This is a genomic window from Thiocapsa sp. C2-2m (assembly GCF_041903745.1).
GTDB lineage: Bacteria > Pseudomonadota > Gammaproteobacteria > Chromatiales > Chromatiaceae > Thiocapsa > Thiocapsa roseilacustris.
Genome location: NZ_JBBWVD010000012.1, coordinates 112196 through 158204 on the forward strand (window position 1 = coordinate 112196; position 46009 = coordinate 158204).

Genomic DNA, 46009 nt, shown 5'->3' on the forward strand with positions numbered 1-46009 from the left:
GGCGGCAAGCCGCTGCGCAAGATCGACGGATACCTGCTGGATGCCTGGGAGAGCGAGGGGGAATCGGATCCCTGGAAGGTCGCCACCTACTGGCAGGATTACGCGGATCTTGCTCTGGACGCCGCCGGGCATCGCGTCGAGCCGGGCAGCGATGCCGCGTTGCGGATCGCGCTCGTGCTGCGTCGTACAGAAACCCTCTTTAAAATCCTTGAGCGAATGGAGCCGGATTCCGACCCGGAATCCTTACCTGGAACCATTGCGGCCGACCTGGAAGCCAGCCTCGAGCACGACCCCGACGACCGAGCCACCTATCTGAGCCTGATCGCCTACTATCTGCGCGGCGGCAAGGCGCTCAAGGACGCCCGCAACATCCTCAAGCTCGCCCAAGCCCGCTGGCCAACCGACAAAGCGGTCCTGACCGCCGCCATGGATACCGCGATCGCGAGTGGGGCCTTCAAGAAGGCCGCGACCATCGCCGCCGACATCCTGGCGGTGGATCCGATCAACAGCGGGGTGCGTGAGCGGCTGGTGGAGGCGCATCTCGCGCATGCCCGCAAGAATTTAAGGGTTAAGCGAGCGGACTTGGCCATGCATGCACTGGCCCTAGCCGAGGAGTGGAGCCGCACCGAGCGGACGCGCGAGCGCTTGGAGCTGGTGCGCGGTCTGGCCGAGCTGCTCGCGTTCGATCCGCAGGGCGAGGGACGTCTGCAGGCCCTGGCCGAGAGTCTCGGCAATGGGCTGGCCGCCCGCCTCATGCTCTTGCTGGAGGCCGGCGTCTGCGGTATTCCCGGCGCCCGTCTGCTGAAACAGCTTGGACTTGCCAAGGCACCCACACCCGACGAGGTGGACCTGCGTGCCTTCTTCGCGCGCGTTCGGGCGCATCTGGATACGGGGGCCAAGCTCCCGAGCGAGGTCGGGAGCACGTTGAAGGGGCCGCTCAAGCAGACGGCCCGCCTCAAGCTCGATCAGGGCGAGATGGAGTCGATCTGCGAAACTCTGCGCCGCACCGACCTGCACGACGTGCGGCTGGCCTTCGCGGAGGCCGCCTTGAAGCGCTGGCGCGGCGAGCCGGTCTTCGAGCTCCATGCGTTCGAGGCCCGTCACCGCGGTGTCGTGCCTTGGAACGTCCCGATGCACGAGACCCTGCGCTTGGAGCAGGCGCTCGAGCGTGCACGCGACAACGGCGACTCCCGTCTGGTGCATCGGATCATCGAGGCCCTGAGCGGACCCTCGCTGCCCTTCGGTGGACCGCTGCGCGGTGGCTTCGGTGGCGGCTTCAACGAAGACGAATGGGATGACGAAGACGACGACATCGACGACATCGACGACGGCGACATGGCCCAGAGGTCGATCTCGCTCTTGGCCGACATGATTCGCACCCTCGGGCCGAGCGGCTTCCGCGCCATGATGCAGATGCCGGGTCCGGTCGGCGAATCGATGCGCGCGATCGAGCGCGATCTCGGCAAGGAGGCATTAGACCTATTGATCAATGCCCTGGCGGCCGACATGAATACCAAGGGTCTGCCCTTCCCGGATCCTGGCGATTTCAACCCCGGGCCGTCTCCGAGCACCCGCAAACGCAATCGCGCCAAACGAAAGCGCCGCTGAGCGGGCCGATGCGGGGGCCCTCGAAAATCGGAACCTCGACAACTTGAACCGCGTCCCCGCCGACCCCCGCGGGTCCGCACGAGATCGACTCTAGCCGACGACACCGCATACCCCGCCGGACGCGGTTCAACAACCATCGGACCCTGATCGCATGACCGACCCCTTTCTCATCCTCGGCGTCCCCTTCGATGCGGAGGACGCCGCCATCGAAGCGGCCTATCTCGCCGGTCTGCGCCGCGCCTCCCCCGAGCGCGATCCGGCCGGTTTCGAGGCCCTGCGCGGGGCCTACGAAAAGATCCGCACCCGACGCGATCGCCTCGCCTACGCGCTCTTCGATCAGACCCCGCCGACCGCCGCCGACATCCTGGCCAAGGCCGCGCCCGTGGGCGAGCCGCGACGCCCGAAGCGGGCCACGCTGACCGCGCTGCTGCGCGGCGAGGTCTGACGCATGGAGGACGCAAAGGCGGCGTTGCTCGAACGTTTTCGGGCCTATCTGGAGGAAGAGCCGGACGTGCGCGAGGGCTCGGGGACAGGCATCGGCGACACGGACGAGCCCGACGCGCCCGACCTCTTTACACTGCTCGCCGAGCTGGCCGCCCTCAAAAACGAGGTCAAGCTCGAGTCGCGCCAGGTGAAGAGCGCGCTTGAACAGTTCCGCGACCTCTTCGACAGCCTCCGGCAGGCGAACGAGCATCTGTCCGCGGAACTGTCCCGACGTCAACAGGATACCCGGGACATCGCCCTGAACGCCGAGCGCGACATCCTGCTCGAGCTCATCGAGCTGCGTGACCGGCTGCGGGACGGCCGCGGTCAGGCCGCCGCCTATCGGCCCAACTGGCTTGCGCACGCCAGCGGCGCGGCCGAGTTCATCACGGGTATGACGCAAGGCTTGAGCATGAATCTGCGCCGGCTCGACGAGACCCTGGATCGGCGCGAGGTGCGGCCGATCCAGGCCGTCGGGCAGCCCTTCGATCCGCGGATCATGCGTGCACTCGAGGTCGGGCGCGATCCCGCCCTGCCGCTCGGCACGGTGCTCGCGGAGCTGCGTACCGGTTATCGGCGCGGCGAGTCGCTCTTGCGGCTCGCCGACGTCATCGTCAACAAATTCGAGGACCATCCCCAGTGAGCGACATCATCATCGGCATTGATCTCGGCACCACCAACTCCGAGGTCGCGGTGGTCGAGGAGGGTCGAGTCCGACTCATCCCGGTCGACGGCAACCCCATTCTGCCCTCCGTGGTCGGGATCGCGGACGACGGCGCCCTCTTGGTCGGTCAGAGCGCCCGCAATCAGTACGTCCTGGCCCCGGAGCGCACCATCCGTTCGGTCAAACGGCGTATGGGCGAGGACACCGTTATCGAGATGGGCGCGCAACGCTACAGCCCGCAGGAGATCTCGGCGCTCATCCTCGGTCGGCTCAAGCGCGCCGCCGAGTCCGATCTGGGCCAACCGGTGAGCAAGGCGGTCATCACGGTCCCGGCCTATTTCTCCGATGCGCAGCGCCAGGCGACCCGCGACGCCGGCCAATTGGCGGGGCTCGAGGTGGTGCGCATCATCAACGAGCCGACGGCCGCCGCACTCGCCTACGAGGTCGATCACCATGAGCCCAAGACCATCCTGGTCTACGATCTGGGCGGCGGTACCTTCGATGTCTCGGTCGTGCGTCTGGCCAAAGAGGTGACCGAGGTGCTGTCGAGCCACGGCAACAACCAGCTTGGCGGCGACGACTTCGACGGTAAGATCCTGGAGCACCTGGTCGCGCATCTGAAAGAGCAGGGCACGGATCCAAGCGCGAATCGCGTCGCCATGGCGCGTCTGACCCGCGGGGCGGAGATCGCGAAGATCGCGCTCAGCGACGCCCCCTTCGTGCGCATCGACGAGGAATATCTGCTCGAGCATCAGGGCAAGCCGGTCAATCTGTCCCTGGAGCTCTCCCGCGACGACTACGAGGCGATGATCGCGCCCTATATCGACGAGACGCTGGACGCGGTGCATACCGCGCTGGAAGGGGCCGGTTTGGGCATCGGAGATCTCAGCGAGGTCCTGCTGGTCGGCGGTGCCACCCGCACCCCCTTGATCCAGCAGCGTCTCGAAGAGCTGCTGCGGATGCAGCCGCGCAGCGAGATCGACCCGGATCTGTGCGTGGCGAGCGGCGCGGCCATCCAGGCGGCCGTGATCGGCGGTCAGCGGGTCTCGCGCGTGCTGGTGGACGTCACGCCCTACACCTTCGGGACCAGCGCCTTGGGCGAGCTCAACGGCGAGTTTTATCCCTTCGTCTATGTCCCTTTGATTCGCAAGAATACCCCGATCCCGGTGACCAAGAGCGATGCCTTCTCCACCATCGAGGACGGCCAGTCCGCGATCGACGTGCGCGTCTACCAAGGCGAGGATCCGGACGCGCTCAACAACACCGAGATCGGCGCCTTCCGCATCGAGGGCCTGAGCGATGCGCCGGCCGGCAACGTCATCGTCACCACCTTCTCGCTCGACGTGAACGGCATCCTCAAGGTCACCTCGCGCGAGAAGAGCACCGGGCTCGAGCAGCGCATCGTCATCGACAACGCCACCGCCCGCTTCGAGCAGGACACCATGGCCGCCGCACGCGCACGCATCGGCGCACTCATCGACGGCGACTTCAGCGCCGAGCCGAGCAATGCGCCGGAGGAAGGCGGCGGGGAGGGCGTAGCCGCGAGTGCCGAGCGACGCGACAGCGTCCAGGCCATGGCCCTGATCGAAAAGGCCGAGCGCCTGATGGAAACCGCCAATGCGGAGGACCGCGAAGACCTGGTGAACCTCATCGAGATGCTGCGCGATGCGGTCGCGGCGCATGATGATGTCGCCATCCACGAGGCGATGGACGGTCTCTCCGATCTGATCTTCTATCTGGAATCCTGAGTCCGGCGCGGCGAGTCTTATGGACCGTTGCCCCAATTGTCGCGCCCGTCTCGACGGCGCTGAGCAGTGTCGCCGCTGCGGCCTGGAGCTCAACCTGCTGCACGCCGTTGATCGGGCCGGCGATGCCGCCGTCGTGCGCGCGATCCGTCGTCTCGCCGAGGACGACAGGATCGGCGCCGTCCGCGACCTGAAGCAGGCGCAGGCCTTGTCGGGGGGCGCGTTGGTCTCCGCCCTGCTCGCCTTTGCACGTTCGACACCCTCTGCCGAGTCTGCCCATGACATTACAACAGGCCCTCTGGCTCCTGACCGCCGAGCAACTGAAACAGCGCCGCAACCTGTTGTTGAACGGGAACCGCTCGACCCGCAAAGCGGATATGGTCGAGGCGATCTCGCATGAGCTCTTGTCGGCGGATCTAAGCCAGTACTGGGGGAGGCTCTCCGAGCTCGAGCAGAACGCCGTCGCTGAGAGCGTCCATCGCTGGGGCGGATTCTTCGACCGCGTCGGCTTCAAGGCAGGATACGGCTCGCTTCCGAAGGCCTTCGCGACGGTGGCCTATTCCTATTCCTTTTCGCGGCCCGATCGTGATCGCCAGGAGCAGCCTTCGCTGCTGCCGCTCTTCTTCTACGACGGATCGATCCCGGAGGATCTGCGCAAGCGACTGGCGTCGATCGTCGCGGTGCCGAAGCCGTACGAGATCACGAGCTTCGCCGACGAGGACCTGCCGAAGAGCATTGCCTCGGCGAGCATCCTGGAGCCCGAAGAGGCCGCCTCCGAGCCGCTGCGGCGTCTCGCCACCGAGACCCTGATCCATCACGACCTGCCCGGGGTGCTGCGCCTGATCGGTCAGGGCCGCGTCAGCGTCGGTGCCAAGACGGGTCTACCGAGCAGTGCCTCCATGACCAAACTGGAGAGCGTCTTGCTCGGCGGTGATTGGTACAGCGCGGACGACGACTTGGACGAGCCACGCTCGGCCGGCGGTCCGATCCGGCCCATTCGTCCCTTTGCCTGGCCGCTTCTGCTCCAAGCCGGCGGACTGGCAAAGGCCGACGGCAGCAAGCTGGTCCTGACCGCCCGCGGCAACAAGGCGCTGTCTCAGCCGGTCGAGGAGGTGGTCTCGCACCTGTTCGCTCGCTGGCAACAAAAAGGCGCGCCCGATGAGCTGCGTCGCATCGACCTGGTCAAGGGGCAGACGGCAAAAGGCGTGCGACTCAGCGCGGTGTCGGAGCGCCGAGCGGTCATCGCCGATGCGCTCCGGGACGGCTGTCCCCCCGGCCGTTGGGTGGCCATCGACGAGCTTTTCCGACAGATGCAGTTCCGCGGCCGCCGCTTCACGGTGACCGAGAACGCCTGGGGACTGTATTTCGTCGAACAAAACTACGGCAGCCTGGGATCCAACGGGGCCGACGGATTCGAGATCCTCCAGGGACGCTACATCCTCGCCTATCTCTTCGAGTATCTCGCGACACTCGGCATGCTCGATGTCGCCTATACCTCGCCCTACGCCGCGAGATTGGATTACACGGATGAGATCGTGCAAGTATTCCCCGACGGTGTCGACCGAAGCGCCGATCGCGTCGGTCGGGTTAGGTGCGCCGGCACCGTCGCCGTTGAGAAAGAACAGGTTGGCGCGCACCGTCACCCGACATGCGGCGCCGGGATGTCGGGTTACGCTGCGCTAACCCGACCTACGGCGAATACTTGCACAGTCTCGGATGCGTGGGGTGCCGATGAGTTTGCCTTTCTGAGCCGTTACGACGGACTCAGGTACATCCGGCTCAATGCACTCGGGGCCTATTGTTTGGGGCTCGCCGAGACCTACAAGCCCGTGCTCCCGAAGCGACCGCCGCTGTGCTCGATCGGGGCCGATCTGCACCTGACCCTCAAGCGGGAGCCCGAGCCGGCCGAACGGCTGGTGCTGGAGCAGATCGCCAAGCCGCTCTCGGCGACCCTTTGGCACCTGGATCCCGATGCCGTGCTGCGGCACAGTGCCGACACCGGCGAGCGAGGACGCATCCGCGCCTTCATCGAGTCGTCGACGGACGAGGCCCTGCCTGCCGAGGTCGTCCAACTGATCCGCGACGTCGAGGAACGCGCGACCGCACTCGTCGATGCCGGACCGGCTCGCCTCGTCAAGTGTCGGGACCCCGCCATTGCCGTCATGCTGACCTCGGATCCCGTCACGGCCCCGCACTGCACCCGCGCGGGCGAGCGCCTGGTGTGTGTCCCCGAACCGAAGCTCGCGGCCTTCGGCAAAGGGCTTGCCAAGCTGGGTTTCGTGCTCCCGGGGACCGGCAATGGCTGATGCGCTCGCCGCCTATCGCGCGCTGCCGGCGGACGAGCAACGGATCCTGCGTGTGCTCTCGGTGATCTGCGAGCCGGTTGCCCGTGACCGGCTGCAGCAGATTCTGGACGCCTTGGATTGGCGCGATCGGGCGGGGGCGCCTTTGAGTCGGCATGTCGACGAGGCCCTGATCCGGCGCTCGGTCGGGTCCGGCCGGATCCAATCGGAGCGCAGCGCGCTCGCCTGTCACCGCGAGCTGCTCGAGCCCCTGACGCGCGAGACGCTCGCCGAAGGCACCTTCGAGTCGATCGTCGCGGCGGCCGAGCGGGTCATTCCGGTCGTCCCCACGAACGCACCCACCTGGCTCGTGCCGAGTCCCGAGCGGCGTCTGCGAATGGTCCGTATTGCCCTCTATGCAGGGCATCAGGACGAGGCGCTGCGGATGTTCGCCTTGAGTGATCAGGTCGCGTTGAGCGGTTTGTCCGCGGCCCATGTCATGCCGCTGACCCAGGTCTTGACGTCCTCGACGGACCTCGCCTGGTTGGAAACACTCGATCCCCGCCTCAAGATCGCCGGCCTTGTTCCCCCGTTGCGCCTGGCCGCCCGCGACATGATCGAGCGCACCGGCGTCTATGCCCTCATGGAGCAGCTCTTCGTCCCGCTCGTCGGAACCCATCCCGAAGCCGCCGACGCCTTGATCGAGCAGAGACTGCAGCGCGGCCGACTTGCCGAGGTTCCGTCCTTGCTGGACGGACGCAGCGATCCCGCGGCCTTGGTTCAGCGCGGTTGGCTGCAGTTCCTCTTCGGCCACTACGAGCAGTCACTTGACGTCTTCGATGCAGCACGGGAGACCACCCGCAAGAAGACCCGCAAGCGCAAGGTCTATCTGCCCGGAATTCCGGGTGTTCTGGCGTTGCTGACGCGGCTACGGCGTGGCGAGCGGGAGGACTTCGAGTTTATTCAGCAGCAGGTCGCGATCGCGCTGCGCGCCGATGTCAGCGACCCCGTCGAGCCCGTGTATCGCCTGCTCGGCGAGTTGGCGGCGGTCTTGGCCGGACAGCGGCGGGTGGACGAGTGCGCCTGGCTGAACCAACGCCTCGGGTTGCGCGGCGCCTTCGTGCTCCTGTTTCAATCCCTGATGCTGCATTGGCTCGGCGAGCGGCCGGCGCCCGAGGCGCTCGACGTCCTTGCCGGCTGGGCGGCGAAGGCGAACCAGGCCGGGTACCTCTGGTACGCCCACGAGGCGTCGGCACTCCTGCATGCCTTCGGTTTCGCAGGCGAGCGCCCGCAGCTCGGCACGCCGCCGGTCAGTCTGGCACCGATGACCGATCTGCTCGCACGCAAGGCGACCTGGGAGATCGCGCTCGATGCACTCAAGGGGCTCGGAACCCAAGCCGCATCCAGTGTCGACACCTCCGCGGGCACCGATCGGCGCATGGCCTGGCAGCTCGGTTTCATCAAGACGCACGGTATGCTGGAGCCGCGCGAGCAGAAGCGCATGAAGCGCGGCGGTTGGACGAGCGGGCGTGCCGTGTCGCTGCAGAAGCTGGTCGAAGAGCCGGAGAGCTTCGGCTATCTGACCCCGCAGGATCGCGAGATTTGCGCCTGTATCGTCCGCGAGCAGGGCACGACCTGGTATGGCGGCTCCGACCGCCTCAGCTATCGCTTCGATGCGGAACGTGCGCTGCTCGCGGCGGTCGGTCATCCGCTGTTGACGGTGCGCCGGCAGGGCGGTACGGGTGTCGTCGAGCTCCCGCTCGCGCTGGTCCTCGGCGACCCCGTGCTCTCGGTGGTCCGACGCCATCGGGACATCCTGGTGACCATTGAGCCCTTTCCGCCGGAAGGGCGCGCGCTTTTGCCGGTCGACGAGACGTCGAAACGCGTCCGTCTGGTCCGGTTCGAGCCTGCCCATCGCGAGATCGCCCGCATCCTGGGACCCGAGGGACTCAAGGTTCCCGAAGGCGCGGAGGCGCGGCTGCTCGAAGGGCTGGCCGCCGTGGCCCCGATGGTCACCGTCCATTCGGATATCGCCGGGGACGACAGCGCCGCCGAGACTATGTCCGCCGACGCCAGACCGCACCTGCACCTGAGCCCTTTTGCTGCCGGTCTGACCCTTGAGCTGCGGATGCACCCGTTCGGCGACAGCGCCCTTCAGCTCCTGCCGGGGCAGGGACGGGCGACCTTGCTCACCGAGATCGAGGGGCGCGCCGTACGCTGTACCCGCGACCTCGAAGGTGAGCGCATGGCGGCGCGCGAGGTGCTCGACGCCTGTCCCGCGCTCCGCGACAACGATTCCTGGAGCTGGTCGCTCGATGACCTGGAAACAGCGCTGACGACGCTCGAGCAGCTCCACGCGCTCGGCGAGGCGGTCGTTCTGGATTGGCCCGAGGGCAAGCGCATCGGGCTGACGGCCGAGATGCAGATGGCTTCTCTGCGCATCAAGATCGAGCAGGAGGGCGACTGGCTCGACCTGCAGGGCGAGATCCGGCTCGACAGCGGTCGGATCCTCCTCATGCAGGAGCTGCTGGATCTGGCGGCTGCCGCAAAGGGGCGTTTCATCCCGCTCGGCGAGCGTGACTTTCTCGTCCTCAGCCAGGCGTTGCGGCGCAAGCTCGATGGCCTGCGCGGTCTGACCGACAACGGCCGCTTCCACCCGCTCGCCGCACCGGCCATCGCCGAGGCGATCGACGGCATGACGCTCGATGCGGACAAGGCCTGGCAGTCCCTGCTCGATCGTCTCGCCGCCGTCGAGGAGCTGGAGCCCGAGATCCCCTCCACGCTGCAGGCCGAGCTGCGCGACTACCAGATCGAGGGCTACCGCTGGCTCGCCCGGCTCGCGCATTGGGGCGCCGGCGCCTGTCTCGCCGACGACATGGGCCTCGGCAAGACCCTCCAGGCGTTGGCCCTGATCCTGTCGCGTGCCCCCAAGGGTCCAACCCTGGTGTTGGCGCCCACCTCGGTTTGCGGCAACTGGGTCGACGAGGCGCAGCGTTTCGCGCCCACCCTACAGCCGCGCCGCTTCGGTTCCGGCGATCGGGCCGCCATGTTGGATGCTGCCGGCCCCTTCGATCTGATCATCTGCAGCTACGGCCTCCTGCAGACCGAAGGGGAGCGTCTCGCCGCGGTGTCCTGGGAGACCATCGTCGCGGACGAGGCCCAGTCGTTCAAGAATGCCCTGACCAAGCGTTCGCAGGCCATCATGCGGCTCAAAGGCGGCTTCCGCATGATTACCACCGGCACGCCCGTCGAGAACCATCTCGGCGAGCTGTGGAACCTCTTCCGCTTCATCAATCCGGGTCTGCTCGGCTCGCTGGAGACCTTTAACCGCCGCTTCGCGATCCCGATCGAGCAGAACAAGGACACGGGCGCGCGGCATCGGCTGCGTCAACTGCTGCGTCCCTTCATCCTGCGCCGGCTCAAGAGCGAGGTCCTCAGCGAGCTGCCGCCGCGCACCGAGATCACCTTGCGGCTGGAGCTGAGCGACGGCGAGCTGGCCCTCTACGAGGCCATGCGACGACAGGCCGTCGAACGCCTGTCCGGCCCGGAGGCGGCGGCCAACCCCGGCCAGCAACGCATTCAGCTCCTCGCCGAGATCATGCGTCTAAGGCGTGCCTGCTGCCATCCGCGTCTGGCGCTTCCCGACAGCGATCTGTCGAGCGCCAAGCTGGATGCCTTCAACGAGATCCTCGACGAGCTTCTCGAGAACCGCCACAAGGCCCTGGTCTTCAGCCAGTTCGTCGACCACCTCTCATTGATCCGCGCTCATCTCGACGCCCGCGGCATCCGCTACCAGTATCTCGACGGCTCCACCCCGGAACCCCAGCGCCGCGCCGCCGTCGCCGCCTTCCAGGCCGGCGAGGGCGAGCTCTTTCTGATCAGTCTGCGTGCCGGCGGCGTCGGTCTGAATCTCACCGCCGCCGACTATGTGATCCACATGGATCCCTGGTGGAATCCCGCCGTCGAGGATCAGGCCTCCGACCGCGCCCACCGGATCGGACAGCAGCGTCCGGTCACCGTCTACCGACTGGTCGCCAAGGATACGATCGAGGAGCGGATCCTGGCACTGCATGCCGCCAAGCGCGATCTGGCGGACGGGTTGCTCGAAGGCAGCGAGGGCGGGGGGCGGTTGAGTTATGCGGATATGTTGGCGTTGGTGCGCGGCTGAATCGCGTCTCAGGGTCAACAGCAGGGTTTGCGTGGCGGGTAAGGGCCGAGCGGGGCGATGTCTCGGCGGGGACGCGATTCAGGATATCGACAAGGGAATTTCGAGCAGGGCGTCGGGCGTCGTGGGGAGGGGCGACTTCAGTCGCCCACACCCCTCACTCAAACACAGCAGAGCGGCTGAAACCGCCCGATGCCCTTGATGACTCTACCCGGCCGATTTGGGAATCCGGATTTTCTGTCCGGGGTAGATCAGGTTGGCGTCCTTGATGACCTCTCGGTTGGCCTCGAAGATGCGGGGGTAGGCGTTTGCGTTGCCGTAGTATTTCTTGGCGATGGCCGAGAGTGTGTCGCCCTTCTCGATGACGTAGAAGTCGACCTCGGCGGTCTGAGGCGGTGCGGTGAGCTGGTCGGCCCTGACCTCCGCGACGCCCTTAACGTTGCCGGCCATCAGCACGGCCTTCTCCATCGCTTCCGGGCTCTCGGCCTCGCCGGTCAGCGAGACCACGCCGTTGTCGTAATTCACGGTCAGTCCCTTGATCCCGGGGTTGTCCTGCTCGATCTCCGCCTTGATCTTCTCTCCTGCCTCGGCGTCGATGCCGAAGAGCTTCTTGCCGACGTCTTTCGCGAAATCGAAAAGCCCCATGATGTGCTCCGGTCGTGTGTTCGGTTTAGACTGCGGGTGTCGTGTGGCCTCGGGGAGGCTCGCATACGAGACGGCTTTCGGCAATCTCGGGTCGTTGCGGGTCGTCGCCGTTGCAAATCGGAGGTGAAACCGGACAACATGACGCACGCCGGGCCACCGACATCAGGATCAGAAGCCGTAGCCGCCGGTGACGATGGATTTGACAAGTCCCCCGCGGATGGTCACGCGGGTGATCAGGCGGCGCGGGCCGAAGTTGTAGGTCCAAACTTCGTATGGGTCCCCGAGGTGCTCGGTGAAGTAGGTGTTGGTGAGGCGGTCGTAGCGCTGAATCGCGGATTTGTTTTCGTAACGGTCAACCTGGGTCGGCGTGCCGCAGCGCTGACGCAACAGTAAGGCGGAATCGCCTTTGGAGACGATATCACTGCCGCAACGCAGGTTTTCGGCCAAGACCGGCGCGGCAACCGAGCAGAGACAGAGCAACGCGATAAAACGATACACCTTGTACCTCCGTGGATCATGATCTGTCGCTTGCGTGGGCGACACTCCGTCTTCAGCCTAGACGACGTCCTCCGCTTTGTCCACGCAGCGCACTCCGACCGCGCCGGTGTCGGCCGTCCACCAAGACTCGCAACTGGCGCTGACGATCGCGATCCGGACTTCTTGGCATGCGCCGGGATGCTTGCCGTGCCGGCGACGCCGAGTCCCGAGCATTCATAACAGACACAAGCGGGCCAATCCAAGTCGGCTCGCCGTGAGGAGAGCCTAAGCATGACCGACACCGCCGCCGTTGCGACCGCGACCCCCATCCAATACCTGGACAAGGCCATGAACGGCCTTCACGACCTGGGGCTGCTCCCGACCGAGGGGGACCGACAGGCCGACCCGATCATTGCGCTCTTGAACCAGATCTCGACCCTCGACGAAGGTCGCGTGACCGCCATCGCGCGGACACTCAGTCAGGCGTCGCTCTTCAACGACGTCGTTCGCCGGCAGGTCCAGGCGATGGAGATCGGCAGTCGCTACGAGGACATCACCAACGCCTTCAACAGCATCCGCGACGATGCCAAGACGATGGTGGATCAGATCGAGGACGGCAAGCTCGATACCTTCGAGCGCCTGAGCAACGTCTGGATGAAGGCCACGCGCGGCGATATCGCCGCGCGTTTCGACAAGATCAAGACGAGCTATCTGGACGTCACCTCCTCCACCGACGACCAGATTCGGCGCGAGCACCAGATCCTGGAGGCGTATCAGGACTTCCGCGGTGCTTTGAAACAGTCCGAGGTGCTGGCGCTCGAAGTCCTCAAGACCGCGCAGGATCGGCTGGACGCGGCGAAGGCGGCGCTGGCGCAGGCCATGGCGCAGGTGGATGCGAATACCTCGGGTGAGCCCGCCGAGCGCGCTCGCCTCGAGCTGGCACGCGACGAGCAGGTGCGCGCACTGCAGCTCGAAGAGAAGCGCTATCAGATCGCCAAGGACCTGTCCGACAACCTGACCATCTCCTACAACACCTCCGAGGTGGTCATGGCGCGACTGCTCCAGACGACCAACGCCAAGGAGCGTGTCTATGCTCAGGCCGTGAGCTTCTTCAGCACCAACGAGGTGGTCCTGACGGCACTCACCGCGTCCTTCACCGGGATGTTCGGGCTGCATGAAGGCACGCAGACGGTGGAGGCGATGAAAGAGGGCGTGAGCCAATCGCTCGAGGTCTTGGCCGATATCGGCGGCAAGGTGCAGGAAGCGGCGGTTCGGGCGGGCTACGGGCCGACCGTGCGCGCCGACGCGGTCAAGAAGCTGGTCGACTCCGTGGTGACCTGGCAGACCCGATCGCACGAGATCATCGAGGAGATGCGCACCCAAAGCACCCGCAACGCCGAGGAGATCCGCGATGCGGTCGAGGAGGGTAAACGCAAGCTCGCACGTCTTGCCGAGGAGGGTAAGGGGCTCGATCTCAAGGTTCAGGCATGAGCAACGATGGAGCTGTCGATAGCGGCGTGCGGCCGGTCGGCGCGGCGGCGGCGCAAGCCGCGGTCGCCGGCAGCACGCATCCGCTCGACGAGGTCATGCTTGCGATGGACGTCGTGGATACGCTGAGACGCCGTGAGCGCCTCGTCAAGACCGAGCTCGACGACCTCGGTCGCGAGGAGGATCTCAAGGAGCGTCTGCGCAAGATCTACACGGCTCAGGGCATCGATGTACCGGATCATGTGATCGAGCAGGGCGTGGCGGCACTCAAGGAGGGACGCTTCACCTATGCTCCGCCGCCGCGCTCGCTCGCGACGCGGCTCGCCCGGATCTATGTCAACCGCGGCGACTGGGGTAAGTGGGTCGGCGGGATCCTGGGCATCATGGTCCTTGCCGCGGTCATCCACTATGTCTCCTTCGTCGCGCCGGATGCCGCCTTGCCGGATGACTTGGTGCGCGTCCATTCCGAGGCGATCGCGCTGGCCGGAAACGACCGAGCGCGCGCGACGCTGGAGCGCTATCTCGGTGCGGGTCAGTCCGCCCTGCGCGACGACGACACCGAAGGCGCCCGCTTGGCGCTGCGCGAGCTGGAGACCGCCCGGACGATCTTGGGGCAGGAGTACAGCCTGCGTATCGTCAACCGACCGGGCGAGCGGAGCGGTGTCTGGCGCATCCCGGACCTGAACACGGGTGCACGCAACGATTACATCCTGGTCGAGGCCGTGGATCCGACCGGGCGGGTGCTCCGCGTGCCGATCCTCAACGAGGAGACCCGTGAGACGGAGACCGTCGCCATCTGGGGTCTTCGCGTGGATGAAGAGACCTTCAACGCGGTTGCGCGCGACAAGCAGGACGACGGCATCATCGAGCGCGACCGTTTCGGCTACAAGGCGCGCGGCGAGTTGGTTCCGCGTTACGACATGCGCACCACCGGCGGGGCCATCACGCAATGGTGAGTCCCGGTCCTGCGCTTAAGCGAACGGGCCGAGAACCGGATCGGCACATCCTCACGGTAACAACCGCTCACCCTGGAGACCGCACATGATGTCCGGCAGACAAGCCCTCGGCGAGATCGATCGGGCGGTCGACGAGGCACGCGCCCGGGTCGCGGCGGTCGAGGCACGGGTCGAGGCCGCCGAGCAGCAACTGCAGGCGCAACGCCGGGGGCAGCTCGAAGACTACAAGGCCCTCGCGCAGCTTCGCGTCGGATTGCTCGCCGACGCAGCCTTGCTCAACCACCTGGACCAATCCGAGCAGCAGGTCACGGCGCTTCTGGGCCAACGCGAGACCGCGCTGACGCTGCTGACGGAGCAGATCCAATTTGCCGAGTCCGCATTCCGTACCCTGGAGTCGGAGCGCAACGGGCAGGCGGCTCGGGTCGATGCCGCGGTTCAGGCGGCGGACGCTGCGGAGGCCCGTACCCAGGCCCGGCTTGGCGGCGATGACGCCTACAAGGCTCGGCTCGAAGGTGCCACGGAGGCCGAGCGCAAGGCCGCACACGCCGCCGAGAAGGCAGACCGCAGCGAAGCGGAACGCGAAGAAAAGGGCGTCTCGTACCGCGACGATCCGCTCTTCATGTATCTCTGGAAGCGCCGTTACGGCCGGCCCGATTATAGGGCTTGGGGAACCATTCGTTGGCTCGACGGCAAGGTTGCCCGTCTCATCGGCTATGCGGCCGCCGGTGCGAACTATGCTCGCCTAAACGAGATCCCGGAGCGCCTGCGCGAGCACGCCACGGCGCTCACGACCGCCGCCGAGGTAGAGCTTGCCGCCCTGAAGGCACTCGACGAAGCCGCGCGGGTCGAGGACGGTATCCCGACCCTCGACGCGGAGATCGTCGAGGCGCAGGCGGCGCTCGAGGCCATCGACCAGCGTATCGCCCAAGCGCGTAGCGACCTCCAGGGTCTCGAGGTGCGCAAGGCCTTTTATGCCGCCGGGCAGGACGAATACAGCGCCAAGGCGCTCGAGCTGCTGACGTCCGAGCTGCAGCGCGATGACCTGATGGAGCTGCGCCGGGAGGCCTTGGCCACCCCCTACCCGGAAGACGACCTAATCGTTGCTCGCCTGCTGGAGCGCGAGGACGAGCTGCGCCGACTCGACGGCGCGCTTAAACCGCTGCGTGAGTCGCTCGTGCAGGCACGGCAGCGTCTCGACGAGGTCGAGACCCTGCGCTCGGACTTCAAACGCAACCGCTTCGATCGCGCGGACTCACAATTCGGCAACGAGGCTATGATCGCCATGATGCTGGGGCAGTTCCTGAACGGCGCCCTGGACCGACGCAACCTCTGGCGCGTCATGCAGGAGCAGCAGCGCTATCGCCCGGAACGCTCCGACCCGGGTTTCGGCTCAGGCGCCTTCGGTCGGGGTACCGTCTGGGGCGGCGGCCTCGGCGATGCGCGTCGCCCGGGCGACATCTTCGGCGGCTTGGGCCACGGGAGCGCCGGTCGCACCGGCGGGAGCGGTGGGGCCGGGAAGCGCGGCGGGGGCAACGGCGGCTTTCGCACCGGAGGGGGCTTCTGATGCCGTTCGTACGGCGACGCCTTTAGGTCGGCCCGATGTCGCGCCCGCACCGTTCAGCGCGGTGACGAGGTCGCATCCTGCTCAAGCGCATCCTGATCGTCTTCGCTGCGCTGCCGCCCGCGGTGCTCAACGCCATCTTCGCCGGGCGCTTCGACCAAGAGCCCGAACCATCGTGCTCCTCGGCAACGCCGCCGACCGCCTCGCCCCGGTGCGCGCCTCCTCCTTGTGCGTGCCGAGCTTGGTCAGTGCTCCACCAAGGCCGGCGTGGAGCACGAAGGTGAGTGCGGGATCACACAGCGCCGGATCGGCGCCGTAGCGACGCTGCCCAACCCGTTATTGGCTCGATGGCAGAGGCGTCTCGGTCACAATCGGTGCTCACCCACAGATGTTGTCGGGAGATGTGCCCGCGGGCAAGTCCGTCCGGAGACGATCAGTCCTTGGACGACGCCTCGGCGCATGCGGCGCCGATGGCGACCAGATACTTCAAGGTCGCTTCGGTCGCCGGCGCCAGGTCCACGGCGGCCTGACCTGTAGCGATCAGATAACCGTCATCGCGCTTGCGGACCCAACCGGCACGCCGGAGCGCCTGGACCTTCCGACGCACGGTCTCGCGCGGGATCCCGCTGTAGTCCGCGATCGACTGCAGGTTGATCGGGGCAAGCTCGGTCTGACCCCGGTCGGGCGCCAAGAACTCGCCGTACGACAGGCCATCGATGCGCCGCCACGCCAGGGTCCGCGTACCGATGACCGCCAGCACCAGCATGCTGTCGAGGTCGCCCCCGAAGGTTCGTCGCAGGGTGACCAGCAGATCGCAGAACTGTGCCGTATGGATCGGCCAGATGCGGCCGAAGTCGCGGGTGAGGTCTTCGTAGTCGAATGCCATGCGCGCGCTCCGGTATGGTTGGACGGGGGCAACTGCGAAGCAGACGGCGAGGCCGCCCGCATCCGCCCAGTTTGGGCGGTCACTGGATTGCCGACAAGCCGCTGCTCGGACAGACTCGGCGGCTGCCGCGGACATTCAACCGTCAGGTGGTCACGGCGGAGATCGCGTGACACGATCGACAGATCCATCGGCCCGATCCACCACCCAGATCCAACACCGGGAGAGAGCCCCATGTCCATCCATCACCAACAGGCGGGCGCGTGGGGACTCCTAGGCCTGTCCCTCTTGCTCGCCGGGTGCGAGGAGCAATTGCCTCCCTCCGCGGCACTTGAGACGTCCCGTCCGGCGCAGATTCTGGAGATCGTCCCCGCGGGACTCGACTCCGGCCTGCGCTTCCCCGGCCGCGTGCGCGCCGTTCAGCGGGCGGAGCTTGCATTCAACGTCCCCGGGCAGATCATCGAGCTTCCGGTCTCGGAAGGCGAGGTCGTGGCGCCCGGCGACCTGATCGCGCGACTCGACCCCGAGAGCTTCGAGACACAGCTCGCTGCCGCGCAGGCCGAGCTCGACAAAGCCGCCGCCGACTACGAGCGGGTGCGGGAGCTCTGGGATCGAAACAAGGCGGTTCCCCGAGCGGAGGTCGATCAGAAGCGCACGGCCCTTGAGGTCTCCCGCTCGGCGTTCGCCGCGGCGCGCAAGGATCTCGACGATACCCGGCTGACCGCCCCCTTTGGTGGGACGATCGCTCGCCGGCTGGTGGAAAACTACCGGAACGTCCAGGCCAAGGAGCCGGTCGTGAGCCTCCAGAGCACAGACGAGCTGGAGATCGTCATCCACGTCCCGGAGCGGGTGGTGCGCGGGGAGCCGAAGCGGGTCGCCGGCTTCGCCCGGTTCCCCGATCAGCCCGAGCGCCGCTTCCCGGTCACGCTCAAGTCCTTCTCGACCGAAGCCGATCCGCAGACCCAGACCTACGAGGCCGTGCTGGGCGTCAAGCGTTCGGCGGACGCGCCGCTGTTGCCCGGCATGTCCCTGGAGGTGCTCCCCGCGGACTCGCCGGTCGGCGAGGGGCCGACCAGCGTGCGCGTTCCCCTGCGCGCGGTGGTCGCCGGAATCGACGGCACGCCGTCGGTCTGGGTGGTGGATTCGGAGTCTTCGCGGGTGAGCCGTCGGCCGATCGAGGTGGGCGCGATTCAGGGTGAGGACATCGTGGTGCTCGCCGGGCTTGCGTCCGGCGAGCGGATCGTCACGGCGGGCGTCAACCATCTGCGCGACGGCATGCCGGTCCACGCGCTTTAGGGTCCGGAGGGCGCCATGAACATCGCGGCTTACACCTTGCGCAAGCGCACCATCGCCTGGTTGGCTTGCCTGGTGCTGCTGGTCGGCGGCTACATCGCCTACCAGCAGCTCGGGCGCTTTGAGGACCCGGAGTTCGTCATCCGCCAGGCGGTCATCGTCACCCCCTATCCGGGCGCGCTACCGGCCCAGGTCGCCGAAGAGGTCACCGACGCCATTGAGGGCGCGGTTCAGCAGCTCCAGGAGGTCAAAGAGGTCACCTCCGTTTCCACCCTGGGCCAGTCGCGGGTCTCGGTGGAGATCGACCTGCGTTTCGCCCGCACGAAGGACGACCTCGAACAGGTCTGGGACAAGCTGCGGCGCAAGGTCGCGGATGCCCAGCGCCTGTTGCCGCCGGGGGCCGGCCCCTCGGTGGTGAACGACGACTTCGGCGACGTCTACGCCCTCTTCTTCGCGGTCACCGGCGACGGCTATCGCCTGGAGCAGATTCGCGACTATGTCGAGGACCTGGAGCGCGAGCTGGTGTTGGTGCCGGGCGTGGCCCGGGTCGCGACACAAGGAGCGCCCCAAGACGCGATCTTCGTCGAGATCGCCGCGGCGAAGGCGGCTCAGCTCGGCGTCTCCCTGGAGCAGATCCATCAGGTCCTGCGCGAGCGGAACCTGCTCGCCGCGGCAGGCGAGCTGCGGGTTGGACCCCAACGCCTGGCAGTCAGCCCCACGGGGCAGGTCGACTCGGTCGAGGCGATCGGCAACATCGTCCTCGCCTCGTCCGGCGGCGATCGGGTTATCTCCTTGAAGGATGTCGCGACCATCACCCGCGGGGTGCTGGAGCCGCCGCGCGCCCTGGTGCGCTACGACGGGGAGCCCGCCATCGGACTCGGGGTTTCCAATCTCGCCGGCGGCAACGTGGTCGCCATGGGTGACGCGGTGCGCGCCCGCCTGGCGGAGCTCGAGTTGCAGCGCCCGGTGGGTATGGAGCTCAACGTGGTCTCCTACCAGTCCGACGCGGTGCGCACGGCGGTGGACGGCTTCGTCGCCAACCTGGTGGCGGCGGTGGTGATCGTAGTCCTGGTGCTGGTGCTCTTCATGGGCTTGCGCAGCGGCCTCATCGTCGGCGCCATCCTGCTGCTCACCGTGGCCGGCACGCTGATCGCGATGCATCTGGACGGGATCGCCATGCAGCGCATCTCGCTCGGCGCATTGATCATCGCGCTGGGGATGCTGGTGGACAACGCCATCGTCGTCACCGACGGGATCCTGGTGCGGCTGCAGAAGGGCGAGGAGCGCACACGGGCCGCCGTCGAAGTGGTGCAGGCGACCCAGTGGCCCCTGCTCGGCGGCACCGCGGTGGGGATCCTCGCCTTCAGCGCCATCGGCCTGTCACCCACCGACATGGGCGAGTATGCCGGGTCGCTGTTCTGGGTGATCCTTTACTCGATGCTGTTGAGCTGGCTGCTCGCGGTGACCCTGACGCCGCTGTTCTGCGTCAGCTTCCTCAAGGTCAAGCCGGCGGGCGTCGGCGCCGGCGCGGGCTCTGGCCCCGTTCTCGAGCGCTACCGCCGCCTGTTGCAGGTGCTGCTGCGCCGGCGGCTCGGAACCGGCATCGTGCTGCTGGCCCTGCTCCTGGCCGCCGTGCTCGGTTTCGGCGCCGTGCCGCCCGGTTTCATGCCCGAGTCGGCGCGACCGCAGTTCGTCGTCGACCTCTACTTGTCCCAGGGCACGGACATCGAGGTGACCGCCGCGGAGCTTGCCGAAGTCGAGGCCCACGTCCGCGGGAAACCCGGGGTGACCCATGCCACCAGCTTCGTCGGTCAGGGCGGCTTGCGTTTCATGCTCACCTACGTCCCGGAGGATCCCAACAGCGCCTACGGCCAACTCCTGGTCGACGTGGAGGACGCCGCTCTGATCGCCCCGCTGATCGCCGAGCTGCAGACGGAGCTCGAGGCGCGCCATCCCGATGCCGCCATCAAGGTGTGGAAATTCATGCTGGGGCGCGGCGGCGGCAAGAAGATCGAGGCCGCCTTCCGCGGTCCCGATCCCGAGGTGCTGCGCGCGCTTGCCGAGCAGGCCAAGGCGGTGATGGCGAACGACCCGGACGCCGTGGCGATCCAGGACGACTGGCGCGAGAAGGTGCCGGTGCTCCGCCCCGCGGTCGACCCGGTCGCCGCGCAGCGCGCGGGCGTCGATGCGACCCAGATCAGCGCCGCGCTGAACCGCGCCTTCACCGGGGCGCAGGTCGGCGTCTACCGCGAGGGCGACACCCTGGTCCCCATCGTCTCGCGGGCCCCCTTGGCGGAACGGGCCACCGCGGACCAGCTCGACAATGTCCAGGTCTACAGCCCGACCGCCCAGCGCTACCTCCCCGTGGGGCAACTCGTGACCGGGGTGGACGTGGCGTGGGAGGATGCCGTGATCCGCCGGGTGAACCGCTTCCCGACGATCAAGGCCCAGGCCGACCCGCCACCCGGCGCGCTGTCCGGCCCCGTGCTCGAGCGGCTGCGCCCCGCGGTCGAGGCAATCGCCCTGCCGCCCGGCTATGCGCTGGAGTGGGAGGGCGAATACAAGGCATCGCGGGAGGCGAACGAGGGGCTGGCCCTCTCGGCGCCCTACGGCTTCGCGGCGATGGTGCTTGCGGTGGTGGTGATGTTCAACGCCGTCCGCCAGCCGTTGGTGATCTGGCTGACGGTCCCGCTTGCGATCATCGGGGTCACGATCGGTCTGCTGCTCTTCCGCGTGCCGTTCGAGTTCATGGCGATCCTGGGCTTCCTCAGCCTGATCGGCATGCTGGTGAAGAGCTCGATCGTCCTCGTCGACCAGGCGGACGCCGAGCGGCACGACGGCAAGGCCGGCCTGGACGCCGTCCTCGATGCCGCGGTGAGCCGCGCGCGGCCGGTCTTCCTCGGCGCCTTGACCACCATCCTCGGCGTGGCGCCGCTGCTCCTCGACCCCTTCTTCAAGAGCATGGCCGTGACCATCATGTTCGGACTCGCCTTCGCGACGGCACTTACCCTGGTCGTGGTGCCGCTGCTGTACGCGGTGCTGTTTCGGATTCCAGACGCTCCAGCTCCGTAATCCCCCCGCCGTTCTTGGCCTCGACCTTGGAATAGAGGTCGTAGAGTGCGGCCTGCAGGGCCTCTTCGATGACCGGGTGATAGAAGGGCATGCGCAGCAGGTCGCCGACGGTCAGACCCTGCGCGATCGCCCAACAGAGCAGATGGGCGAGGTTCTCGCCTTTGGGTCCGATCATCTCGCTGCCCAGAATGCGGCCGGTCGCCTTGTCCGCGTAGACGCGGATGAGGCCTTTGTTCTTGCCCATGATGAGCGCACGTCCGACCGGGGCGAGCTTGATCTGACCGACCGCGGTGGTCTCGGGGTCGAGCGTGTTCCAGCGTTCCCCAATGGCGCAGATATTGGGGTCGCAGAAGTTGATGAAGAGCGGAACCTTGCGGCGGAAGCGCGTCGGCGTCGGGTCGGTATCGATGCGCGCGGCGTTGTAGCCCGCGATCTTGCCCTCGTCACCGGCCTCGTGGAGGATGGGCCGGTATCCGGAGACGTCGCCCGCGATGAAGACCGGGAGATCGCCGACCTGCATGCTGTTGGGATCGAATGACGGGATGTCGCGCGAGTCGAGCGGGACACCCAGGTTCTCCAGCCCGAGCCCCTCGACATTAGGCACGCGCCCGATACTGCAGAGCACCTTGTCGACCAGGACACTCTGCTCGCCCGCGGTGACCCGCAATCGATCGCCTTCCGCGGCGATCTCGGCGGGCGCGCCCAGATGGATGGGAAACTCCTTGCCGAGCAGCTCGATGGCGGACTGATTGACCTCCGGGTCTTGAGCCCCGGCGATCCGGTCGACCGCATCGAACCCGGTGATCTTAACCCCCATCCGGGCCAGACTCTGACCGATCTCCAGACCGATGGTCCCGAGCCCGATTACGGCCATGGCGGCGGGCAGGTCCTCAAGCTCGAAGATGTCGTCGGTCGTGATGACGCGATCGCCGAACGCCTCCCATGGCTCGGGCACCAGAGGTCGGGACCCGGTCGCGATGACGACCGCCTTGGCGCGGATGCGCTGACCGGCGACCTCGATCAGGGTCGGCTCGACGAAGCGGGCATAGTCCTGAACAAAAAGATCCTCCGGCATGTCGTCGGTACTGCTGCCGAGGACGCGATCCACGAAGGTGTCGCGCAGATCCTGGACATGCTCGAGCGCCTCGGGGATATCCAGGGTCATACCTTCATGACCGTCGATGCCGAACTTGCCCAGATGCGTGCGCCGATGATAATCCTCGGCGATCTGAATCATGGCCTTCGAAGGCATGCAGCCGACCCGTGCGCAGGTCGTCCCCGGCTCGCCCCCGTTGATCAGGACGAAGCTCTTGCCGGCTCGGCGGACCTGCCCCATGGCGCTCAGTCCGGCGGTGCCGGACCCGATGATGGCGACGTCGACGTTGCGTTCTTTCACCTGATGCTCCCCGGGTTGGTTGCCGGATGACCCGACAGTGAGCCCTATTGTCCATGCGCGTAGGTCGCGATGACAATCTCGCCCAAGCCTCGCCGACCGGCGGGAGGTTCTTGACGGCGCCCGGATGAAGTTTGATGCTGCTCCTGTTGTCGTGATTCCGCTCGGGTGGAACGGCGTTTTCCGTCGATCCGCGTCACCCGGGTCGACTTCCACTCCTCGGAGATTCACCCGAATGACCTATTGTGTTGGACTCTGTCTCGACCAGGGCCTTGTGATGGCATCCGACTCCCGCACCAACGCGGGCGTGGATTACATCTCCTCCTACAGCAAGCTGCATCTCTTCCAGCCGGCGCCCGATCGGATGTTCGTTCTGCTCGCAGCCGGCAATCTCGCAACGACCCAGGAGGTGTTGAACCGGATCCGCCGCGATCTCGATCAAGCCGCGAATCCGAGTCAAACCGATCCGGCTCCCGCTGTTACGCTTGCGAGCGTGAACTATCTATTCGAGGCGGCGAACTATATCGGCCAGGTCAACCTGGCGGTCCAGAACGAGCATGGTCCCGCGCTGCGGCAGATCGGAGCGAGCGTGGAGGCCACCTTTATTCTGGGCGGACAGATCGCCGGGCAACCCCACGGACTTTTCATGATCTACCCTCAGGGAAACAGCATCGCGGCTACGCCCGAGACGCCCTTTCTGCAGATCGGCGAGAGCAAGTACGGCAAACCGATCCTGGATCAGATCGTGGCGCCGGACATCTCCCTCAATGACGGGGCACGCGTCTGCCTGGTCTCGCTTGCCGGGACGGCGCGCTCCAACCTGACCGTCGGGCCGCCCTTCGAGGTCGCCATTTACCCGAAAGACGCCTTGGCGCCGTCGCACCGCCTCCGGTTGGAGGAGCAGTCCGCGGAGCTGGAGACGATGACCCGCGATTGGATCGAGAGCGTCCGCCAGGCCTTCTTCCATCTGCCTCACTTTCCGTGGGAGCAGCCGGACACGGCAAGCGGCGCCGAGTCCGAGAGTCCGCATCAGATGCAGAGCTAAGGTGGTTTCCGGAGCAGGACCGACCCTGGAGGCATCGAGCCGCGACCAAGGCACGTCGGGAGTGCCGACGGAGTGATGAATCCGGCAGGCCGTGGCCGTGATCCGAGTCGCGCAGTGGCGAGCGGCGTGGATGCTACCCGCGACTTGGGTGACTTCAACCGCGACGAGGGCGTAGGGGCCGGGGGCGAAAGTCGCGCAGTAGATCGGCGAGCGCGGCAAGAACGTCGCGCGAATCCCCCTGGCCGTAGCGCGCCGGGATGTAGAGATCTATAAAGCGCTCGACCGTCGGTACGAGATCCGGACGTTGCGCGACGACCCGTCCGGCGTAGTCCATGGGTCCCTCGTTGGGCAGGCGCTCGAGTCCGATCTTTGCGAGACGTCCGCAGAACCGGGCATATTCGGCTTGCAGCGGGTCGAGCGGTTTGCGCTCGCGAATCGAGGCGAGCACCAGGATCCCGAGGGTAATGCCGAGGGCGGCGAGCATTAGTGCGACCAGCCCGTACTCGCGCAGCTCGCCCAGCCGCAGCCGTTGCAGCAAGGCCAGTTGATCCTCGACCGAGAAGCCCAAGACCCAATCCTGCCAGGCGGCATCCAGGCTGTCGGCGAAGAGGCGCATGTCGCGCACGAAACGGGCGATGGCGTCGGCCTGCTCCAGGGTGAAGCGCACCGAAGGGCCTGCTCCGAGCATGCGCGAGGCCCCGCTGTTGTCGACGCGCGAGGGATCGACCGCGGCGGTGGGATCGACCCGCACCCAGCCGCGCCCGTCGATCAGCACCTCGACCCAGGCATGGGCGTCGGACTGCCAGACCATATGATAGCCGCCGACGCGGTTGAGCTCGCCCCCGAGATAGCCCAAGACAATGCGCGACGGAACGCCGGCCATGCGCATCAAGACGGCGAAGGCGCCGGCGTAGTGCTCGCAGAAGCCGCGCCGGGTCTCGAAGAGGAACTCGTCGGTCGGGTTCGCACCGAGGCGCGGCGGCATCAGGGTGTAATGGAAGGATTCGCGGTTGAAGAACTGCAGTCCGGACTGCACCAGCGCCCAATCGGTCTCCGATCGGCTGCGCCACTCCTCGACCAGCCGGCGCATCCGCGGTGTCACGTTGTCCGGGACCTGCAGTCCGGCGGCAAGGCGCGCCGGATCCGGCGCGGCGGTGCGATAGTCGAGTGCTGAGGTCACCCGATAGCGCTTGACCGCGCTGACGGCCTGGCGCGCGATCAATTGATGATCCGGACTGAGAAATGCCTCCTCCGGTACGCTGTTCGGCAAGTCCAGCGCGAAGAGCCAGCGTTGATCGGTCGGCTCCAAGGTCACCTCGTAGTCGATCTGCCGAGCCGTCTGCAAGAGCGCGCCGGCGGGTCCCGTGCCCGCGATGTCCTTCCCGACCGACCAGCGGCGCCCGTCGGTCTCCCAGAGTACGGGGCCGCGCCAATAGAGCTGATCGGCAGCGGGCGGCATGCCGTCGAAACGGGCGCGAAACGCCAGCTCGCCATTGAGCACCAGCTCGCTGATCGCGCCCGGCTCGAGGCTGTCCGAGATCCCGGTCGTGGCCTTGCTCGGGTCCAGGCCCAGGCTCCACAGTGGGGCACTGAGGCGAGGAAACAGCAGGAAGAGGATGAGTGTCAGCGGAAGGGCCTGGAGCGAGAGCCTCACGGCGACCGCCAAGGCTCCGCGCCGACGGGCCTCCCCGAGCCCGCCGTTCAGATCCACCAGCAGGGCGATTCCCCCCAGCACGACGGCAGCCAGATAGAGCACCAACCAGGGCGATTGGTCGAACAGGAACTCGACGACGACGAGAAACCCGATAAGCGTCGCGACCAGGCGGATGTCCGACTTGCGCCGCAGCTCCATGAGCTTGAGCACCAGCATGGAGACGAAGAGCGCCGTTCCTGCGTTCTGCCCCGACCAACCCTGGTAGGTCACCGCCGCGTTGGCGACGCCGATCAGGGTCAAGGCCGCCAACGGCCAGGTGCCCGGCAGGACCGCGGGCCAGCGCAGCGAGGCAAGACGGATCGCAAAGAGCAGCCCGACAAATGCGCTGATCTGGGGCGCAAGATGGCCCGCGAGCGGGAGATAGGCCGCGATCAGGACCAGCGTGACCCAGAGGATCTGGGCCCGCTCAGGCCGCTCGTTGGAGAGGATTGTTCGCATGATCGTACAGCGCCAGATGCGTCAGGCAGCGTTGGAGATGGCCTGCGCCTCGCCCCGGAGGTTCTTCAAGACCGGGCAGTCGCAGCCCGAATCGGACTTGGGCCTCGGCCGCGTCGAGGACCTGGCGGGTCAGCAGACTGATCCTGGTTTCCGGGTTCGCGGCAGTCAATCCGGCCCAATCGATCCAGATCTCTTGGCCTTGGTCCCCGCCGAATTGCTTCACGACGAGCCCGCGCTCGCGCGCGTACGCCTTCCAGTCGATCTGCGCGGGTGAATCGCCGTCGCGATAGCCGCGCGGCCCCAGATAATCCTCCATTCCCTCGGGACCTTGCCGGCGGCGCGGCTCGGTATCGCCCGCCGCGGATCCGGGCCCGGGCGCGACCTGTGCCGGCTTCGGATAGACCAAGGTCGTCGCATCGGTCCTTACATAACACCAGGCGCGAAAGAGGTGCAGCGGGTAGCGCGTCTCGACCGTGACCTCGTCGAGCGCGGACAGACCGCGTCTCAGTGTCGGGCGAACGATTCGGAGCGTGCCGCAGTCCCCGCCCGGGATCGCGAGCGACTGATGCCGCGTTTCGCCCGCCGGAATCCCGATGTCGTAGCGCGCCCGCTTCCCCTCGGTGCCGACGACGATCTCGAAGCTCGTATCGTCCCCGACGAAGACCGGCGGGCCACCGCGGGCCTGAACCGAAAGCCCGAGCAGGTTGAACCAGGTGTGATGCATGGCCACGAGCGCCACGGATGCGAGAAAAAAGGTAAAGAGCAGCCCCAGGTTGTTCTGATAATTGAGCGAACCCAGCAGCATGACGAAGAGCACCGCAGCGAAACGCAGCCCGTTCCCCGTCGGCAGGATATAGATCTGACGACTCCCGACCCGCGCAACCCCGTCTCCCCCACGCGCCACCCGTCGAAACAGACTACTGAACCGTCTAGCCCTAAATCGCGTCCAGTCGAACATGCTTCCCCCTCACCCAAAAAATCCTCGCTTAAGCGGCGTCAACCACGACGGTGATGGGTAGCCCCGGCGTTCGCTTGCCCTTATACGATCGTCGAAGCCGCCGGACGCCGCTTAAGCGAGCGCGACATGATCCAGGATCGCACTCACCACCGCCTCCTCGTCGAGCCGCCCCCCATACTCGGACGCGACCAGTCGATGCACGACGCAGGAGGGCAGGATCGCCTGGACGTCCTCCGGGATCACGTAGTCGCGGTCGGACAGGAGCGCCCATGCCTTCGCCGCGCGCAGCATGCCGAGCCCTGCACGCGGGGAGAGCCCGTGCAGAAATCGCTCGCTGCTGCGCGTGAGTGCAAGGATCGCATGAACATACTCGATGATGGCGGGAGCGGCGTGGACCTCGACGACCTTCTGCTGCAACGCCATCAACTGCCCACCGGTCAGTGCGGGCTGTTGACGCGCAACCATGGTGCGCCGATCCTCGCCCGCCAGCAGGGCCTTTTCCTGCTCGGCCGCCGGATAGCCGAGCCGGATCCGCATCAGGAACCGATCCAACTGGGACTCGGGCAGTGGAAAGGTGCCGACCTGAAACAGCGGGTTTTGGGTCGCGATCACGAAGAAAGGCTCGGGCAAGGGTCGGGTTTCGCCCTCGACCGTCACCTGGCGCTCCTCCATCGCCTCCAAGAGCGCGCTCTGCGCCTTGGGCGTGGCGCGGTTGATCTCGTCGGCGAGCACCAACTGGGAGAAGACGGGTCCGGGATGGAAGCGAAAGGACTCGGCGGCCCGGTCGTAGACCGACACCCCGATCACGTCCGCGGGCAGCAGATCGCTGGTGAACTGGATGCGGGCGTACTCCAGACCGAGCAGGCGTGCGAGCAGGTGCGCGAGAGTGGTCTTGCCGACTCCCGGTACATCCTCGATCAGGAGATGACCGCGCGCCAACAGGCAGGCCAAGGCGAGCCGAAGCTCGCGGTCCTTACCGAGGATCACGGCCCGCGCGGCCGCGAGCACGCGCTCCCCGAGACTGGCCGAGTCGCTCGGGACGTGCCGGTTCAGATGTATCGCCATAGGGGTATCCGTGCGGGCATCTGGGTTAAACTGCGTTGTCTCATAGACTTGGGTTTCCCTACATGATGGTTGGCGATCCGTACGACGTCGTTGTGGTGGGCGGGGGGCACGCGGGCACCGAAGCGGCGCTTGCGGCGGCCCGCTGCGGCCTGCGCACCCTTCTTCTCACCCAGAATATCGAAACGGTCGGCCAGATGAGCTGTAACCCGGCCATCGGGGGCATCGGCAAGGGCCATCTTGTCAAGGAGATCGATGCGCTCGGCGGTTTGATGGCGCGCGCGGCGGATCGCGGCGGCATCCAGTTTCGCATTCTCAACGCCAGCAAGGGTCCGGCAGTGCGGGCGACGCGCGCCCAGGCCGACCGCATCCTCTATAAGGCCGCGGTGCGCTCGGCGGTCGAGAACCAGCCCGGACTGGCCCTCTTTCAACAGTCGGTCGAAGACCTTCTGATCGAGCAGGACCGGGTGGTCGGCGTCGAGACTCAGATGGGGTTGCGCTTTCGGGCACATGCCGTCGTGCTCACGGTCGGGACCTTCCTGGGCGGTCGCATCCATATCGGACTCTCCAACTATGAGGGCGGACGGGCCGGCGATCCACCGTCGAATGCCCTCTCGCGGCGCCTGCGCGAGCTGCCGTTTCGCGTCGAGCGGCTCAAGACGGGCACGCCTCCGCGCATCGACGGGCGGAGTATCGATTTCGCACGCCTGGCCGAGCAGCCGGGCGACGAGCCCGTGCCGGTCTTTTCCTACATGGGGAGCGCGCTCGATCATCCGCGCCAGGTGAGCTGTTACATCACCCATACCAGCGCGCGTACCCACGAGATCATCCATTCGGGCCTCTCGCGCTCGCCGCTCTACACGGGCGTCATCGCCGGCGTGGGACCGCGCTATTGTCCCTCGATCGAGGACAAGGTGGTGCGCTTCGCCGAGAAGACGTCGCATCAGATCTTCGTCGAGCCGGAGGGGCTTGAGACCCATGAGGTCTATCCGAACGGCATCTCGACCAGCCTGCCTTTCGACATTCAACAGGCCTTGGTGCGCTCGATCGTCGGGTTCGAGCAGGCGCACATCACTCGCCCGGGCTATGCGATCGAGTACGACTTCTTCGATCCGCGCGATCTGAAGCCCTCCTTGGAGACCCGCCATCTCCAGGGGCTCTACTTCGCCGGCCAGATCAACGGAACGACCGGCTACGAGGAGGCCGCGGCGCAAGGCCTGCTGGCCGGGGTCAACGCGGCACTCCAAGTGCAGGGCCGCGACCCTTGGCTGCCGCGTCGCGACGAGGCCTATCTCGGCGTCATGGTCGACGATCTCATCACGCGCGGTACAGCCGAGCCCTACCGGATGTTCACCAGCCGGGCCGAGTATCGGCTGATGCTCCGCGAGGACAACGCCGACCTGCGTCTGACCGAGTCGGGCCGACGGCTCGGTCTGGTCGGCGATGCTCAATGGCGTTGTTTCGAGGACAAGCGCGAGGCGATCGAGCGCGAGCGCCAGCGGCTGCGCGAGACCTTCGTGCGGCCCGACCGGATCGATCAGGTGCTCGCCGAGCGCATCCTCGGCGAGCCGTTGCGGCGCGAGGTCCGCGCCTCCGAGCTGCTTGCCCGCCCGAACGTCGGCTATTCCGGGGTCGCGGCCCTCGCCGGCGAACCGCCCGAGGCGCTGTCCGCCGAGGTCACCGAGCAGCTTGAGATCCAGGCGCGCTATCAGGGTTACATCGAGCGCCAACGTGACGAGATCAACCGCCATCGTGATCAGGACGCCCGAGCGCTGCCCGAGGATTTCGACTTCGACCAGGTGCGGGGCCTTTCGACCGAGGTGCGCGAAAAGCTCAATCGGGTGCGACCGCACACCCTCGGTCAGGCCGCACGCATCCCCGGCGTGACCCCGGCGGCGGTGTCGCTGCTGCTGATTCATCTGAAGCGACGCTGCGCCTGATGACGACCGTACCCCTCGACGCCGTCGAAGGTGCGTCGGTCGCGGGCCTGTCCGACCGGCTGTCCCGAGGCGCAACCCAGCTGGGTCTCGCATTGGACGGCACGGCGCATGGGCGTCTTCTGCATCTTATCGCCCTCCTGGCGCGCTGGAATCGGGCCTACAATCTGACCGCGGTGCGTGATCCGCTTGAGATGGTCGCCAAACATCTGCTCGACAGCCTCGCGGTTGCGCCGTTTCTCTGCGGCGAGAGTGTCCTCGACCTCGGCACGGGCGCCGGCCTGCCCGGCCTGCCGCTGGCGATCGTCGAGCCGCAACGACGGTTCTGGCTGCTCGACAGCAATCAGAAGAAACTGCGATTCGTCCGCCAAGCCGTCCTCGATCTGCGGCTGGAGAACGTCGAGACGGTCCATGCCCGGATGGAGACATACCTGCCGGGGCGAAACTTCAGTACCATAGTGAGCCGTGCCGTCGCGGCCGCCGATCTACTCGGTGCCGCTCACCGGGATCTGCTGGCGCGTCCGGGCCGATTGCTCCTCATGAAGGGGCGCGACCTCGACGAGGTCACGCACATGCAGGACCGGTGGGACGGGTCCGTGCACGTCCACCCGCTGCGAATTCCCTTCCTCGACGTCGAGCGCCACCTGATCGAGCTCCGGAGTGACTGAGTCGCCTATGGTCAACATCATCGCCATTGCCAACCAGAAGGGCGGCGTCGGCAAGACCACGACCGCGGTCAATCTGGCGGCCTCGCTGGCCTCGCTCAAGCGGCGCGTCCTGCTGGTCGACCTCGACCCACAGGGCAACGCCACCATGGGCTGCGGGGTCGACAAGCACAACCTCGTCAACTCAAGCTGCGATCTACTGCTCGGAGACATCGCACTCGCCGACTGTCTGTGCCGAGTCGACGACCCCTCGCCGGGCTTTGACCTGCTGCCGGCCAATGGCGATCTGACCGCGGCCGAGATCGGGCTGCTCGATTCGCCGGACCGCGAGCGACGTTTTGCGCGGGTGCTCGCCAATGCCATCGAGCACTACGAGCTGGTGATCGTCGATTGTCCGCCGTCGCTCAACATGCTCACGGTGAACGCCTTGGTTGCGGCCGGGGGTGTCTTGATCCCGATCCAGTGCGAGTATTACGCGCTGGAGGGTCTCTCCGCGCTCATGGACACCATCGAGCAAATTCGCGCCAATCGCAACCCGGAGCTGCGTGTGGAGGGCATCCTGCGGACCATGCACGACCCGCGCAACAACCTCGCCAATCAGGTCTCGACCCAGCTCGTCACCCATTTCAAGGATCAGGTCTATCGCACCATCATCCCGCGCAACGTGCGTCTGGCCGAGGCACCGAGTCACGGTCTGCCTGCCCTGCTCTATGACCCCGCGTCCAAGGGCGCGGTGGCCTATCTCGCGCTCGCAAGCGAGCTGCTGCGTCGTCGCGAGACGCGCAAGTCCGCGGCCTGAGGCGGGTGACCATGGACAACGAGCAAAAGTCACCGCCGAAGAAGAAGGGGCTGGGCCGCGGGCTCGATGCCCTGCTCGGTGCCGCCCGCGCGCCGATGGTCGCGGTGTCGAGCCCGGAGGACGCGTCGTCCGCCCCCGGGGTCGGCGCGCACGGGGGCGAGCGGATTACCCGCCTGCCCCTGGAGTGCATCCGGCCCGGACGCTACCAGCCCCGTCATGACTTCGACCCGGATGCCTTGCGCGAGCTCGCCGATTCGATCCTCGCGCAAGGCGTCATCCAGCCGATCGTGGTCCGCCCGCTGGCCGGGGAGAGCTACGAGATCATCGCCGGCGAGCGGCGCTGGCGGGCCTGCCAGCAGGCCGGCCTCGCCGAGATCCCGGTCGTGGTGCGAGAGGTCGACGAGCAGGCCGCGCTGGCGATCGGACTCATCGAGAACATCCAGCGCGCCGATCTCAATCCGCTGGAAGAGGCCGGGGCACTCGAGCGCCTGCTCAAAGAGTTCAACCTGACCCACCAGCAGATCGCCGATGCCTTGGGCAAGTCGCGCTCGATGGTAACCAACCTGCTGCGTCTGCTGGATCTCAACCCGGATGTCCGCGATTTTTTGGAAAAGGGTTTGCTGGAGATGGGTCATGCCCGCGCCCTGCTTGGTCTGCGGGGGCACGATCAGAGCACGACCGCAGCTCAGGTTGTCAGGGGCGGACTCTCGGTGCGCGAGGCCGAGCGCCTGGTGCGCCGGATCCAGCAATCCGGAGAGGCCCTCGGGGCCTCGGAGCACAAGCCCGCTCTCGACCCCAACATCCGCAGGCTTCAGACCGATCTGACCGACAAGCTCGGCGCGCGGGTGCAGATTCAGCAGGGCAATCGCGGCGCCGGCAAGCTGGTGATCGCCTACAACAGCCTCGACGAGCTCGACGGCATCCTGGCCCACATCAAGTGATTCGTCGCCCCGGATCCCCGGCAGACCCGGGTCGGCCGCCTGGTCTATTGCCGCGTTCAATCATAAGGATCGTTTCCGGTCCCGGCAGGAAACGCCGACACCGCGTTGACCCTATATGCGCGACCCCTTATACTGCGCGCCGGTGAGCGGTGTGCTTACCCATAATTTGACGATCTGATGCATCAGCCGGACACGCTCCAGGCCAAAAGGGTCCTGAAACTCCAAAGTCTTCTCGGCTTGGCCTCGGTGATATTCGCCCTCCCGTTCGGCGTCTCGGTTACCGTCTCGGTCCTTGTCGGGGCGGGCTCTTGCCTGGTGGCCAATGCCTTGTTCGCGGCCCTGGTCTTTCGCGGTTATCGCGCCCGGGAGCCCGCGCGACTGGTCATGCGCATCTACGGTGCCGAGATCCTGAAGATCGTATTGATTCTAGGCTTGTTCACGATCGCCTTCGTGACCCTGGACGACCTTAACCTCCCGGTGTTGCTTGGCGCCTATCTCGCGGTCCAGGTCATCCCGACCCTGATTGCGGCTCAAACGCCCGAACGAACCACGAAGTGAGAGACGATCGATGGCTGCTTCCGAAACGCTCACCTCCCAGGCTTATATCCAGCACCACCTGACCAACCTGACGCTCGGCGTTCATCCCGAGCAGGGTTTCGGCTTCGCGCGTTCCAGTGCCGAGGCTGCCGAGATGGGATTCTGGGCGATCAACGTCGACACCATGTTCTTCTCGATCCTGCTCGGATACCTCTTTATTTGGTTCTTCCGGCGCGTGGCCGAGAAGATGACCGTCGGCGTGCCGGGCGGGGCGCAGAATTTCGTCGAGTGGATCGTCGACTTCGTCGAAGAGAACGTCCGCGGCTCCTTCACCGCGAAGAACCCGCTGGTTGGGCCTCTGGCCCTGACGATCTTCGCCTGGGTCTTTCTGATGAATCTGATGGACCTGATACCGGTCGATCTGCTTCCTCATCTCTTTGGGCAGCTCATGTCGCTGTTCGGCGCCGATCCGCATTACGTCTTCCTGCGCGTCGTGCCGACCACCGATCCGAACACGACCTTCGGCATGGCGCTCGTGGTCTTCGGTCTCGTGCTCTATTACAGCGTCAAGATGAAGGGCGTCGGCGGCTTCGCCGCCGAGCTGACGATGCAGCCGTTCGGCAAGTGGGGTATGCCTGCCAACATCCTGCTCGAAGGCATCAGCCTCCTCTCGAAACCTCTTTCGCTGGCGCTGCGCCTTTTCGGCAACATGTATGCGGGCGAGATGATCTTCATCCTGATCGCGCTGCTCTACGGCAGCAGTATGGTGATGAACATCACCGGCGGAATGCTGCAGTTCGTCTGGGCCGTGTTCCATATCCTCATCATCACGCTGCAGGCATTCATCTTCATGGTGCTGACCATCGTCTATCTCGACATGGCTCACCAGGAGCATCACTAACCCGTTTCTTCTGCTCTAACATCGTCAATTACTGGAGAGAATCATGGAACTCGAAGTCGCTAACCTGTTCGCCGACGTCATCAAGTTCATCGGTGCAGGCTTGATGCTGGGTCTCGGCGCGGTCGGCGCCGGCGTCGGTATCGGTATCTTGGGTGGTCGCTTTCTCGAAGGCGCAGCCCGTCAGCCCGAGCTGATCCCGATGCTCCGCACCCAGTTCTTCATCGTCATGGGTCTGGTCGACGCGCTGCCCGTCATCGCGATCGCCATGGGTCTGTTCGTGATGTTCGCTGCCTGATACCCATCCCACTTCCGCCGGGGTCGCGGCTCCTGGCCCTGTTCCCGGACGCGGTATGAGGCATAGGCACGAGGCAACGCTATGAATATCAATCTGACCCTGTTCGCCCAGATGATCGCCTTCGCGGTGTTCGTCGGGTTCTGTATGAAGTTTATCTGGCCGCCGATCGTCACGGCGTTGGCCGAGCGCAAGGCGAAGATCGCCGAGGGCCTCGCCGCGGCCGAGCGCGGTCATCAAGAGAAGGCGCTCGGGGAGCAGCGCGCCCTCGTCCTGATCAAGGACGCCAAGGCCGCCGCCGCCGATATCGTCGCGCAGGCTCAGAAGCGGGCAACCGAGATCGTCGAGGAGGCCAAGGTCGACGCGCGCAGCGAAAGCGGCCGCGTGGTCGCCGCCGCCCAAGCCGAGATCGATCGGGAAACCAACCGCGCCCGCGAAGAGCTTCGCGAGCGGGTCGCCACGCTTGCCGTCGCCGCCGCCGAGAAGATCCTCCAGAAGGAGATCGACATCAAGGCGCACAAGGGCCTCGTCGAATCGTTCGCCAAGCAGCTTTAGGGACCACCCATGGCCGGAGACATCACCACCATCGCGCGGCCTTACGCAGAGGCCGTGTTCGAGCGCGCGAAAGAGGTCGGTCAGTTGGACGCCTGGTCGCAAGCCCTCGAGATGCTCTCGGCCGTCGTGGGCGATCCCCAGATGGCCGAGCAGATCGCCAACCCGAACGTGCCCCGCAAGCGCATCCGCGACATCATCCTCGAGGTCTGCGGTAATGATCTCCTGCCCGAGGCATCCAATCTCCTGGGTTTGCTGACCGAGAACGCCAGGCTTGCGGCATTGCCCGAGATCACAAGACTCTTCGAGGCGAGCCGCACCGCCGACCAAGGCGTGCGCCACGTGCTGATTCGCAGCGCCTTCGACGTGAGCGAGTCCGAGCAGGCGGCGGTTTCCGCCGCACTCGCGAAGCGCTTCGGCGGGCAGGTCGAGGTCACCGTCGAGACCGACAGCGCACTGATCGGCGGGATCGAGATTCGCGCCGGGGACCTCGTCATCGACGACTCGGTCCGCGGCAAGCTCAAGCAACTGGCTCACGCATTGCAATTCTGAACGGGACACCGCCATGCAACTGAATCCTTCCGAGATCAGCGATCTCATCAAACAAAAGATCGAGAAGCTCGATCTTAAGACCGAGGCGCGGACCGAAGGCACCATCGTCAGCTTGACCGACGGTATCGTGCGCGTGCACGGTCTCTCGGACGCCAAGTACTACGAGATGCTGGAGTTCCCCCCGGACAGTTCCGGTCAGGCCGCCTTCGGGCTTGCATTGAACCTCGAGCGAGACTCGGTCGGCGCGGTGGTCCTGGGTGAGTACACCCATTTGTCCGAAGGCGATTGGGTGCGCTGCACCGGACGCGTCCTCGAGGTGCCGGTCGGCGAAGGGCTGCTCGGACGCGTCGTGGATGCGCTGGGCAATCCGATCGACGGCAAGGGTCCGGTTCAGGCATCGGGCACCTCCCCGATCGAGAAGGTCGCCCCCGGCGTTATCGCCCGTCAGTCGGTCGACGAGCCCGTTCAGACCGGCCTGAAGGCCATCGACGCCATGGTTCCGGTCGGCCGCGGCCAGCGCGAGCTGATCATCGGCGACCGCCAGACCGGTAAGACCGCTGTCGCCGTGGATGCCATCATCAATCAGAAGGGCACCGGCGTTAAGTGTATCTACGTCGCGATCGGGCAGAAAAACTCCTCGATTGCCTCGCTGGTGCGCAAGCTCGAAGAGCACGGCGCGATGGACCACACCATCATCGTTGCCGCCGCTGCCGCCGAATCGGCCGCCATGCAGTTCATCGCGCCCTACGCGGGCTGCACCATGGGCGAGTACTTCCGCGACAAGGGCGAGGACGCCCTGATCGTCTACGATGACTTGACCAAGCAGGCGTGGGCCTATCGCCAAGTCTCGCTGTTGCTGCGTCGTCCCCCGGGCCGCGAAGCCTATCCCGGCGACGTCTTCTATCTCCACTCCCGTTTGCTCGAGCGCGCCGCGCGCGTCAACGCACACTACGTGGAGCAGGCCACCGGCGGCGCCGTGAAAGGCAAGACCGGCTCCCTGACGGCGCTGCCGATCATCGAGACCCAGGCCGGCGACGTCTCGGCCTTCGTTCCGACCAACGTCATCTCGATCACGGACGGTCAGATCTTCCTCGAGACCGACCTCTTCAACGCCGGTATCCGGCCCGCCATCAATGCCGGTCTGTCGGTATCGCGTGTCGGCGGCGCTGCCCAGACGAAGATCATCAAAAAGCTCGGCGGCGGTATCCGTTTGGCGCTCGCCCAGTATCGCGAGCTTGCGGCCTTCTCGCAGTTTGCGTCCGACCTCGACGAGGCCACCCGCAAGCAATTGCAGCGCGGCGAGCGCGTCACCGAGCTGATGAAGCAGTTCCAGTATTCGCCCATGAGTGTCGGTCAGATGGCGGTGTCGCTCTTCGCGGCCAACGAAGGCTATCTCGACGACGTCGATGTGAAGAAGATCGTCGACTTCGAGCAGGCGATGCAGAGCTACATGAAGTCCGCCCAGGCGGCCTTGATCGAGCAGATCGATACGACCGGCGATTACACCGCGGAAATCCAGACCGCGATGCACGAGGCCATCAAGGCCTTCAAGGCCAACAACACCTGGTAGGGCAGCCGCCAGCCATCAGCCGACACGGTCCTTCCGGGACCGTATCGCCTGGCGTGGTGCATTTTGACACGTATCGAACCTTCACCACCCCGGCGCACGCGCCGGAGGCTGGCCGCTGAAGGCCGGGAGCTAACAGATGGCAGGCGCCAAAGAAATCCGCACCAAGATTGCGAGCATCAAGAGCACGCAAAAAATCACCGGCGCCATGCAGATGGTGGCGGCTTCCAAGATGCGCAAGGCGCAGGACCGGATGGCGGCGTCGAAGCCCTATTCGGAGAAGATGCTCCAAGTCATCAGTCATTTGGCGCGGGCGACGCCCGAGTACCGCCATTCGTTTATGGCCTTGGAGCGCCCGCACAAGCGCGTCGGCTATATCGTGGTCTCGTCCGATCGCGGTCTTTGCGGTGGATTGAACAGCAATCTTTTTCGTCGCCTCGTCATCGACATCAAAGAGAAGCGCACGGCCGGAACCGAGCCTGCATTCTGCACCATCGGATCCAAGGCGCTGGGCTTCTTCAAGCGCTTCGGCGGGGACGTCAAGGCACAGGTCACGAATCTCGGCGACAAGCCGCACATCGAGGACTTGATCGGGCCGGTCAAGGTCATGTTGGATGCCTTCGAGGCCAAGGAGCTCGACGCCATCTACGTTGCGAGCAACGAATTCGTCAACACCATGACCCAGCGTCCCATGATCCGGCAATTGGTGCCGATCATCGGTGAAGAGCAGTCCGCGATGCCCTATCACTGGGATTACATCTACGAGCCCGATGCGCACACGGTGCTCGATGCCCTGTTGACCCGTTATATCGAGTCGCTCGTCTACCAAGCGGTGGTCGAGAACGGCGCCTGCGAGCAAGCCTCGCGCATGGTCGCGATGAAGTCGGCCTCGGACAATGCCGGCGACCTGATCGGCGAGCTTCAGCTCATTTACAACAAGGCCCGACAGGCCGCGATCACCCAAGAGATCTCCGAGATCGTGAGCGGCGCGGCCGCCGTGTGATCGCCCGATCCATCGCAGTCGCTCGCGCCCAGCGCTCGGAGATCGAGCGCACGGACACAAACAGAATCGCTATTGGCCGGAAGGCATAAGAGGAAAAGACTATGAGCTCTGGTAACGTGGTGGAGATCATCGGGGCCGTCGTGGACGTTCAGTTCCCGCGCGGCGAGATACCCAAGGTCTATGAGGCGCTCAAGATCGAGTCGACGGGCCTGACCCTCGAGGTTCAGCAGCAGCTCGGCGATGGGGTCGTGCGCGCGATCGCCATGGGATCTACCGATGGTCTGCAGCGCGGCATCCCCGCACTTGCCACCGGTGCACCGATCCAGGTGCCGGTCGGACAGAAGACGCTCGGGCGCATCATGGACGTCCTGGGTAACCCCATCGACGAGCTGGGCGATGTCGACTCCGAGGAGCGCTGGTCGATCCATCGCTCCGCGCCGCCATTCGAAGACCAAGCGACCTCCACCGAGATCCTGGAGACCGGCATCAAGGTCATCGACCTCATCATGCCCATCCCCAAAGGCGGCAAGGTCGGCCTCTTCGGCGGCGCCGGTGTCGGCAAGACCGTCACCCTGATGGAGCTCATCCGCAACATCGCGGCCGAGCATTCCGGCTTCTCGGTGTTTGCGGGCGTCGGCGAGCGGACTCGCGAGGGCAACGATTTCTATCACGAGATGAAGGAGTCGAATGTTCTCGACAAGGTGGCCCTGGTCTACGGCCAGATGAACGAGCCGCCGGGGAACCGTCTTCGCGTCGCGCTGACGGGTCTGACGATGGCGGAGTTCTTCCGCGAAGAGGGCCGCGACGTCCTGCTCTTCGTCGACAACATCTACCGCTACACCTTGGCCGGAACCGAGGTCTCGGCGCTCTTGGGCCGCATGCCCTCCGCCGTGGGTTATCAGCCGACGCTGGCCTCCGAGATGGGCGCGTTGCAGGAGCGCATCACCTCCACGCGCACCGGCTCCATCACCTCCTTCCAAGCGGTGTACGTCCCCGCGGACGACTTGACCGACCCGTCGCCGGCGACCACCTTTGCGCATTTGGACGCGACCCTCGTGTTGTCGCGTCAGATCGCCGAGCTTGGCATCTACCCGGCCGTGGATCCGCTGGACTCCACCAGCCGAATCCTCGACCCGAACGTGGTCGGTCAGGAGCACTATCAAACCGCGCGTGCGGTTCAGGGGACCTTGCAGCGCTACAAGGAGCTCAAGGACATCATTGCCATCCTCGGTATGGACGAGCTCTCCGACGACGACAAGCTCGCCGTGTCGCGTGCCCGTAAGATCCAACGCTTCCTCTCGCAGCCCTTCTTCGTGGCCGAGGTCTTCACCGGCTCGCCGGGTAAGTTCGTGACCGTGAAGGACACCATCAAGGACTTCAAGGCGATCGTCAACGGCGACTACGATCACCTCCCCGAACAGGCCTTCTATATGGTCGGCGGCATCGAAGAAGCGGTGGCCAAGGCCGAGAAGATGGGTAGCTAAAACGCGGTCTGTGTGACGTGCGCTGTGCGTGACTTTGGTCGGGCGGCGCATTTCTAAACAGATGTCGGAGCTGCCGCGTTTTAGGATTTTTTTACATTTTAAACCGCGTCGGCACAGAGGGGTTGAAGTCCGCTTTGGACCGATTCCGCGAGAACGTCATGTTTGACAACAGGACGCGGTTTAATAGGGGTGCACTATGGCGATGACAATTCACGTCGATATCGTAAGCGCCGAAGGGGCGATTCATTCGGGCAAGGCGGCCATGGTGTATGCGACCGCCGAGCTGGGCGAGGTCGGTATCGCGCCACGGCATACCGCCTTCATCAGCCGTTTGAAGCCGGGTGACGTGCGGGTCGAGAACGAGCACGGCGAGCAAGAACACTTTTATGTCTCCGGCGGCATGCTCGAGGTTCAGCCGCATGTCGTGACCGTCTTGGCCGATACCGCGATCCGCGCGCGTGACCTCGACGAGGCCGCGGCGCTCGACGCCAAGCGCCGGGCCGAGGAGGCGCTTGCCGGTCACACGGCTCAGTTCGAGTACGCCAAGGCGCAAGCCGAGCTGGCCGAGGCGATCGCACAGTTGCGCGCAATCGAGAAGCTTCGCAAGATGAAGGGGTGATCCCTTCGGATTGTTCCTTGAATGCCCGAATCAAGAGGCCCGCTCCGACACGAGCGGGCTGTTCATTTGACGAGGCCGCCCCTCGATCTCTTCCTGGTCCCCTTGTTCGCCATGCCGCGCCGGCGACCCGCAAGGGACCCAGCCGGCCAATCCTGACCCGGAGGCGAACGCCGTCATGACAGAACAGCTCATCAGTGCCGGCAAGCTTGTCGCATTGACCTACCGAATCGAAGACGGGCAGGGCAACATCCTGGAGCAGACCGATATCCCCGTCAGCTATATTCACGGCGGCCAGACCGAGCTCATCGGCGGCATGGACGCGGCCGTCGACGGGCGGCGTGCGGGCGACGCGGTCGAGCTGATCCTGGGTCCGGAGCAAGGCTTTGGCCCGCGTGATCCCGATCTGACCTTTACCGACGCAGTGGACAACGTGCCGCCCGAATTCAGATTCGTCGGTGCCGAGGTGCAGATGGAGAACGAGGCCGGGGAGACGCGCCAGTTCCACGTCACCCGGATCGAGGACGGCAAGCTCACCCTCGACGGTAACCATCCGCTCGCCGGCAAGACGCTGCGCGTGCATGTTCGGATCGCGGAGGTCCGCGAACCGACACATGCGGAGTTGACGGCGGACCTCGGCGAGGGTGGTATGCTTCCCGGTGGCGGTCTGCACTGACCCGGCGTTCGAAGAGGGCGATGCGATGAGGCTTGGAGTCGTGATCTTGGCGGCGGGGCTCGGCAAGCGGATGCGCTCCGCCCTTCCGAAGGTGCTTCATCCCTTGGCCGGGAAGCCATTGCTTGCCCATGTCCTGGATACCGCCGAGGCGATCGGTGCCGAGCGCATCGTCACCGTCTACGGTCACGGCGGCGACCAAGTCCGCACGGCGCTGGCCGATACCGGATGTCTCTGGGTCCAGCAGGCCGAGCAATTGGGCACCGGACACGCCGTCATCCAGGCCATGCCGCAGGTCGCGGATATGGATCGTGTCCTGATCCTCTACGGCGATGTGCCGCTCATCTCGGCCGAGACCTTGAATCGTCTGCTCCAAGTTGCGGCCGATACCGATCTCGGGATCCTGACCGCCGACATCCCGGATCCCGCCGGTTACGGACGGATCCTGCGCGACAGCCGCGGCTGGGTCGTCGGGATCGTGGAGGAAAAGGACGCGACGCCCGACCAGCGCGCCGTCACCGAGATCAACACAGGCATTCTAGTCGCCGACCGATCGAGGCTCGACGGCTGGCTGGCCCGCATCGACAACGACAATGTGCAGGGCGAATACTATCTCACCGACGTGACCGCGCTCGCCGCGGCCGAGGGCGTAGCGGTTGCATCCACCCGGCCCGACCGACTCGCGGAGGTTGCCGGCGTCAACGATCGGGTTCAACTCGCGGCCCTCGAGCGCGACTATCAGCGCCATGCAGCGGAAGACCTAATGCGCTCCGGCGTGACCATGGCGGATCCGTCGCGGTTCGATCTGCGCGGTGTCCTTCAAGCCGAGCCGGATGTCGTCATCGACATCAACTGCGTATTCGAGGGCGTGGTTCGGCTCTCGAGCGGCACACGTATCGGCCCTAACTGTCTCCTCAAGGATTGCAGCATCGGCCCGGACACCCACGTCTTGGCCAACTCTGTGATCGAAGGCGCCTCGGTCGGCGCCCATGCGCGGATCGGTCCGTTCGCGCGACTGCGTCCCGAGACCCGACTTGCAGACCACACCCATGTCGGCAACTTCGTGGAGATCAAGAAGACCAGCCTCGGCGCCGGGAGCAAGGCCAACCATCTGACCTATCTGGGCGACGCCGAGATCGGCGCCGGCGTGAACGTCGGCGCGGGAACCATCACCTGCAACTACGACGGCGCCAACAAGTCGGTCACCCGGATCGAAGACGGGGCCTTTATCGGCTCCAACACGGCGCTGGTTGCCCCTGTACGGGTCGGCGCCGGCGCGACCATCGGCGCCGGTTCCGTGATTGCGCGCGACACCCCGCCGGACCAGCTCACGCTGACGCGTGCCCCGCAAAGGACGATTCCGGGATGGACGCGGCCTCGGAAGCGACCGGTCTCCTGATCGGGTCGGATCGGTCTAAACCGCGTCCAGAGCGAGATGCTCATTTTCGAGTGAGTGCGACCTTTGGTGCATCCACAACCCTTAGCGGGGACGCGGTTTAAAATAATATAATTTTTAAACTCTTAAACCGCGCCGACTCCAACGGTCATCAAGTCTGCCGGGGCCGACCCCTTCCCAAAACATCGCATACCGCGCTGGGCGCGGTTTAAGACACACGAGGGAAAAGTCATGTGCGGTATCGTCGGTGCGATCGCCCAACGTCCGGTCTCGGCCATCCTGCTGGAAGGGCTGAGGCGTCTTGAGTATCGGGGCTACGACTCCGCCGGCATCGCGGTCCTCGAGGAACCTTGCCGTCTGAATCGCGCCCGCACACTCGGCAAGGTCGCGCGCCTGGCCGAGGCGGTCGCCGAGCGACCCTTGCCCGGCACACTGGGCATCGCGCACACGCGCTGGGCGACCCACGGCGAGCCTGCGACCCGCAACGCCCATCCCCATGTCTGTCGCGATCGCTGCCTGGTCGTGCACAACGGGATCATCGAGAATCACGAAGAGCTGCGTCGCGAGCAAACCGTCGCGGGCCACCGCTTCACCTCGGAGACCGACACCGAGGTTGTCGTCCACGCCGTATACGATCAGCTCGAGGCCGGCTACAACCTGCTCGATGCCGTGCGTTTGGCGACGACACGCCTGCGCGGCGCCTATGCCCTCGGCGTCATCGATGCGCAGGATGGCGAGCATCTCGTCACGGCACGCCAAGGGAGCCCTTTGGTCATCGGGGTCGGATTCGGCGAGCATTTTATCGCCTCCGATGTCTTCGCCCTGCTGCCCGTGACCAATCGTTTCATCTTCCTCGAAGAGGGCGACATCGCCGAGCTGACCCGCGAATCGGTCCGCATTTGGGACCGCGACGGCAACCTCGTCGTTCGGCCGGTGAAGACCTCGGCGGTCTCGGCCGATGCCGCCGAGCGCGGCGAGTATCGCCATTTCATGCTTAAGGAGATCTTCGAGCAGCCGCGTGCGATCGCCGATACGCTCGAAGGTCGCTTGGTCGGTACCCGCGTCCTGCCGGAGTGCTTCGGCAATCTGGCCCCGGAGATCTTCGCTCGCGTCAAGGCGGTGACCCTGGTCGCCTGCGGCACCAGCTACCATGCCGCCTTGGTCGCGCGCTATTGGATCGAGGCCCTCGCTGGCCTACCTTGCACCGTCGAGGTGGCAAGCGAGTACCGCTATCGCAAACAGGTGGTGCCGGCCGACGCCCTGTTCGTGACCCTCTCGCAATCCGGCGAGACGGCCGATACGCTCGCGGCCCTGCGTCTGGCGAAGTCCTCTGGGTTTGCGGCGACGCTGGCCATCTGCAATGTCCCCGAGAGCTCCCTGGTGCGCGAGTCCGACCTGGTGCTGCTCACACGTGCCGGCCCCGAGATCGGCGTCGCCTCCACCAAGGCGTTTACCACCCAACTGGTGTCCTTGTTGCTGATGACCGTGGCGCTCGGTCATGAAAATGCCCTGAGCGACACCGCCGAGGCCCATGTGGTCGCGCTGCTTCGAGCCCTCCCCGGCAAGGTCGAGGCCGTGCTGGATCTCGATGACCGGATCGCCGCACTTGCCGAGGTCTTCGTCGACAAGCAGCACACACTCTTCCTGGGACGCGGCGAGCAATACCCGATCGCGATGGAAGGCGCGCTCAAGCTCAAGGAGATCTCCTACATCCATGCCGAGGCATACCCGGCGGGCGAGCTCAAGCATGGCCCCCTTGCCTTGATCGACGACCAAATGCCCGTGGTCGCCGTCGCGCCCAACAATGCCCTGCTCGAAAAGCTCAAATCCAATCTCGAAGAGGTCCGCGCACGCGGCGGCCAACTCTATGTCTTCGCCGACCTGCAAGTCCCCATGGTCGAAGAGGAAGGTGTCACCGTCATCCGTCTCCCCGAGACCGACGATCTGATCGACCCCATCATCTTCACGATTCCGCTGCAGCTCCTTGCCTATCACGTTGCCGTCCTCAAGGGGACCGACGTGGATCAGCCGCGCAATCTGGCGAAGTCCGTAACAGTCGAATAGGTCGGTGCGGCACAGGGGGAATGTATGAGTGCCTCGTGCAAAGAGTTTTTCTTTGGGGTTTTGACGTCGCGCTCCATGTGGATGGCTACAGCGACGTAGGATCAGAGGAATCGGCCGGATGGAAGCATCGGTGAACCAGGACGCATCCAAAAGAGACCCCCGGGTCGATTTGGAACGGCTCCTCAAGCTCCGCCTGATCGTCGCCCGTCACGGGGAGATGGACAGGGCAGGCTGGTGGAACACCAATGGAATCCTCGGCCGACACGGCGCGCTGGCGCTGAAGCGCGGATTCCCGTCGACCCATCATTTCGCCCAGGCTCGGATCGCCTTTGCGGTCGCGCGCAGCCGTTGCCATGCGCTTTTCGACCCGCCGGGTTGCATGACGCTCTGGAGCCTCCCCGCCCGGATCGAGGATCAATTCGAAGAGCACTGGCAGGACTGGCTGGACCAAGGCGAACGCTGGTCACCCTACTTCGATCACTTGGCCGGTGCAGTTTCCAACGATCTGCTCGTCGCGCTCGCCGAGGCCGGCCTCGTCGACCGACGCCACTTGGACGCGGTCGGCCAGTTGCGCCGCTCGGCCGAGGGTCGATCGGTCCCCTTGCCCGGTACCCACCAACCCCACGACGAGATCATCACGCTACTGGCGGCAGGCTTCGCCAGAGGGGAGCGCGGTAACCCGGCGATCCCTTATGCACGGCTTGATGACTGAGCATGGAGGCTCGCTCCAAGGTCGCTTCCTGCGCCGCCATCAAAGGGTCCCTGATCGAGGAGACCTACGCGGTGTTCCGCGGCTGGGACTACGCCGCCTCGAAAACCGACAATCTCAAACGCGCTCGCCAGGAAAACACAATCGGCGCCAAGAGTGCGAGTTGGGCGCAGAATGTGTCCTGGGCGGTCAGCCGCCGCTTCGATCCCGCGGGTCGCGATCGCCCACTCGTGGAGCTTGCAAAATCGGGGGGTGACCGGGAAGTCTGGAAACCGCTGCTCCTCTACCATCTGACCCGCGACGAGTTCCTGGTCCGCGATTTCCTCGTCAACTGGCTCTACCCGCAGTTCACTGCCGGCGCTTACCGCATGCGCGCAGCAGACGTGATGCCTTACCTTCAGGGACTGACCAAGAAAAAGGGCATCGACTGGTCCGGGCACTGGAGCGAAAGCACGTCTGAACGCGTAGCCTCGGGACTGCTGCGCATCGCGGCCGACTTCGGGCTTTTGCAGGGCCTACAGGCGCGCGAATTTGCCTCCTATCATCTGCCCGAGCAGAGCTTCCTCTATCTGCTGCACGTCATGATGGAGCGTGAGGTCAACGCGCGACGGGTCATCGATGCCGATGATTGGCGGATGTATCTGATGGCTCCCTCCGACGTCGAGCGCGAGCTGCTGCGTCTGCACCAGTTTCGCAAGCTGCATTTCGAGGTTGCCGGGAGTCTCGCCCAACTCAAGCTGCCGGCGGCATCGGCAGCCGACTACGCGAAGGAGCTCTGCTGATGCCCGATTGGAAAGAGCGTCTGACCCGGCAGCTCGAACCTGTGCTGATGCAACCGGACCCCCGGCAGCAGCTCAGCGCATACCACGACATGCCCTACGCCATCTTCCGCTATCCGCCGGAGGAGGAGTTCGGGGTACGTCGGCAAGTCTCGCTGCTGCGCACCCGGCTGGAGCAGTCCGGTAAACGGGTGACCATCATCTCGCTTGCCGAATGCCTCGCCACAGCGCTGGAAGCGGAAGACATGGGTCCCGACGCGCTCGTCGACGCGGAGAAATCGGTCGGTCTCGAGGCAACGGTCGACACCATCTTCCAGATCCTGAGCGACTACCAACCGCTCGACGCGTTGGTCGCTCGGCGCATCCCCGCCGACGCCGATCCGCTGCGCGACCTGGTCTTCATCGTCCGTGCAGGTGCGCTCTTCCCCGTGTACCGCACATCCGCGTTGCTGGAGCAGATCAAGGGCAAGATCCAGGTGCCCGCTGTCCTGTTCTACCCCGGTGAACTGGACGGCGCCGCGGGTCTGAGGTTCATGGGCGTGCTGGATGCTGACCACAATTATCGGCCGAAGATTTTTTGAGGGGGAGGGGTTCGGGGTTCGGGGTGCAG

38 protein-coding genes (1 of these 38 only partly in view) are annotated in these 46009 nt (G+C 65.7%); 31 read left to right on the forward strand and 7 right to left on the reverse strand.

Annotation, left to right across the window (positions count from 1 at the left end):
- The 6 genes from AADX97_RS11370 to AADX97_RS11395 form a co-directional block, all read left to right on the forward strand.
- Positions 1-1608: the 3' portion of a hypothetical protein gene (locus AADX97_RS11370; protein WP_374234364.1), read on the forward strand. It extends 1005 nt beyond the left edge of the window; 1608 of the gene's 2613 nt are visible here — the last part of the coding sequence; the start codon falls outside the window, past its left edge; its stop codon occupies positions 1606-1608.
- Positions 1609-1759: 151 nt separating this feature from the next.
- Entirely contained in the window at positions 1760-2053 is a 294-nt protein-coding gene (locus tag AADX97_RS11375; RefSeq protein ID WP_374234366.1) for a molecular chaperone DnaJ, read from the forward strand.
- 3 nt (positions 2054-2056) lie between these two features.
- Positions 2057-2734 carry a nucleotide exchange factor GrpE gene (locus AADX97_RS11380; protein ID WP_374234367.1) on the forward strand — a complete coding sequence of 226 codons (678 nt, stop codon included), beginning with the start codon at positions 2057-2059 and terminating at the stop codon, positions 2732-2734.
- Positions 2731-4503 (forward strand): Hsp70 family protein, encoded by a 1773-nt coding sequence (locus AADX97_RS11385; RefSeq protein ID WP_374234368.1) that lies wholly within the window; start codon positions 2731-2733, stop codon positions 4501-4503. Before AADX97_RS11380 ends, AADX97_RS11385 begins: the two co-directional genes overlap by 4 nt.
- Before the next feature lie 275 nt (positions 4504-4778).
- A complete protein-coding gene (locus tag AADX97_RS11390) occupies positions 4779-6806 on the forward strand; it encodes a hypothetical protein (protein WP_374234369.1) in 2028 nt (675 codons plus the stop codon).
- Positions 6799-10950 carry an SNF2-related protein gene (locus AADX97_RS11395; RefSeq protein ID WP_374234370.1) on the forward strand — a complete coding sequence of 1384 codons (4152 nt, stop codon included), beginning with the start codon at positions 6799-6801 and terminating at the stop codon, positions 10948-10950. Before AADX97_RS11390 ends, AADX97_RS11395 begins: the two co-directional genes overlap by 8 nt.
- Before the next feature lie 204 nt (positions 10951-11154).
- Here the strand turns inward: AADX97_RS11395 and lysM are convergent, their stop codons facing one another.
- Positions 11155-11592, reverse strand: a complete 438-nt coding sequence (gene lysM, locus AADX97_RS11400; RefSeq protein WP_374234371.1) for a peptidoglycan-binding protein LysM — start codon at positions 11590-11592, stop codon at positions 11155-11157.
- Between the two features lie 168 nt (positions 11593-11760).
- Positions 11761-12090: a DUF2845 domain-containing protein gene (locus AADX97_RS11405; RefSeq protein ID WP_374234372.1), complete on the reverse strand. Its 330-nt coding sequence runs from the start codon at positions 12088-12090 to the stop codon at positions 11761-11763.
- 270 nt (positions 12091-12360) lie between these two features.
- On the opposite strand from AADX97_RS11405, the gene AADX97_RS11410 reads away from it, so the two are divergent.
- The 3 genes from AADX97_RS11410 (at position 12361) to AADX97_RS11420 (ending at position 16077) form a co-directional block, all read left to right on the forward strand.
- Positions 12361-13560: a cell surface protein gene (locus AADX97_RS11410; RefSeq protein WP_374234373.1), complete on the forward strand. Its 1200-nt coding sequence runs from the start codon at positions 12361-12363 to the stop codon at positions 13558-13560.
- Positions 13557-14513, forward strand: a complete 957-nt coding sequence (locus tag AADX97_RS11415; RefSeq protein ID WP_374234374.1) for a DUF6384 family protein — start codon at positions 13557-13559, stop codon at positions 14511-14513. The genes AADX97_RS11410 and AADX97_RS11415 overlap by 4 nt, the downstream gene beginning before the upstream one ends.
- 88 nt (positions 14514-14601) lie before the next feature.
- Complete coding sequence (locus tag AADX97_RS11420; RefSeq protein WP_374239291.1) at positions 14602-16077, forward strand: hypothetical protein; 1476 nt, start codon at positions 14602-14604, stop codon at positions 16075-16077.
- 430 nt (positions 16078-16507) lie between these two features.
- Here the strand turns inward: AADX97_RS11420 and AADX97_RS11425 are convergent, their stop codons facing one another.
- On the reverse strand, positions 16508-16960 hold the full coding sequence (locus tag AADX97_RS11425; protein ID WP_374234376.1) for a helix-turn-helix domain-containing protein: 453 nt from the start codon (positions 16958-16960) through the stop codon (positions 16508-16510).
- Between the two features lie 231 nt (positions 16961-17191).
- Here AADX97_RS11425 and AADX97_RS11430 point away from each other — a divergent pair, with 231 nt between their 5' ends.
- Positions 17192-18253 (forward strand): efflux RND transporter periplasmic adaptor subunit, encoded by a 1062-nt coding sequence (locus AADX97_RS11430; protein WP_374234377.1) that lies wholly within the window; start codon positions 17192-17194, stop codon positions 18251-18253.
- Between the two features lie 15 nt (positions 18254-18268).
- A complete protein-coding gene (locus AADX97_RS11435; protein ID WP_374234378.1) occupies positions 18269-21322 on the forward strand; it encodes an efflux RND transporter permease subunit in 3054 nt (1017 codons plus the stop codon).
- On the opposite strand, the gene AADX97_RS11440 is transcribed toward AADX97_RS11435, so the two are convergent.
- Positions 21255-22718, reverse strand: a complete 1464-nt coding sequence (locus tag AADX97_RS11440; RefSeq protein ID WP_374234379.1) for a dihydrolipoyl dehydrogenase — start codon at positions 22716-22718, stop codon at positions 21255-21257. The genes AADX97_RS11435 and AADX97_RS11440 overlap by 68 nt on opposite strands.
- A 232-nt stretch (positions 22719-22950) precedes the next feature.
- Between AADX97_RS11440 and AADX97_RS11445 the strand changes: the two genes are divergently transcribed.
- A complete protein-coding gene (locus AADX97_RS11445; protein WP_374234380.1) occupies positions 22951-23760 on the forward strand; it encodes a 20S proteasome subunit A/B in 810 nt (269 codons plus the stop codon).
- Positions 23761-23914: 154 nt separating this feature from the next.
- On the opposite strand, the gene AADX97_RS11450 is transcribed toward AADX97_RS11445, so the two are convergent.
- The 3 genes from AADX97_RS11450 to AADX97_RS11460 form a co-directional block, all read right to left on the reverse strand.
- Positions 23915-25912 (reverse strand): DUF3488 and DUF4129 domain-containing transglutaminase family protein, encoded by a 1998-nt coding sequence (locus AADX97_RS11450; protein ID WP_374234381.1) that lies wholly within the window; start codon positions 25910-25912, stop codon positions 23915-23917.
- Positions 25881-26870 carry a DUF58 domain-containing protein gene (locus tag AADX97_RS11455; protein ID WP_374234382.1) on the reverse strand — a complete coding sequence of 330 codons (990 nt, stop codon included), beginning with the start codon at positions 26868-26870 and terminating at the stop codon, positions 25881-25883. The genes AADX97_RS11450 and AADX97_RS11455 overlap by 32 nt, the downstream gene beginning before the upstream one ends.
- A 111-nt stretch (positions 26871-26981) precedes the next feature.
- Positions 26982-27935 carry an AAA family ATPase gene (locus tag AADX97_RS11460; protein ID WP_374234383.1) on the reverse strand — a complete coding sequence of 318 codons (954 nt, stop codon included), beginning with the start codon at positions 27933-27935 and terminating at the stop codon, positions 26982-26984.
- Between the two features lie 62 nt (positions 27936-27997).
- Here AADX97_RS11460 and mnmG point away from each other — a divergent pair, with 62 nt between their 5' ends.
- The 19 genes from mnmG (at position 27998) to AADX97_RS11555 (ending at position 45980) form a co-directional block, all read left to right on the forward strand.
- Positions 27998-29872, forward strand: coding sequence for a tRNA uridine-5-carboxymethylaminomethyl(34) synthesis enzyme MnmG (gene mnmG, locus AADX97_RS11465; protein WP_374234384.1), 1875 nt, complete (start codon positions 27998-28000; stop codon positions 29870-29872).
- The gene (gene rsmG, locus AADX97_RS11470; protein WP_374234385.1) at positions 29872-30537 is read left to right on the forward strand and encodes a 16S rRNA (guanine(527)-N(7))-methyltransferase RsmG; all 666 of its coding nucleotides are present in this window, start codon (positions 29872-29874) and stop codon (positions 30535-30537) included. Before mnmG ends, rsmG begins: the two co-directional genes overlap by 1 nt.
- A gap of 7 nt (positions 30538-30544) precedes the next feature.
- Positions 30545-31333: a ParA family protein gene (locus tag AADX97_RS11475; protein WP_374234403.1), complete on the forward strand. Its 789-nt coding sequence runs from the start codon at positions 30545-30547 to the stop codon at positions 31331-31333.
- An 11-nt stretch (positions 31334-31344) separates the two neighbouring features.
- Entirely contained in the window at positions 31345-32274 is a 930-nt protein-coding gene (locus AADX97_RS11480; protein WP_374234386.1) for a ParB/RepB/Spo0J family partition protein, read from the forward strand.
- A 177-nt stretch (positions 32275-32451) separates the two neighbouring features.
- Positions 32452-32832, forward strand: a complete 381-nt coding sequence (locus tag AADX97_RS11485; RefSeq protein ID WP_374234387.1) for an ATP synthase subunit I — start codon at positions 32452-32454, stop codon at positions 32830-32832.
- A 10-nt stretch (positions 32833-32842) separates the two neighbouring features.
- Positions 32843-33712, forward strand: a complete 870-nt coding sequence (atpB, locus tag AADX97_RS11490; RefSeq protein WP_374234388.1) for a F0F1 ATP synthase subunit A — start codon at positions 32843-32845, stop codon at positions 33710-33712.
- Between the two features lie 43 nt (positions 33713-33755).
- Entirely contained in the window at positions 33756-34007 is a 252-nt protein-coding gene (atpE, locus tag AADX97_RS11495) for a F0F1 ATP synthase subunit C (RefSeq protein WP_007193473.1), read from the forward strand.
- 81 nt (positions 34008-34088) lie between these two features.
- Complete coding sequence (locus tag AADX97_RS11500) at positions 34089-34559, forward strand: F0F1 ATP synthase subunit B (RefSeq protein WP_374234389.1); 471 nt, start codon at positions 34089-34091, stop codon at positions 34557-34559.
- A gap of 9 nt (positions 34560-34568) precedes the next feature.
- A complete protein-coding gene (locus tag AADX97_RS11505) occupies positions 34569-35108 on the forward strand; it encodes a F0F1 ATP synthase subunit delta (protein ID WP_374234390.1) in 540 nt (179 codons plus the stop codon).
- A 13-nt stretch (positions 35109-35121) separates the two neighbouring features.
- Positions 35122-36678: a F0F1 ATP synthase subunit alpha gene (gene atpA / locus AADX97_RS11510; RefSeq protein WP_374234392.1), complete on the forward strand. Its 1557-nt coding sequence runs from the start codon at positions 35122-35124 to the stop codon at positions 36676-36678.
- Positions 36679-36814: 136 nt separating this feature from the next.
- Entirely contained in the window at positions 36815-37678 is an 864-nt protein-coding gene (atpG, locus tag AADX97_RS11515; RefSeq protein ID WP_374234393.1) for a F0F1 ATP synthase subunit gamma, read from the forward strand.
- Positions 37679-37779: 101 nt separating this feature from the next.
- Positions 37780-39162, forward strand: a complete 1383-nt coding sequence (gene atpD, locus AADX97_RS11520; protein ID WP_374234394.1) for a F0F1 ATP synthase subunit beta — start codon at positions 37780-37782, stop codon at positions 39160-39162.
- Positions 39163-39358: 196 nt separating this feature from the next.
- The gene (locus AADX97_RS11525; RefSeq protein WP_374234395.1) at positions 39359-39781 is read left to right on the forward strand and encodes a F0F1 ATP synthase subunit epsilon; all 423 of its coding nucleotides are present in this window, start codon (positions 39359-39361) and stop codon (positions 39779-39781) included.
- A gap of 175 nt (positions 39782-39956) precedes the next feature.
- Positions 39957-40454, forward strand: a complete 498-nt coding sequence (locus AADX97_RS11530) for a peptidylprolyl isomerase (protein WP_374234396.1) — start codon at positions 39957-39959, stop codon at positions 40452-40454.
- Positions 40455-40479: 25 nt separating this feature from the next.
- Complete coding sequence (gene glmU / locus AADX97_RS11535) at positions 40480-41850, forward strand: bifunctional UDP-N-acetylglucosamine diphosphorylase/glucosamine-1-phosphate N-acetyltransferase GlmU (RefSeq protein ID WP_374234397.1); 1371 nt, start codon at positions 40480-40482, stop codon at positions 41848-41850.
- A gap of 228 nt (positions 41851-42078) precedes the next feature.
- Positions 42079-43911, forward strand: a complete 1833-nt coding sequence (gene glmS, locus AADX97_RS11540) for a glutamine--fructose-6-phosphate transaminase (isomerizing) (protein WP_374234398.1) — start codon at positions 42079-42081, stop codon at positions 43909-43911.
- 118 nt (positions 43912-44029) lie between these two features.
- Complete coding sequence (locus tag AADX97_RS11545) at positions 44030-44623, forward strand: BrxE family protein (RefSeq protein ID WP_374234399.1); 594 nt, start codon at positions 44030-44032, stop codon at positions 44621-44623.
- A 2-nt stretch (positions 44624-44625) separates the two neighbouring features.
- Positions 44626-45402, forward strand: a complete 777-nt coding sequence (locus AADX97_RS11550) for a BrxA family protein (protein WP_374234400.1) — start codon at positions 44626-44628, stop codon at positions 45400-45402.
- Positions 45402-45980 (forward strand): BREX protein BrxB domain-containing protein, encoded by a 579-nt coding sequence (locus AADX97_RS11555; protein WP_374234401.1) that lies wholly within the window; start codon positions 45402-45404, stop codon positions 45978-45980. The genes AADX97_RS11550 and AADX97_RS11555 overlap by 1 nt, the downstream gene beginning before the upstream one ends.
- The last annotated feature ends 29 nt before the right edge of the window (positions 45981-46009 follow it).

What these genes read in the sequence shown, in the direction of transcription:
- mnmG (WP_374234384.1), top strand. Translation starts at nt 27,998, where the DNA reads ATGATGGTTGGCGATCCGTACGACGTCGTTGTGGTGGGCGGGGGGCAC.
- AADX97_RS11460 (WP_374234383.1), bottom strand. Translation starts at nt 27,935, where the DNA reads ATGGCGATACATCTGAACCGGCACGTCCCGAGCGACTCGGCCAGTCTC.
- AADX97_RS11455 (WP_374234382.1), bottom strand. Translation starts at nt 26,870, where the DNA reads ATGTTCGACTGGACGCGATTTAGGGCTAGACGGTTCAGTAGTCTGTTT.
- AADX97_RS11480 (WP_374234386.1), top strand. Translation starts at nt 31,345, where the DNA reads ATGGACAACGAGCAAAAGTCACCGCCGAAGAAGAAGGGGCTGGGCCGC.
- AADX97_RS11410 (WP_374234373.1), top strand. Translation starts at nt 12,361, where the DNA reads ATGACCGACACCGCCGCCGTTGCGACCGCGACCCCCATCCAATACCTG.
- atpD (WP_374234394.1), top strand. Translation starts at nt 37,780, where the DNA reads ATGAGCTCTGGTAACGTGGTGGAGATCATCGGGGCCGTCGTGGACGTT.
- atpA (WP_374234392.1), top strand. Translation starts at nt 35,122, where the DNA reads ATGCAACTGAATCCTTCCGAGATCAGCGATCTCATCAAACAAAAGATC.
- AADX97_RS11380 (WP_374234367.1), top strand. Translation starts at nt 2,057, where the DNA reads ATGGAGGACGCAAAGGCGGCGTTGCTCGAACGTTTTCGGGCCTATCTG.
- AADX97_RS11555 (WP_374234401.1), top strand. Translation starts at nt 45,402, where the DNA reads ATGCCCGATTGGAAAGAGCGTCTGACCCGGCAGCTCGAACCTGTGCTG.
- rsmG (WP_374234385.1), top strand. Translation starts at nt 29,872, where the DNA reads ATGACGACCGTACCCCTCGACGCCGTCGAAGGTGCGTCGGTCGCGGGC.
- AADX97_RS11450 (WP_374234381.1), bottom strand. Translation starts at nt 25,912, where the DNA reads ATGCGAACAATCCTCTCCAACGAGCGGCCTGAGCGGGCCCAGATCCTC.
- AADX97_RS11525 (WP_374234395.1), top strand. Translation starts at nt 39,359, where the DNA reads ATGGCGATGACAATTCACGTCGATATCGTAAGCGCCGAAGGGGCGATT.
- AADX97_RS11395 (WP_374234370.1), top strand. Translation starts at nt 6,799, where the DNA reads ATGGCTGATGCGCTCGCCGCCTATCGCGCGCTGCCGGCGGACGAGCAA.
- AADX97_RS11420 (WP_374239291.1), top strand. Translation starts at nt 14,602, where the DNA reads ATGTCCGGCAGACAAGCCCTCGGCGAGATCGATCGGGCGGTCGACGAG.
- AADX97_RS11485 (WP_374234387.1), top strand. Translation starts at nt 32,452, where the DNA reads ATGCATCAGCCGGACACGCTCCAGGCCAAAAGGGTCCTGAAACTCCAA.
- AADX97_RS11500 (WP_374234389.1), top strand. Translation starts at nt 34,089, where the DNA reads ATGAATATCAATCTGACCCTGTTCGCCCAGATGATCGCCTTCGCGGTG.
- AADX97_RS11425 (WP_374234376.1), bottom strand. Translation starts at nt 16,960, where the DNA reads ATGGCATTCGACTACGAAGACCTCACCCGCGACTTCGGCCGCATCTGG.
- glmS (WP_374234398.1), top strand. Translation starts at nt 42,079, where the DNA reads ATGTGCGGTATCGTCGGTGCGATCGCCCAACGTCCGGTCTCGGCCATC.
- AADX97_RS11505 (WP_374234390.1), top strand. Translation starts at nt 34,569, where the DNA reads ATGGCCGGAGACATCACCACCATCGCGCGGCCTTACGCAGAGGCCGTG.
- AADX97_RS11475 (WP_374234403.1), top strand. Translation starts at nt 30,545, where the DNA reads ATGGTCAACATCATCGCCATTGCCAACCAGAAGGGCGGCGTCGGCAAG.
- atpB (WP_374234388.1), top strand. Translation starts at nt 32,843, where the DNA reads ATGGCTGCTTCCGAAACGCTCACCTCCCAGGCTTATATCCAGCACCAC.
- AADX97_RS11530 (WP_374234396.1), top strand. Translation starts at nt 39,957, where the DNA reads ATGACAGAACAGCTCATCAGTGCCGGCAAGCTTGTCGCATTGACCTAC.
- AADX97_RS11375 (WP_374234366.1), top strand. Translation starts at nt 1,760, where the DNA reads ATGACCGACCCCTTTCTCATCCTCGGCGTCCCCTTCGATGCGGAGGAC.
- AADX97_RS11390 (WP_374234369.1), top strand. Translation starts at nt 4,779, where the DNA reads ATGACATTACAACAGGCCCTCTGGCTCCTGACCGCCGAGCAACTGAAA.
- AADX97_RS11445 (WP_374234380.1), top strand. Translation starts at nt 22,951, where the DNA reads ATGACCTATTGTGTTGGACTCTGTCTCGACCAGGGCCTTGTGATGGCA.
- glmU (WP_374234397.1), top strand. Translation starts at nt 40,480, where the DNA reads ATGAGGCTTGGAGTCGTGATCTTGGCGGCGGGGCTCGGCAAGCGGATG.
- atpE (WP_007193473.1), top strand. Translation starts at nt 33,756, where the DNA reads ATGGAACTCGAAGTCGCTAACCTGTTCGCCGACGTCATCAAGTTCATC.
- AADX97_RS11550 (WP_374234400.1), top strand. Translation starts at nt 44,626, where the DNA reads ATGGAGGCTCGCTCCAAGGTCGCTTCCTGCGCCGCCATCAAAGGGTCC.
- AADX97_RS11430 (WP_374234377.1), top strand. Translation starts at nt 17,192, where the DNA reads ATGTCCATCCATCACCAACAGGCGGGCGCGTGGGGACTCCTAGGCCTG.
- atpG (WP_374234393.1), top strand. Translation starts at nt 36,815, where the DNA reads ATGGCAGGCGCCAAAGAAATCCGCACCAAGATTGCGAGCATCAAGAGC.
- AADX97_RS11545 (WP_374234399.1), top strand. Translation starts at nt 44,030, where the DNA reads ATGGAAGCATCGGTGAACCAGGACGCATCCAAAAGAGACCCCCGGGTC.
- AADX97_RS11415 (WP_374234374.1), top strand. Translation starts at nt 13,557, where the DNA reads ATGAGCAACGATGGAGCTGTCGATAGCGGCGTGCGGCCGGTCGGCGCG.
- AADX97_RS11435 (WP_374234378.1), top strand. Translation starts at nt 18,269, where the DNA reads ATGAACATCGCGGCTTACACCTTGCGCAAGCGCACCATCGCCTGGTTG.
- lysM (WP_374234371.1), bottom strand. Translation starts at nt 11,592, where the DNA reads ATGGGGCTTTTCGATTTCGCGAAAGACGTCGGCAAGAAGCTCTTCGGC.